41 protein-coding genes, 1 tRNA gene and 1 pseudogene (1 of these 43 running past the window's edge) are annotated in these 57671 nt (G+C 40.2%); 17 read left to right on the top strand and 26 right to left on the bottom strand.

Annotation, left to right across the window (positions count from 1 at the left end):
• Window positions 1-71: the 5' portion of an energy transducer TonB gene (locus tag NQ565_RS01050; protein WP_005652922.1), read on the bottom strand. The gene continues 1507 nt to the left of window position 1, outside the view; only the first 71 of its 1578 coding nucleotides appear in the window; its start codon is at window positions 69-71; its stop codon lies off the left edge, out of view.
• 25 nt (window positions 72-96) lie between these two features.
• The gene (locus NQ565_RS01045; RefSeq protein ID WP_005652923.1) at window positions 97-2106 is read right to left on the bottom strand and encodes an energy transducer TonB; all 2010 of its coding nucleotides are present in this window, start codon (window positions 2104-2106) and stop codon (window positions 97-99) included.
• Window positions 2107-4151: 2045 nt separating this feature from the next.
• On the opposite strand from NQ565_RS01045, the gene NQ565_RS01040 reads away from it, so the two are divergent.
• Complete coding sequence (locus tag NQ565_RS01040) at window positions 4152-4760, top strand: master DNA invertase Mpi family serine-type recombinase (protein WP_005652924.1); 609 nt, start codon at window positions 4152-4154, stop codon at window positions 4758-4760.
• Between the two features lie 11 nt (window positions 4761-4771).
• Window positions 4772-5686, top strand: a complete 915-nt coding sequence (locus tag NQ565_RS01035) for a TaqI-like C-terminal specificity domain-containing protein (protein WP_259830522.1) — start codon at window positions 4772-4774, stop codon at window positions 5684-5686.
• Here NQ565_RS01035 and NQ565_RS01030 read toward each other — a convergent pair.
• The 13 genes and pseudogenes from NQ565_RS01030 to NQ565_RS00970 form a co-directional block, all read right to left on the bottom strand.
• Window positions 5683-9510 carry a type IIG restriction enzyme/methyltransferase gene (locus NQ565_RS01030; RefSeq protein ID WP_259830520.1) on the bottom strand — a complete coding sequence of 1276 codons (3828 nt, stop codon included), beginning with the start codon at window positions 9508-9510 and terminating at the stop codon, window positions 5683-5685. The two genes, NQ565_RS01035 and NQ565_RS01030, sit on opposite strands and share 4 nt — an antisense overlap.
• 504 nt (window positions 9511-10014) lie before the next feature.
• Window positions 10015-10655: pseudogene (locus tag NQ565_RS01025) on the bottom strand (phage integrase SAM-like domain-containing protein); the annotation flags it as partial.
• A gap of 658 nt (window positions 10656-11313) precedes the next feature.
• The gene (locus NQ565_RS01020; RefSeq protein WP_005652933.1) at window positions 11314-14499 is read right to left on the bottom strand and encodes a hypothetical protein; all 3186 of its coding nucleotides are present in this window, start codon (window positions 14497-14499) and stop codon (window positions 11314-11316) included.
• A 38-nt stretch (window positions 14500-14537) separates the two neighbouring features.
• The gene (locus tag NQ565_RS01015) at window positions 14538-14735 is read right to left on the bottom strand and encodes a helix-turn-helix domain-containing protein (RefSeq protein WP_005652935.1); all 198 of its coding nucleotides are present in this window, start codon (window positions 14733-14735) and stop codon (window positions 14538-14540) included.
• A gap of 277 nt (window positions 14736-15012) precedes the next feature.
• On the bottom strand, window positions 15013-15924 hold the full coding sequence (locus NQ565_RS01010) for a DUF5712 family protein (RefSeq protein WP_040315574.1): 912 nt from the start codon (window positions 15922-15924) through the stop codon (window positions 15013-15015).
• 4 nt (window positions 15925-15928) lie between these two features.
• On the bottom strand, window positions 15929-16513 hold the full coding sequence (locus tag NQ565_RS01005) for a BfmA/BtgA family mobilization protein (RefSeq protein ID WP_005652940.1): 585 nt from the start codon (window positions 16511-16513) through the stop codon (window positions 15929-15931).
• Window positions 16514-16768: 255 nt separating this feature from the next.
• Window positions 16769-17119 carry a helix-turn-helix domain-containing protein gene (locus NQ565_RS01000; protein ID WP_005652941.1) on the bottom strand — a complete coding sequence of 117 codons (351 nt, stop codon included), beginning with the start codon at window positions 17117-17119 and terminating at the stop codon, window positions 16769-16771.
• A 154-nt stretch (window positions 17120-17273) separates the two neighbouring features.
• Window positions 17274-17915, bottom strand: a complete 642-nt coding sequence (locus tag NQ565_RS00995; protein ID WP_005652943.1) for an RteC domain-containing protein — start codon at window positions 17913-17915, stop codon at window positions 17274-17276.
• A gap of 162 nt (window positions 17916-18077) precedes the next feature.
• Window positions 18078-18530 (bottom strand): DUF2867 domain-containing protein, encoded by a 453-nt coding sequence (locus NQ565_RS00990; RefSeq protein WP_005652948.1) that lies wholly within the window; start codon window positions 18528-18530, stop codon window positions 18078-18080.
• A gap of 5 nt (window positions 18531-18535) precedes the next feature.
• A complete protein-coding gene (ubiE, locus tag NQ565_RS00985) occupies window positions 18536-19261 on the bottom strand; it encodes a bifunctional demethylmenaquinone methyltransferase/2-methoxy-6-polyprenyl-1,4-benzoquinol methylase UbiE (protein ID WP_005652950.1) in 726 nt (241 codons plus the stop codon).
• Window positions 19258-19803 carry a TetR/AcrR family transcriptional regulator gene (locus NQ565_RS00980; RefSeq protein ID WP_005652952.1) on the bottom strand — a complete coding sequence of 182 codons (546 nt, stop codon included), beginning with the start codon at window positions 19801-19803 and terminating at the stop codon, window positions 19258-19260. Before NQ565_RS00980 ends, ubiE begins: the two co-directional genes overlap by 4 nt.
• A 94-nt stretch (window positions 19804-19897) precedes the next feature.
• Window positions 19898-20779 carry a 23S rRNA (adenine(2030)-N(6))-methyltransferase RlmJ gene (locus tag NQ565_RS00975; protein WP_040315576.1) on the bottom strand — a complete coding sequence of 294 codons (882 nt, stop codon included), beginning with the start codon at window positions 20777-20779 and terminating at the stop codon, window positions 19898-19900.
• Window positions 20780-20854: 75 nt separating this feature from the next.
• Window positions 20855-21421, bottom strand: a complete 567-nt coding sequence (locus NQ565_RS00970; protein WP_005652956.1) for a Crp/Fnr family transcriptional regulator — start codon at window positions 21419-21421, stop codon at window positions 20855-20857.
• A 219-nt stretch (window positions 21422-21640) separates the two neighbouring features.
• Between NQ565_RS00970 and NQ565_RS00965 the strand changes: the two genes are divergently transcribed.
• Genes NQ565_RS00965 through NQ565_RS00955 form a run of 3 tightly spaced genes read left to right on the top strand, consistent with a single transcriptional unit; the run spans window position 21641 to window position 22582 of the window.
• Window positions 21641-21955, top strand: coding sequence for a helix-turn-helix domain-containing protein (locus NQ565_RS00965; protein ID WP_040315575.1), 315 nt, complete (start codon window positions 21641-21643; stop codon window positions 21953-21955).
• A complete protein-coding gene (locus NQ565_RS00960; protein ID WP_005652964.1) occupies window positions 21942-22235 on the top strand; it encodes a DUF3876 domain-containing protein in 294 nt (97 codons plus the stop codon). The genes NQ565_RS00965 and NQ565_RS00960 overlap by 14 nt, the downstream gene beginning before the upstream one ends.
• A 53-nt stretch (window positions 22236-22288) precedes the next feature.
• On the top strand, window positions 22289-22582 hold the full coding sequence (locus NQ565_RS00955; RefSeq protein WP_005652967.1) for a helix-turn-helix domain-containing protein: 294 nt from the start codon (window positions 22289-22291) through the stop codon (window positions 22580-22582).
• Window positions 22583-22676: 94 nt separating this feature from the next.
• Here the strand turns inward: NQ565_RS00955 and NQ565_RS00950 are convergent, their stop codons facing one another.
• A complete protein-coding gene (locus tag NQ565_RS00950; protein ID WP_005652969.1) occupies window positions 22677-23897 on the bottom strand; it encodes a site-specific integrase in 1221 nt (406 codons plus the stop codon).
• Between the two features lie 180 nt (window positions 23898-24077).
• On the opposite strand from NQ565_RS00950, the gene NQ565_RS00945 reads away from it, so the two are divergent.
• Both NQ565_RS00945 and NQ565_RS00940 read left to right on the top strand, forming a co-directional pair.
• Window positions 24078-24428 (top strand): ISAon1 family transposase N-terminal region protein, encoded by a 351-nt coding sequence (locus tag NQ565_RS00945; RefSeq protein ID WP_005652161.1) that lies wholly within the window; start codon window positions 24078-24080, stop codon window positions 24426-24428.
• Between the two features lie 10 nt (window positions 24429-24438).
• Window positions 24439-25443, top strand: coding sequence for an ISAon1 family transposase (locus NQ565_RS00940; RefSeq protein ID WP_040315496.1), 1005 nt, complete (start codon window positions 24439-24441; stop codon window positions 25441-25443).
• 158 nt (window positions 25444-25601) lie between these two features.
• On the opposite strand, the gene NQ565_RS00935 is transcribed toward NQ565_RS00940, so the two are convergent.
• The 3 genes from NQ565_RS00935 to NQ565_RS00925 all read right to left on the bottom strand — a co-directional run bounded on the left by NQ565_RS00935 (window position 25602) and on the right by NQ565_RS00925 (window position 27511).
• A tRNA-Lys gene (locus NQ565_RS00935) sits at window positions 25602-25674 on the bottom strand.
• An 86-nt stretch (window positions 25675-25760) separates the two neighbouring features.
• Entirely contained in the window at window positions 25761-26885 is a 1125-nt protein-coding gene (locus tag NQ565_RS00930) for an AI-2E family transporter (RefSeq protein WP_005652972.1), read from the bottom strand.
• A 20-nt stretch (window positions 26886-26905) separates the two neighbouring features.
• A complete protein-coding gene (locus NQ565_RS00925) occupies window positions 26906-27511 on the bottom strand; it encodes a thymidine kinase (RefSeq protein WP_005652974.1) in 606 nt (201 codons plus the stop codon).
• Between the two features lie 109 nt (window positions 27512-27620).
• Between NQ565_RS00925 and NQ565_RS00920 the strand changes: the two genes are divergently transcribed.
• The 5 genes from NQ565_RS00920 to NQ565_RS00900 all read left to right on the top strand — a co-directional run bounded on the left by NQ565_RS00920 (window position 27621) and on the right by NQ565_RS00900 (window position 31256).
• Complete coding sequence (locus NQ565_RS00920) at window positions 27621-28169, top strand: hypothetical protein (RefSeq protein ID WP_005652977.1); 549 nt, start codon at window positions 27621-27623, stop codon at window positions 28167-28169.
• Between the two features lie 13 nt (window positions 28170-28182).
• Window positions 28183-28857 (top strand): 16S rRNA (cytidine(1402)-2'-O)-methyltransferase, encoded by a 675-nt coding sequence (gene rsmI / locus NQ565_RS00915; RefSeq protein WP_005652979.1) that lies wholly within the window; start codon window positions 28183-28185, stop codon window positions 28855-28857.
• Window positions 28858-28891: 34 nt separating this feature from the next.
• Window positions 28892-29770 carry a Cbp1 family collagen-binding glycoprotein adhesin gene (locus tag NQ565_RS00910; RefSeq protein ID WP_005652981.1) on the top strand — a complete coding sequence of 293 codons (879 nt, stop codon included), beginning with the start codon at window positions 28892-28894 and terminating at the stop codon, window positions 29768-29770.
• 89 nt (window positions 29771-29859) lie between these two features.
• Window positions 29860-30552: a YjjG family noncanonical pyrimidine nucleotidase gene (locus tag NQ565_RS00905; protein WP_005652985.1), complete on the top strand. Its 693-nt coding sequence runs from the start codon at window positions 29860-29862 to the stop codon at window positions 30550-30552.
• 56 nt (window positions 30553-30608) lie between these two features.
• Window positions 30609-31256 carry a MarC family protein gene (locus NQ565_RS00900; protein ID WP_005652986.1) on the top strand — a complete coding sequence of 216 codons (648 nt, stop codon included), beginning with the start codon at window positions 30609-30611 and terminating at the stop codon, window positions 31254-31256.
• 190 nt (window positions 31257-31446) lie between these two features.
• Here the strand turns inward: NQ565_RS00900 and NQ565_RS00895 are convergent, their stop codons facing one another.
• From NQ565_RS00895 to NQ565_RS00880, 4 genes are all read right to left on the bottom strand, one after another.
• Window positions 31447-32973: a RagB/SusD family nutrient uptake outer membrane protein gene (locus NQ565_RS00895; RefSeq protein ID WP_016661967.1), complete on the bottom strand. Its 1527-nt coding sequence runs from the start codon at window positions 32971-32973 to the stop codon at window positions 31447-31449.
• A gap of 27 nt (window positions 32974-33000) precedes the next feature.
• Window positions 33001-35820: a SusC/RagA family TonB-linked outer membrane protein gene (locus NQ565_RS00890; RefSeq protein WP_016661966.1), complete on the bottom strand. Its 2820-nt coding sequence runs from the start codon at window positions 35818-35820 to the stop codon at window positions 33001-33003.
• 468 nt (window positions 35821-36288) lie between these two features.
• Window positions 36289-37767: a SusD/RagB family nutrient-binding outer membrane lipoprotein gene (locus NQ565_RS00885; RefSeq protein WP_016661965.1), complete on the bottom strand. Its 1479-nt coding sequence runs from the start codon at window positions 37765-37767 to the stop codon at window positions 36289-36291.
• A gap of 24 nt (window positions 37768-37791) precedes the next feature.
• A complete protein-coding gene (locus NQ565_RS00880; protein WP_259830502.1) occupies window positions 37792-40731 on the bottom strand; it encodes a SusC/RagA family TonB-linked outer membrane protein in 2940 nt (979 codons plus the stop codon).
• A 441-nt stretch (window positions 40732-41172) separates the two neighbouring features.
• Between NQ565_RS00880 and NQ565_RS00875 the strand changes: the two genes are divergently transcribed.
• A complete protein-coding gene (locus NQ565_RS00875; protein WP_005653006.1) occupies window positions 41173-42300 on the top strand; it encodes an AAA family ATPase in 1128 nt (375 codons plus the stop codon).
• Window positions 42301-42409: 109 nt separating this feature from the next.
• Here NQ565_RS00875 and NQ565_RS00870 read toward each other — a convergent pair whose 3' ends face one another.
• From NQ565_RS00870 to NQ565_RS00860, 3 genes are all read right to left on the bottom strand, one after another.
• Complete coding sequence (locus NQ565_RS00870; protein ID WP_005653004.1) at window positions 42410-44020, bottom strand: RagB/SusD family nutrient uptake outer membrane protein; 1611 nt, start codon at window positions 44018-44020, stop codon at window positions 42410-42412.
• Window positions 44021-44037: 17 nt separating this feature from the next.
• Complete coding sequence (locus NQ565_RS00865) at window positions 44038-46998, bottom strand: SusC/RagA family TonB-linked outer membrane protein (RefSeq protein ID WP_005653001.1); 2961 nt, start codon at window positions 46996-46998, stop codon at window positions 44038-44040.
• 554 nt (window positions 46999-47552) lie between these two features.
• Window positions 47553-48758, bottom strand: coding sequence for a site-specific integrase (locus tag NQ565_RS00860; protein ID WP_005653000.1), 1206 nt, complete (start codon window positions 48756-48758; stop codon window positions 47553-47555).
• A gap of 451 nt (window positions 48759-49209) precedes the next feature.
• On the opposite strand from NQ565_RS00860, the gene NQ565_RS00855 reads away from it, so the two are divergent.
• The 4 genes from NQ565_RS00855 to NQ565_RS00840 all read left to right on the top strand — a co-directional run bounded on the left by NQ565_RS00855 (window position 49210) and on the right by NQ565_RS00840 (window position 57616).
• Window positions 49210-52416 carry a SusC/RagA family TonB-linked outer membrane protein gene (locus NQ565_RS00855; protein WP_005657685.1) on the top strand — a complete coding sequence of 1069 codons (3207 nt, stop codon included), beginning with the start codon at window positions 49210-49212 and terminating at the stop codon, window positions 52414-52416.
• Between the two features lie 13 nt (window positions 52417-52429).
• Complete coding sequence (locus NQ565_RS00850) at window positions 52430-54097, top strand: RagB/SusD family nutrient uptake outer membrane protein (RefSeq protein ID WP_005657683.1); 1668 nt, start codon at window positions 52430-52432, stop codon at window positions 54095-54097.
• 233 nt (window positions 54098-54330) lie between these two features.
• Window positions 54331-55590, top strand: coding sequence for a GTPase HflX (hflX, locus tag NQ565_RS00845; RefSeq protein ID WP_005657681.1), 1260 nt, complete (start codon window positions 54331-54333; stop codon window positions 55588-55590).
• Between the two features lie 40 nt (window positions 55591-55630).
• Entirely contained in the window at window positions 55631-57616 is a 1986-nt protein-coding gene (locus NQ565_RS00840; protein WP_016661960.1) for a DUF4954 family protein, read from the top strand.
• Window positions 57617-57671 lie beyond the last annotated feature (55 nt).

The following is a 57671-nucleotide window of genomic DNA, read 5'->3' as shown; positions in this document are numbered from 1 at the left end:
TTCGTCTTGTTTTGTGCCCATGCTCCCAGTACGAGATATGCAAGCAGGACGGTTGATAATAATCTTTTCATGATGAATGGTTGTATTGTGTTTTCATTAGAATAATACAGGAATAATGGCAACAGATGCAACGCATTCGCCGTCATATTTTGCCGGCATGAACCTCATGCGGTAGATGCAATCCGTTACAGTTTCGCTCAAAGCCGGATGCGGCGAACTTGTAATTTCCACTTTGCTGACAGCACCATCGGCCTCAATTACCACCGTAGCCATCACCTTGCCCGTAATGTTCTGCCCGGCAACTTCCTGTGGGAGTGTAAGCATCTGCGATAGTTCGGCGCTCCACTCGCTTGATGTGCCTGTCGTGATATGTAGCGGAACGGCAGGCTGGAATCCGTTTTCAGACAGGTCTATTGTCTCCGTGTCTTTTTCATATAAATGCCAATCAATGGCATTGCGTCCCTTGGTCAGTGTCCGGGCATATTCGACTCCCATTTTCAAATGTCCCTCCAGATAATCCCTGAAACCTTCAAGCACCCGGTCCTTATCAAGCCGCAATCCGCTGGCCGTTTGTTTTTCAGGAATATCCCATGCGGCACCGGCCCTGTATATTTCAACGGCATCCATTCCGTTCATAAAGACATAACCATAAACTACGTCTTGTCTGTATGCTTTGTTCAATTCTGCTTTGATGGCTTTGTTCATAAGACATATCGAGTCGCAGTCCTGACGCAGAATCGCATTTTTAAAACATTCTGTTATAGTCATGGCACTCCTCAGTCCGTCTTCAAAAGCGGCCATGATGGCAGGACGGTTTCCTGGGGAAAGGAGCATTGCATCAAACTCCTCTCTGTGGGCTTCCCCTATAAACCATTTATATTCCATGATCCAGCCAGCTTGTGCTACGCCTACGGCATACGAAATCATATCGTTAGGTGCCAGTAAGGCATTCCGTTCGTCGGGTGTGAGCCTCCTGTTGTCTTTCAGCTTGCGGATTCCGTCCGGAACGGCAGGGGAGTCAAATTTTGCAATTGCCGAAGCCAGGGCTTCCGATTGGGTGATGTCATTGCTTGCTGTGGCAGTATCTATCCACTCTGGAAGAATAAGGGCATCGTCGGCATGCTCTTGGCACAGGAAATAGGGTCTGTTGTGATTTGCGATGTCGTAATAGCGTTCTTTCTCTCCATTGAAAAAAGAAAACCATTTATCAGATAAGGTGTAATAGTGCCGGGATATTTCATTTTCAGAAGCGATATGCTTCCTTACCTGTTTCAGCACATCGGAAATTGCGGCATCGATATAATCCAGTTCCGGATAGGGATTTGTTGAGTATGCTCCCATAAGGGCTCCGTTGCGGAAGCAGGTCCTTTCCATTCCGGTACTCTCTGCAATGCCCTTCAATTGTTTCCAGAGCGAGGAATAGTCTTTTAGTACGATTTCTTTCCAATGCTTTACGCCAAAGTCATAGCCGGCGTGGATATACGGAGCGTACTCTTTCCTGTAAGTTTTCACCTTGACGGATTTCCGGGCAAGCCTATCATAGGCGGTAGTATAGCATAAACTGTACACGATAGGATCCAGTACATCAATTTTGTCTCCCGGTTGGGGGAATTGTACCTTGGGTGCCGCTTTCTTTTCAATCGCCATATTCCATACCGTATCCTTTGTCACCTTTATATCAGGCTCCTCTTCGGTTATCCGGTTCGTATTCTGAGCTCCGGCTGACAATATCATGCCTGAGAACAATGCTATGAATGCCGTTTTTTTCATAGCAGCTTTTACAGGATAAGACACCTTGATATCATTCCAAAGGTGATTGTATAATTTATATATTGCGAGAATCTGATTATTCAGAATAGAGAATGGAAAAGGGAAGTAGGAAAACACTTGGTTAGCAAAGGTACAGTTCGGCAAACGCAAAATAGTGAAAAGCCATCCTTTCATGGCTATATATCCGACCGATGCCTTTTGCCGGTAGTAAGAGCCGGGATTCGTCAGATAATTTTTCTTCTCCCAATCACAGAGATTGGGGATAAAGCCGGTTTTGACTTTCGGTGGCGGACTCTCACCCCAAGCGTTTTTTATTATAGCATTTACGTTTTTCATAATCTTATCCGTTTTTTCTGCGTAAAAATAGCCAAATCCTACACATGGTTTCTTATGAATGCTGATAAGTTTTACGGATTTCTATTCATTCATGACCAATTATCCGACAATTATCCAACACACATGGATTCCATTATTGAAAATCAACATTTCGGACTGACCCCATTTTCGCCACCGGACTTGAATGCCACACTATCTAACAAGAAAGTGTGGAGCCGGTTTACTTATTTGTATTAGAGGTTCTGGTAAAACCCGGAAGCAAATAAATGAAAACAGTACCCCACACCTATATCGCATGTCATTCGCATACGGATACATGTGACAAGTGTTACTGCTCAGCCCTGCTTCCATTTTGAAATTTACCAGATTTCTAATACAAGGTGTTAGCGAAACACATCAACTATATATGTCAGTCGTTTGCACGACTTTACAAAGATAGGCAATGTTTTCGGATAAGCAGCAAGGGGTACTGTTTATTTTGCAAAAATACATGTACCGCTCAAAATTTCCGATATGATTTCTGACCAAAATATCAGAAAACTGTTCACTTTCCTTCTTTATGTGATTTGTCGGCTCTTTTTCTGATACCGGTACGGAAAAGCGACTCCGGAGCTTTTTTTTGGGGGGGCGGTTTGGCGGCGTTTCCGCCGTTAAACCGTCCGGTTTTCGTTTAACGAAAACACAACTTGCTGTCCGCAGGAGCGGACCACGTTTATCCAATAATTATTGTGTATCAGCTCATTGTAAGGCTATTTTCCTGTGGTTTGCGGGGCATTTCTATCAGATATTTGTCGCTGTTCTCCCCATTAAAGGATGGATATATCTCCATAACCATGTGACTTACGCCCATAATTCGGGGATAAGGAGGCGAATATACGGGAAATCGGCCCTTTACATGCTCTATTGTCCATTAATGGATTGCTACTTCTACACTTCTGCAAATGGAGAAATGGACATGTAGCCGTATATACCTCATTGTTTTTTCTTCATTATCTCCATTAACAGATTGCTACTTCTACACTTCTACAAATGGAGAATAACAGGTAGTCGTGTATGACTTATGTTTTTTCTTTATAGTCTCCATTAATGGATTGATATTTATACACTTCTGCAAATGGAGATTTTGAGATATCTGTATCCAGAAGTGTGCGTGCTCCCTTCACTCCCGGCTATCCTTATTTTGATATCCGGCTATATCGCAATTCTGTGATAGCATTATCCGGATAGCGTATCATACGGCTATATACAAATATGGCTACACTATAATTCATGGTTGTGATGGAGATGGCTCTTCCCATCCGGTAACATGACCATAATACTACGAGAAAAAAGGCAACAACCGCAGAGAAAAAACGAATGACAGGAACAATTACTGAATGACAGATTCCGACAAATAGCCGGATGCAATACGGTTATTTGATAATCAAGCAAAAAGAAAGTCCGGTACATGAGAATTCAGGCGATCATCCCGGATGGAATCTGTTAAAGAGGCTTTTGGAACAAATGAAATACCGATAATAAAAATACAGAATCGGATATACGGATGCTGTCATATACCCACAACCAGCCATACCACTATTCCGATAATCATATATGGTTATTCGTGCATCCCGTTATATCCTTTCCGATAGAAGAGCGTATTGTTATCGTCGTATCTACATGTCCGGTCATATGGCTATATGCATATCTGATGGTACCATCACTTTTCCCATCCGAGTTTGTTATAGGCCAGATTCGGGAATTTTAATTAATTCTGAAATAAATTTCTTATCGACTTATTGTAAAAGCTTCGGAAGAAGTGCCCGATTTTAAGGTAAAGAGCTGACAACCGTATTTATTGCTGTGCTCAACTATAAGTTGCTATCAAGTCAGTTATTCTATGCACAAATAGAAGAATAAAAATTAAATTGTACTATATAAAAATGGAAATTGAAAGTTCATTAAAAACGAAATGGCAAAGAATTAAATGTAAAATCAACGCTCTCTTAGGTTTCTATAGAAAAACTATCCATATTATATATCTATAAACATTTATAATTAGACATATGATATACGGATACATTAGAGTAAGCAGTGATAAGCAGACAGTAGAAAACCAACGTTTTGAAATCAAGAATTTCTGCGACAATCAAAACATAAAAATTGATGGTTGGATAGAGGAAACCATTAGTGGAACAAAAGCCTACAACAAACGTGAACTCGGAAAATTGCTCAATAAGGTACAGAAAGATGATTTAATTATCTGCGCTGAATTGTCCAGATTGGGTCGTAATCTCTTTATGATAATGGAAATTCTGAATATTTGCATGAGCAAGGAATGTAGGGTTTGGACTATCAAAGACAACTATAAGTTAGGAGAGGACATTCAAAGTAAAGTGTTGGCTTTTGCTTTTGGACTGTCAGCAGAGATTGAACGTAACCTTATTAGCCAACGAACAAAAGAAGCCTTAGCACGAAAGAAAATAGAAGGGGTAATATTAGGACGTCCTAAAGGGAAAAAGACTGCTCCAGAAAAGTACAAACTCCACGATAAGAGAATTCTCATACAAGAACTATTGAAAGCTGAAGTTTCACAACGCAAAATCGCTAAAATTTGTAAAGTGGATAGAAATACGCTCGCTCGATTTATTAAGACTTTTATGGTAGAAGTATAAGGAGCGATTTCGTGCAACAACAAGGCGTGAAGTGTAACTTTGCAGATTCTATCCCGTGGGTGATATTGTCTCCCATTGAACAGAGCATCAAACAGAAGATTGAGTCTGTGGGAATACCCTTGAAGGATTGGAACATCCAAATCAACTACGGGATAAAAACTGGTTTCAATGATGCTTTTATCATATCTACCGAAAAGCGTGATGAGATACTAGCGAATTGTCAAACAGAAGATGAACGTCAAAAAACGGCTGAACTTATACGACCGATTCTTCGTGGCAGGGATATCAAGAGATATGAATATGAATGGGCGGACTTGTGGATTATAGCAACATTTCCTTCGCGGCATTATGATATAGAAAGTTATCCTGCGGTGAAAAATTATCTTCTGTCAATTGGCATAGAGCGTTTGGAACAAACAGGAGAAACTTATATTATTAATGGCAAAAAAATAAAAGCCCGAAAGAAAACTAGTAACGAGTGGTTTGAAACACAAGATAGCATCAGTTATTGGGAGGATTTTTCTAAGCCAAAAATTATATGGGGAGAAATATCTGATAAATCAAAATTTGCTTTCGACTTTTTTGGAGAATATATACCAGAAGCAACTTCTTTTTACATGAAAGGCGAGTGTATTGAATACCTTTTATCTGCTTTAAATTCGTCCGTGTCTGAATGGTTGTTTTCTAAAGTAGGGACAACTACAGGAGTAGGGACAATTAGATGGAAAAAGTATACCATAGAACAGCTTATTGTTGCTAAGCTATCTACCGAACAACTAAATACTCATCTTGCTGCTTTCAATGATTTGAAAGTAGGCAAGATGAGTATTACGGATTTTGAATGTTTTAGCAATAAGTTGATGTATGATGTTTATAAACTTACCTCGGATGAAATTCAATATATTGAAAACCAGCAAACTGTTTAAATAGACTTTCGGAGTGAAGAAACAAATGAATGTAGAAAATTAGTTTCTTCACTCGTGAATCCATATATCATTGAAACCAAACCCTCTATTTTAGAGTCAATAAATGGTAGATTGATATTTTTATTTATTATACTGTTTGCAAGTTCTGCTAATTCAATGAGTTCTATTTTATTGGCATCATAAAAAGGTATAGGGAAAGTCGCTATATTTTGACCTCCAACTTGAACATCTCCAACGCCAGTTTTATTCATATTAGTCACATAGCTATACCATGTTATAGCTTGTGAATTCAATACTGCCAACAGATAATCCAAATGATCGCCTGTCATAATATAACAGGCATTGTTCATTACATAATTGTTGGCATCATATGCAAAAGCCATTTGATTTCCGATTATTTTCCATACAATTTTTGGCTTAGAAAAATCCTCCCAATACTTGGCCCCCCAACGTTGCATAGCATACCACTCATATCGAATTCCTGTCTCTGCTTTGTTTCGTTTAGAAAGTGGTTCTTTATATTCCAACATATGGTTATATACAGCAGGATATTGTTCTTTAAACGCTTTTTCTGCCTTTTCAGAAGCACCAGTTATAGATTCATCAAATTGGTATGGGAAATGCCAAGGGATATATATTAGCCATTGCCCTGCCCAGTCATATCCATACCTCTTTATATCTCTGCCACGAAGAATCGGTCGTATAAGTTCAGCCGTTTTTTGACGCTCGCCTTCTGTCTGGCAATTCGCCAATATCTCATTACGCTTTTCGGTAGATATGATAAACGCATCGTTATACCCAGTAAGGACTCCACGATAAATGTTTATATCCCAATCTTTGAGTGGTGTACCAATAGATTCAATCTTATGCCTGATACATTGTTCAATTGGCGACAATATTACCCAGCTGTTACTATCGGAGAAATCGCAAATGGTATGCTCTTGCTGCACGAAATCGCTCAAATTATTCAAGCCATTCGCATCTTGTACCAAACAAGCTTGTGTGTTAAAAATATTTGCTGCTTTTTGAGATAAAAGAATATTTGCTTCTACTGTTATTGCATCGAATATTTTTATGCCTGCAAAATCTACCAACATAATAGGATTGGTCTTGCTTGCGAAATAACCTCGCAAGGCTTCACCATACCCTGCACGCATCCATTTATTAGACGTGATATAGCAAAGAAAACCATTGGGAGTAAGCAGGTTCATACCCAACTCATAGAAGAGGCAGTAAATATCACCAGTGCGTGCATAAGTTATGTAGCCCATGCATTCTAATACATCGGCACTCTTACCCATAGATTGTAACTGAATGTAAGGTGGATTGCCAATGATACAGTCAAATCCCAAGAAGTTGCCTTCGGCATCGAGTACTTCTGGAAATTCTATACGCCATTCGAATGCACCAAGATAAATTTTGTTGGAGCGTATTTCCTCAAATATATTTTCTAATGTCGCAATTTCTTTCTTTAAATCGGCAATGCGCTTGTCCGACGCTTTCTTTTCCTTTTTTGTCGGTTCAAACAGTTGAGGCGCTTGTAAGTTTGCCAACTCAGAGCGGCGTTTGTTCAATCTAACCAATCGTGCATCCCGGCGGTTGATCTCTGTTTTCAATTTCGACTTGATTTCTGTTATAAACGTTTCCAAATCCTGCTTTTCGCTTTTACTTTGGGCATTTTTATATTTAGCTACAGCTTCCTTATATTGGCTGATGCTGATACTAGACTCTCGCAGTACGGTCTGAATACTGTCTGTCAAAGCGAATCGGTGAAGCAAAGAATTTCCACATTTGATGTTAATGTCGATATTTGGTAAGGTTTCTAAATAAGTGTAATTACTTTCAGCCGTATAGTAAGCATTCTTCAACAATTCAATCCACAGTCGTAGGCGGCAAATCTTCACAGAATTGGGGTTAATATCAACGCCAAATAAACAGTTCTCAATAATTTGACGCTTCTCCTTGAAAAGAGTTTCCTGCATGCGCCGACTTTCCGCATTGAGTGGGTTGTAAGCAAATAAATTACCTTCGGCATCGGTCACAATCAGCTCGTCATTTTCAATGGCAAGTTGATAGTCCGCTTTGCGGACACGCTTACCGGTAGCATCTACCAAAATACCCAATTCATATTTCAAGAGTATCAGTTCATTGAGAGCAGACACAAGAAAGTGACCCGAACCAACAGCTGGATCACACAGCCGCAAACTGTTAATTAGTTCATTAGCTTCGACTATATTGTAGATATGGTTGTATAGATCTATACGGGTGGTACAATTCCAGCCATAATAACCATTAAACTTTTGCAACACGGTCTTGGTGATTGCTTCACGGCACATGAACATAGTGATAAAGCCTGGAGTGAATACCGAACCATCCTTGTGACCATTTATTTTCTCGAATATAAGCCCTAAAACAGAAGCATTGATGAGTGTTTTAGCCTCTTCTTGCACTTCTTCACTGCCTTCGTTCGCAAAGTTATAAGCATCGAGAAAAGCAAACAAATATTGCAGGGTGGGTAATGCGTTGACTTGTAGATTGCGTTTTTTATTCCGTAATACGCTACTCGCCAAAACTGGAAGTACCGTACGTTGTGAAAGGCTGTTTATCTTAATTGTTTTACTTTCCAAATCTGTCACCTCGAAAAGAGAACTGTTAAGATAGGGAACGTAAGCAAAATCACGCATAATGGAGTGTGTGCGGCTGCTCATGTCACGTGCAAGCACTTGGAAAAAGAGTGTGTTGAGATCATCATAGTCATGAATCTTAGTTATTGAAAGAAATTTATAGATTGCATCTCCATTGTGGTATTTCAACATCTGAGCCTCCAACAGTTTCAAGAAAAGGATGCGATTCATCCAAGTAATACACAATTCCATTGCAACATTGAATAACCGTTCCTCATAATCATTCCCATACAAACTACCATTTATGTGACGCAAACAATCTTCTGCATCCAGTTGGTTAATAGTATTCTCTAGTAATGAAGCCTCGTCACGCCGTTCCACAGCTTTGCGTACAATCACGGTTTTATTATTCTCTTTGCGTTCCTCAATACCAATAATGTGTAGCAGCTCAGTGTAGAATCCACGGTTGAGCGAATTGCTGTCATTTTGGAACGATAGCTTCAAAAGATGTGTATCGCTGAATATCTTATAAAGTTCGATAAGTTTGCGTGAAGCGCTACCGTCTGTTCTATCAAGTAGGTGTTGATAGTCTTGTAAGTTAAAGTAAGTGTATTCAAGGCTATCTTTCACCTCCTCAATATAGGTTGTTGCAATTTCAGTATAGAAGAAATCGGTTTTGTTACTAGTTTTGCGTCCATCCACAAAGTCTTGAAACTCACGACGTAATTGTTTGTTGTGATAGAATTTGCGTTCAAACTCATGGGCATCAAAAATAAAGAATTCATGAATATTAGTAGCGATGAGATATTTAATATCATTGTTCTTCTTATTGACACGTTCTTTAAGATAGTATAGCAATAATTCCTGCAAAGCCTTACGATTAAGATTGTCATTAGAAATCATCTCACCTTTGTTGGTGGTACTCTTTACTTCAATCAATAACCCTATATTGGACTTGATAGTTTTATCCAATCGGATAGCCAAATCAATATCTTCTTCGGGAGCCATGTAGTATGGCTTGTAGAACGTTTCACTCAGAAAATTACGTAAATGTTCTTTTTGCGTGTGTTCTCTTTGCCCATCCACAATATTGTCTCTCAATGTGCGAAGGGCATTTTTGAATAAGTCAAAATCTGTTGTTTCAATCGCAACCTGTCTATATGCTTTGTTCAGAGCTTGATTCGGTTTGAGTAGTCCCATAATGTTTGGTAAATAAGTTAATAAAATACAAAGGTAGCCTAAAAACTTGATAATAAAGAATGAACGTATTGGTTTAACGAAAGTTTGTTCTACTGCCAGCCATTATCAACAGACAATAGCAGACAGTAGATTTGACATGATTCTACTTATTATATTGTAATAGTCAGTCAAAATAATCTTTTCACATCCGGATCTATCACAGGTTGGATAAGTTGTTAACCTGAAGGTAACCGGTCTGATGGTATAGGAACAAAAAGAAGTCTGTAATCATGGCATTTACTCGGGTTAGAGAAGCCACATCTTTTTATTGCCGGACTTCCGGCATTGTTTCATCCATGTGCGAAAAGGAGTTTTTTCTTTCATCGCAACGTTTCTTTCACATACCCAAAGGGGGTCGTGAATCCAGACCCGCTTCAGTTTTCTTTTTCCTCCCCATATGACACAAAACGACTATCCATGACTATTCCTGCCGGTCGTGCTTGCTTCTCATGTTTTCCTTAATATTCTTCCTTCCGAGGTTATTCCGATGTGACGGTGATGGAGAGCCCTCGTATCCACGTAGGCCAGACCGGTCAGCGAGGGAAGATGAACACCCTGCGCGCCAGTTCCATCATCAGGTCGGGCATCGGGATTTACGTCATCCGTTTCTGTTCACTGCGGCTGATATGCTTTAATTTAGGTGCTTCTTTCTTCTCGTATGCCATATCTTTTATCGGGTTGGGCCACAATACTTTCCTGTCTACAGCGATATATATGAGCCGGTTGGGCCAGCACAGGCAATGATTCATGTGCCCGTTCCTGCGTCTCAACTCCTTCTTGAGAAAGATCTTGAACGATTCGGCGAACTCCCCGGTGATGTCTGAAAAGGTGATGCCCTTCGTTTCGCGGGATTCGATGAACTGCCTGAGATTGAGCTGTGTGGTTTTCGACTGGCGGTAGGTGGAGTTAATCTCCTTGGAGCGGATCCTAAGACGTTCTCGTTCCACCTCTCCGGCTTACAGGAGGTATTCCGACACGGAATTGGCATCTGATACAGTGATCTTGAGCAGTTCGACCGTAACCACTCCCTGGTTCCTCTGCAGGTTCCCATATGCCTCTTCCTGTCGGTTACGAAGGGTGGTAAGGCGGGTGTTTTCTTTGACCGTTGAAAAAATCCGTTTCCGTGAAAAAAGAAAATGGATTCAAGATAAAAACTATTTAAACCAAGAAACTTTATCGGGGAAATTTTTCCTGTATAAATTTGCTAACATCAAGAATATCAACTACTTTTGTAGCTGAAGAGTTATTTGAGGTTATGCAGAAAAACGCAAGCAAGCGATGGATTTTCGTCACCCAATCGTTACCTGTCTGTTTTCTATGCTCCGCTTATCTTTTGAAACTCAAAAAGTTAAAGAGAACTACGCTATTTTTCTTAAACAAGAAAGAAAGTGTGCATTTTGACACACCTTCTTTCTTGTTTTTCTTATTCGTTTGAGTGATCCGCTTGGGATTCTCCTTGTAGAGTTACCACGCTGATATTTACAACTTTATATTTTTAGCTTCAAGCATATCCCATGAATTATCCCACTAATTTGCTACGTTCTTTTGCGATAGTTTGCTCATGGAGAATACTGAGGGCAAAGATAGTTGTTTCTTCTTGAATTTGCAAAATGTAAATGCAAATTGGATTTTGTATTACTCTATTTGAACTTCTTTAAAATAACATATTATTGCTTTTATTGTTATAATTACGATGTGTTTACCCCTTTCTAATTTGAAGTGAATTACGCATATTAGAAGGCGTTTTTATGGTTACTAGTTTTTTTATATCTGCCCTTTTTTAAAGTCTCGAATTGTAGCCATCACCTCCACCACAGGAGCTATATTCCTTTTGCCTACAGGAATGAATGGTTCGTCATCAGGTTCCATAGCTACTATTGCTGTATCATTTAATCCTATTTCCCAAGCATTTCTGAACTCGACATTAGTAAACTTGAATGCATCGTTAAAATTTTCCGGCATTACGATATTCTTGTTGCTATCAAGTTGAAAAGCTGAAAGCCAGCAACCGCCAAATCGTTTGAAAAGCTGTTCAAAGGTGTCAATATTCCAATTATTGTTGGGTGTCATAGTGTGCTTGCGACACATAGAGGCAAAGTAATGACCTTCTTTAAGATCGTCTATTTTTACATCTGGTGCTACACATACTCTATACCATGCTGGATGTTGCTTATCTATACCCCGAATGAGGTAAATGATTATGGAACGTTCTCCCTGTGCTAATTTAACACCCCATTCAGTAATAATTTGCTTTCCACTGTCTAAGTTTTCAAAAGAGAGCCCAAATATTGGAGGCATAGTTCCTTGTTGATCAAACACGAATCCACAACCGTTCCAACCTGCACCTTCCCATATATTCATATCTGTATTAGTACTATGAAAAGATATGTTTTGTTGTTTTTCATTACGATAGTTCTTCGGTTTGTGTTCGAATGAGTCTCTATTTAATGGGTACACTTTGTCCGATTCCTTTTGCCAATCCTCTATCTTGTTTTTGAATGTATTACCAAGAACATTAAAAATTGACTGCTTTACATGTAGCAAGTTACTTACCCTATCCATAAGCTTCTCACCATCTTGTTTGCTCTGGAGAAGATACTCCAGATCTTCTTTTGACATAGAGTTTCTACTGAAAAATGACGCTATAAACATTGAAATACATTCCCACAAATCCTTGTCACTATACTTTATATTGATACAGAGTTGGTATTCATTTGACTTAGTTAGTTGTCTTAACTCAGACTTACCTTCTGTGGGTGTGATTTCAATATACACTTCTGGGGTAATTGTCAACACTTCAAAGATTTCCATTGTTGCCAGCATTGACTCAATTGCTCCCAAGAATATTTCTGCAACAATTTGATTCTGACAATTATTTTCGTAATTAATATGCAATGTACAATTGTTTGCCGTTGTTTGTAGCCTTGCCTGCCCATGGGTGGAAATATTCAAATCGGAAAGAAACTGTTTAAATACAGGTTGATTGAGCATCTTGTCTTGCCACCCATCTTTAGCAAATATATTTCTCACATTTTCATCCAATTCATCTGCATACCCCAGTATAAACTTTAAGTATTCTGACGATTGAAACATGTTAGCTCTTTCTAATATCGCAGGTAATGAACCTATTACAAGGTCTTTCAAATTAGATGCCGCAAATCGGCATGCCCAAGCACCATCATGAAGTATGTTTGTTTCATTGTAATGTGTGTCTTCTGCAAACTGACCATTCTGCGAAACTACCATCATTAGTTCATGCCAATTCAAGTACATGACCAATCGTCCCAGCATCAATTCTATTTCGCAAAGTTTCTGCAAGACAGTTAGGAGAAGATGAGGAACATCACCTGAGATGTAAAAAGTTTTAAGTAGCATGGACGTTGCTTTGACCAAATAAGCTTCTGCACTATAAGGTAAACCTATGTCATATAATGCAATGCCCATCATGCCGGAAATTTTGATTAATTCTTCTATACACTCTTCTCTTTCAAAAGGACGTATGCAGAAACTAAAGTGGCGGATGGCTTGCTTCAACTTTCCCTTATCCATTAAAGCAAGAGCACGATCCATTTCTATCCGTGCTGCTGCTTGTTCTGAGTGTGATTTTCTTAGGACTAACGTAAGTTCATCTACAAGATCCTCATATTTTGAGTTATCATCAATCACTTTGTTTAAATTAGTTATTATTTGGTATTGGGCTTCAAAACTGATTTCTATATGATATGGAGCTTCTAACAATAATGGTTTGAGAATATCAATATCTTCATCTATTGACTCTTTGGACAATAAGTGGCTGATCAATCTTTGTTCTGCAATATAAATACGCACATATAAGAAACAAGATGGCTTATCGCTTTGCTGTTCTAAAGCATTGCATAGCTCTTTTATATAAGTTGTTTCTAGTTGTACCTTATCTGATTCAATTAAGCCTGCACGATCCGCATTAATTAAATTAGTCAATATATTTGTTAATTTCTCTATACGGATAACAGTACAGTTATCACTTATGAACTCTTTGAGTTTCATAAAATCCAAATACATCGCATCAATATCTTCAAACCAGAAGAAACTTGTCCAAGCATGATCATAGATGATATTAAACTGTTGTTGAGTGGTACCATGATGCTCACATTCACGCAAAGCTCTATTGAAGCGCCCTTCTGTTTCAGTACGTGGACGCTCCAAACCTCTGCTGAGGATACAAGTTTCTTGCAATTCATCTATATAACCTGTGTCAACTCCATCTATTGTACGCAATATACCCTTTTCAATTTCATCAAGCCGTTCTTGTCTCTTCTTGTCTAATTCTCCGACTATCTCTTGTTTCTTTCTGTATTCTTCCGAAAAATTCAAACATGTTAAAGCTACATCTATACAACCATGATTAAAGACTGCATTTGTACACCAGAGAGCATCGAAAATAGAAACTTCAACACCATACTTCTCCGACAAATCCTTCTCTACGTCAGCCCGTGTACTTGACTTGATGAATTGATTGGAAAAGAATAAAGCTCGTGTATATTCACGGTTAGTGTTAGCAATCTTTTCAATATCGCCTGTTACTTTCGGTTTCCATTGCTTTTTACAACTGATAGCAAAAGCCCATTTTTCTTTCCCCGATGCACCACCATTAGCCACATACCATTTGTCAGAAATATCAGATGATACTTCGTAGGTTTCAGCATCCACCTTACCATCACCACCGCCATCGGGCCCTGTCTGAGGTTTGATATTGGGTGTAATCAGTCGTTCGGCACATTTCACGATAAAGTTTTCAAATTCACTCTGCATCTTTTTGGTGGAAAGTATTTCGAGCTGTTTGTCAAATAATTCTCTTGTCAGAGGGATCTCATAAACTATCTTCGAGTCCGAGAATTTTTGAGGTCTTAACTCGCGATAATATGCCACAAAATCGTGAACAGTTACAGACGTTTTAATTTCTTGCTCCATTGTATTGTATTTTAGCTTCTATTGGTGGTAAAATCTCCTTATTTCCTATCTTTGGTGTCGATTAAATCTTTTGGATTGAATTGTAAAATCTCCGCAATCTGAAAAAGCGTCTCCAAACTTGGCTGCTTTTGGTTGCAAGCATAAGCATTCACAATCTTGAAGCTTTTGCCTAATTTTTCAGCAAGCCACGTTTGTTTGATTTCTTTTTCGCTAAGAACATCTTTGATTCTATTCATACTTCGTGGATTTGATTTTTCGTTAAAGATAGGAATTTTTTGGGGATGTTTTTAAGGACTATTTATGTTTTGCTTTAATAACTTAGGAAAACAGTGATGAAATATATTTTGAGTTGAAGTTTAGACCCTATTCAAATCATATTTTTTCTTTCTTTGCTTCGTCCCGCAACCTCACGATGGTAGAAGTTATTCTCGCACCGTTGGTTATTCCCGTGGGCTTTCGCCCTACAAACGGCCGGAAAGCCAAGAGCGGGAAATAACTTCGGGAACAATCGCACTACTGCCTGAATCCCCGTTTGGGTTTCTTCTTTTTTCTTTTCATGGGAGCTTTCTCATCCTCTTTGTTGGCTACATCAGGAGTAAACAAACCCAAAACAGAGGATAGGCCTAAATCTGGCATATTAATATTAGATTGTTTATTTTCCGACTGTTGCAATGTTGGTATGTCCGGCTGTATCGCTGTCCCAACATTTAGCTGATTAGCTGGCTGTACTTTCGTCTCATTAATTTGCCGTTCCTGCATTTTAAGTTGCTCGGAGATACTGCCGTTCTTCATCGTGTTGCAGTATTCAAAGGTTTCAGTTAGTTGGCGTTGGTAGCTGAATAGTTTATCAAATCCTTGCTCTAGTTGTTGGAACAGGTTCTTTCTGTCAAAACCTCCCTTAACTGTCCCTTTCGTGGTGTTCTTATGGTTGGTAAGCGGAGATAGTTTCTTTTTGTTAGTCTGGTCTTTCCGGCTGACAATCAAGTGACAGTGCATATTCAGCTCATTGTCCGACCTGTCCCGACTAAAATGTATCTTCCCATAAAACTTAATATCCTCCGCCGATAATCCTTTGTTGAAGTTCTTCGCATATTCCGGAATAACCACTTTCCGGATATACCGTTTCATAGCTTCGGCTTGTTCCTGCTCGGTATTTCCCATTAGCCGAAGTTCCTTTTCCGATGGGCTTACATGGATAGCATAAAACTTGGCATCCGTTTTTAATAGCTGACCGATATTACTGTCTATATTTTTTATAACCTTTGATTTATAGATATTGTCATCAGTCAGATTGAAAAAGCCTTCGGTATAGATGCCTTTTTCCATTCGTTCTAAATCCTCATGTTCCATATAATTTGCTAGCTGTCGGCAACTTCCTGAATTATTATATGTTCCGTTTGATGGCGGGGCAAAATCTATGTGCATAACTCTATGTGTTTATCGGATTACCGATTTCAGTTTTTAGGTTCTCTTTCCTTTTGCTATCCATCACACCACAAGCAGAAAGTTCTGAATAGAGTTGTATCAGGTGAAGTAACTTTTTATAATCCCGTTGGTGTATCTGGTAGAGTGCGTTTATTTGTTTCGATTGATTATTTATAACATCAGCATGATTACAGAACTGTTCACTTAACTTTTTGAGTACGGCTTTGTGTTTCTCCTGACTAGCTTCCAGTTGAGAGAGAATAAGAGCTTCTAAAGTTTTGCCGATAGTATCGAAACGTAAAGCGATTGAATTTGTAACCCGTATCATGGGATTCAGCTGTTCTTCCTCATAGTGGTGAATGAAGCGGATAATATCATTCTGCCTTTTATTTATTTTCGCCAGTTCTGATTTAACGGATTCAGGTGCTTCGGATGGGTTGATATGTGCCTTATCTATATACCCGAACGCCAACTTTACAACTTCGCTCTTTTTCAGGGAATAGCGTTTGCATATCTTCTCTACCAAAGCTGCCGTTTCCTTGTCTATGGAAATGGTAGTGAATATTGTTTTTCGATTGCTGTTTGGCATGGTAATTGCTTTTTTATAGAAATATGAATAGATAAATACCTGATAATAAGCATTACAAAGAAAATGCTTATTATAGGTGTCATTACAGCGTGTTCTTGTAACACGCTAAAGCCGAAGGCTTTACCCCGCAGGGCAAGAGGGAAGAACAGGACTTGTCTAGTTCCCTCTTGCTTCATTTAGCGAAATGAGCCGAGCCACAGGGCGAGGCGGTTTCTGCTAAATGGGGAGCGATGGTGCTACATCAGGTGTGTGCCATTACTCACCCTGTTTTGCAGTGCTTTGCTTATCAAGTTGATTTTCTTTTTTGAACCGTTCGTAGGTCTTACAATCAGCATTTTCTTGAATAAATGTCCGGATGTCAGCAGCCCGATAGTAGGTCTTATGACTTATCATAAAGTAAGGAAGTTTGCCACTTGCCCGATACCGTTGCAGGGTTCGGAAAGATACTTTCAACAGAAAAGCTAAATCCTGATTATCGAGTATCTTATCATTCTCGTCCAGTATATTGTTGGTATTGATAAGGGATTTCAGGTCTTGCCCAATTTCGGAGAGCTTTTTTGATAGCCGTTCCATCCACTTGTCGAAGTTTTCATTGTCTATATACATTTTGCTTCATTTTTTAGTTGAACATTAAATTTTTCAATCGATTGATGAAGCAAAGGTCGGCAAATCGGTGTAGGTTAGTTAGGGGAATACCACTGGTACTCCCCTACAAATAACTGCTATCTTGCTGATAAACAGAATAGAATATTTTTCGTTTTTATGGCTGGTAATAACCCTCGTCTTTACTTTTTTGAATGATGGCAGATTTTAGCCTGTCCAAAAACTCTGTTATTTTAATCGGCTTGCGTTTGATTACAGCTTCTTCTTTCTTGTAAATATCCCCCAAATTAACGTTGAACATCTTTTCAAAGATACGTGTAACATCTATCAGGTGTAACGCCTTATTGTCGATACGCAGAAGCCCATCCATTAGATAGAAAAATCCACAAGCCAGCTCCATTATGTCAATAAGTTTTATCACGTCCGAGTTTGTACAGATAGGTGATTTCCATTCCGATTCTATGTTGATAAAGAATTTGGGATATTCCATTTGACGGTAAAGTAAATCTTGTTCTTTTTCTATTAGGGTTATCAATTTATTTAGAAAAACTATTTTTTGTTTATTGTTTTCGGTAGGTGTAGACTCTTCAAATGCTTTTATTGTGGCAAATTCTATATAAGTTATGTTTAACTTACGAATAATTTCTTTATTGTCTTTGGTGTTACCAATATAAGCGAACAACTCTTCCACAAACTCTAAGTATGCAGAAGTCATATTTTCAACTACCGATTTATCAATTTGATATGGGTGTTTCAATAGTTGATAGATGCGTTGTTCTGTTAGCTCCCAATCTGGCATTGTTGTCGCATTATATTATTAGTAAATGGCGGTAATATTTTAGAGTAACACACTCCTCATTATTGGCAGTACGTAGCGTTCCGCGTTCTAAAATGTAGTTTTCAAGTTGAAGTAAATCTAATCTTGAGATATGATATTTATTAATAATGCCTGTATTAGTATTTATTTCTTATCTATATTTTTCAGGATTGATTTTATTATTACCTTATGAAATGGTCTGATAACAAAGAAATATAATCGTCCGAACCAGTTATTGTACTTCACAACAGTGGTAATGCGAAGTTCCTGTTTGCCATCTCGATATTCTCCACACCACATTGAAACGTTAAAATTCAGATGCTTGTCGGGCATTCCCCATATAATTTCATTAGCACTCCTTTCACACACAGAATCGGAAAAGCGACTTGTAGTGTCTAATCCTAAAGGTTTCACTATTTTGTTTCTCAGCTTTAACAACCAATCTATCCATGCAGGAAATCGGTTGAATGCCATATCAAAGAAAGCATCAGGTGTAATGTTTTTATTTACTACAACCTCTTTTGAGAAAGAATCCAAATAATCAGCAGGGAGATAATTATTAATTAAACTGCTGTTATGTATTTTAGCCTCGTTCATATTATCTACATTTTAGATTTAACACCGATATAAATGTGGGCGATACCATTTGATAATGATATAGATATACAACTATCAAAACCATTATTTAGCAATAATTCGGTAAATTCATGCTCTCGATTAAACTCTACGATTGATTCGGGAAGATACTTATATGCCTTGTCGTCATTTGATATTACTTGACCTATTAATGGTAGAATATGTTTTGAGTAAATGCGATATAGTACATTGAATACTTTATGCTTAGGTGTCGAAAACTCCATAATAAATAGACTTCCACCCTCTTTCAAAATCCGGTGGCATTCCGATAACCCATTAACTATATTTTCAAAATTTCTTATTCCAAATGAAATTGTAATGATATCAAAAGTATTACTGGAGAGCGACAAATTTTCAGCGTCCTCACATAAAAGTCTTATGTTGGGTTTAATGCTAAAACGCTCAATTTTCTGCTGTGCAACTTTCAGCATTTCTTCCGACAAGTCAATTCCAACTATTTGGGAAGTTGGAATTTTTTTCGCCATGCTTATGGCTACATCACCCGTTCCAGTAGCTATATCAACAATGTTAGTAGGTTTTCTTTCGGCAACAAGTTCCACTAAACGTTTCCTCCAAAGCCTATCTATATTGAACGATAGAATGTGACATATCCTATCATAGTAAGGAGCAATGTTATTAAACATCCTTCGGATCTGAATCCTTTTTGATTCCTCTTTGTTATATGGCTTCATCTGACACCGTTGATTTGAAGTTTTTGGCAATAGAACATATAAAGTTGTTCCAAATCCTTTTTATTTATATCAGGATATAACTGCTGAATTCCGACAAAAATTGCATATTCTAAAACAGAAGTATTTTTAGATTCCTCTTCCGACATACCTAACTGTACTCTCAATTTAGTTGAATAGTCAATCCGCAAATCATCAACTTGCTGGATATACTTTTTTACAATTTGATTAGAAAAGCTCCAAGCTCGTATCACCTGTTCACTTTTATGTGATCTATTAATCACGACACTACCAATAAATTCCATTCGTTCTTTTGCAGTTGCTAATTTATCTGCATCTTCAATTATTTGAACAGTATTTTGGTTTAACCAATATTTCATCAGAGCTTCAATGTACCCATCAATGTTCTTGAAGTGGTGATAAAATGCACCTTTAGTAATCTCCAATCGAGTACATAAGTTGTCTATTGTGATTCTTGCGAATCCATCCTTTTCCAAGATATCAAGACCAACTACAAACCATTGTTTTTTATCTACTTTATTCATAATCCATAAACCATACCATATAGTATGGTTTGCAAAAGTAATTACTTTTGTTGAAAGAACAATAGTATTTCTGAGTTTTGTTTCTCGACTTGAATTAAAGATGTCTTTTGATTCTGATATTCTGTTTCTTACTAATGATGTCATTGTATAAGCTCCCGTCAAACTCTTTATATCGAACATCTTTATAGATTGCAACTAATTTTTTGCTATAAGCCTGAATCATCGCATTAGATTTTTGGGATAAGTTGGTCGCTAAGATTCCGCTTCCCAATATGCCCGGATTACTGATTACTGTATCTTTTTTTATGACGTTCATAATCAATTCAGAACACGTATAATCCTTAATGCCTGCCTTGCTTAACTTCTCCGATACATATTTATTGAGTACCTGTTTGTCGTTAATCGTCATAAATCCATACCACAGCAAACACTTCATTCCCAATTTGGTGGCACTGGTTAATACATCAAGATAAGTATGTCCGTTGTTATTGCGTTTATCTATTTCATAAGGATCGATATGTAAAAACGTAGCTTTGGGAAGTGATGGCAATATTTTTAATACGCCATCAACCGAATCACAATTAAAGGTTCTAATTGGTGGTGTGACGGCTTGGTGTCTTGCAAATGTTTCGATATTCTCCAATGCCTCCTTTTCCAGATCAAAGAATAAATGCCCCTTAATATCATTATTCAATACTTTCATGGCTAATGCTGGAGAACCTAAATAGTTTCCATTTGCCATACTTTCATTCTCCAATTGATAATAAAGGGAATTTTTCAATATGTCATCTTCGTTCGCTTCGTTTAGGAAATGATAAATACCATATTCTTGTTCGGGAGTATGTGCCATTGCATAGATGGCACACGCTGAATTTGTTTCTACATATATCTGCGGTTTCTCTATTTGAAGAACCTCGCAGAGAACAAGATGTTTGAGAACATCAGGTTGTTTGCCGAAGTGAGTGTAAGTTTCCATAATCATTCTGTTTATCATTATGGCGGCAATATTAAGCAGTAGAAAGCAATAAAGGCTTGACGAAAGTCAAGACCTTTATTTTTGCTGTTGTTTTTTGCGGATTCTGCTTAGGGTTTCAGGAGTTACACCGAGAAAAAGTGCTATTTCTTTTAGGGATATTCGTTCTTGTAAATCGGGGCATCGTTTCATTAATGCCTGATAACGTTGTTCGGGAGTATCACAATAGAATCTTAATAATCGTTGGTATATCTCGGCAAACATGGTTTCGGCAATTCGTCTGCCTAAACGTTGTGTTTCCATATCTGTTTCCCAAAATTGGTTGAGTTCGTTTAATGGGAGCAAATAGACCTCGCAGTCAGTTGTTGCCTTTATGCTAACTGTTGCACTTGTTCTATAAATTAAAGAGGGATAATCACATACGAAATCATTCTCAAAACTGTAGCCTACAATCCATTCGTTGCCGTTTGTGTCTATGCGAGTAAGGCGAAATGTACCTGATGTAACATAGCCTATATGATTCGTCTTATTGTTTTGACGAACCATATAGTCATTTCTCCTAAATGTTTTAAGTGTTCCATTCTCAAGAAAGAGTTTTTCTAACCTTGTGACATTTACACCTTCATTCGCATTAAATTTACTCATTTCAAATACTTTATAATTGCGAAGATACGAATAATAATAGCTGTATTGAATAATCTGGCACTAAAAATCATGCCGTAATGTCTTGTATCTCATATATAGTGCCAATAAGAACAACATCCTACCACTTCCAGACAGTATTGAAAACGGCTCTTGATTCTTCTTTCATTTGCTGATGAAAATAGAATCAACACGTTTTATAAACCATTTAAAATTAAAAGTATGGAAGTAGTAACCATTGAAAAGAGAACCTTTTCGTATGTCTGCGAACGGTTCACTGAGTTTGCCAAACGAATAGAAGGTTTGTGCAGCACTCATACGCAGAATGTCGAAAACTGGCTGGATAGTCAGGAAGTATGCCTGTTGTTAGGTTTTAGTAAACGAACGCTGCAATATTACCGAAGTAGTGGACGACTGGCTTATTCTCAAATCGGTAGCAAGATTTATTATAAGTCTTCCGATATTGAAAGAATTATTGCGGACAGTGAAACACAAAATCAATCACCTAAACAAATCATGCCTTATGATAAGAACTAAAGAAGATTACCCGTCCTTCAACCTGTTTTCCATTGTCGGCACATGGGAAAGCGTTAATCTGAATCCTACGGTTATCATCTACCGGAATGATAAAGAGTATCTCTTATCTATTATATATGTATCGGAAACCACAAAACAGGCTTTGCCCGCTACGTATGAGATACAGCAAGATGGTAGCCGGTATTTTATTGTCACTGCATCCAAACGGCTCTATATAGATTATGATTCGGTAAAAGATATACTTAGCATTTCATCGCTGGGTGATTATCTGCGTAACTAGCCAGCTATCTAGCTATCTTGAAATCAATATTTCAATAAAACAATCTTTCAATCATGGAACTAATAAATAAAGATACCCCGCAAGTTAAAGAGTTTATTTCTTCGCTTGATTCGATGCTGAACGGTATTGAATCTATAGTCAAGCATTACAAGCCCCACCTGAATGGGGAACGCTTTCTTTCTAATAATGAAGTTTCCAAGAAACTGAATGTCAGTTTGCGAACCCTACAAGAGTGGAGAGATACAGGTCTAATCCCCTTTATCCAGATAAAAGGTAAAATCATCTACCGTCAGAGTGATATTGATAAACTGCTCCAAAGGCACTATTTTGAAAGTTGGAAAGAGTAACCTGCCAAGCCCCAAAACTTACTATAAAAGAAAAGGATTGAGGAAATGAAATTCATTCTTCCCAATCCTTTTTCTATATTGCCTATTACCTTTATTATATAGTTAATTCTGATAAACAGCTATTTACTTTTTGCATATCCTTGAAAATATTTTGATCCAATACCCTTGCATAGTGTTTTGTTACGCTTGTATCTGCATGACCTAACATCTTAGCAACATTCTCCATACTTACGCCATTTGCAAGGCAAATGCTTGTAGCATAGCTATGACGGGCGGTATGTGTGCTAAGATTTTTATGAATTCCGCACACATCGGCAATCTCCTTCAAATAACTGTTCATGCGTTGATTACACAATACAGGTAAAAGTTTTCCGGTACATTCTGCCACATTTTTATACTTTTCAAGTATAGAAGCTGCCATAGGTAGCACAGGAATGTTACACATAATTTTGGTCTTTTGGCGGTTCTTCCTTATCCAAAGTTCCCCTTTGTTGTCTTTTACCAAGTGTTCGGGTGATAAATCTTTCACATCGCTGAACGCCAAACCGGTAAAAATGCAAAAAACAAAAACGTCCCGTACCTGTTCTACTCGTTTAATCGTGAATTCTTTGGTAATAATGATCTTAATCTTGTCCATCGTCAGGAACTCAGGATCAGTTTCTTCCAGTTTGAAGCGGTAGTAAGCAAACGGATCTTTCTTTATCCAGTCGTTTTCCAGAGCAATGCGGATAATCTTCTTCAAGTTCTTTAGTCGGGTGATAGCAGAGTTCTGCGCACAACCTTTTTCAATCTTCAAGAAAGCATCGAACTTAGAAATGAAGTTGGCTTCCAAGTTGTTCAGAGCAATATCCGATAGCTGATATTCTTTCTTAATAAATTCCTCTAAATATCGGGTAGTGGTTTCATACCGTTGAACGGTCTTACTAACGAAGTCTTTGCCGATCAGCTTACGGCTTTGTTCGTTATGCTCCTTGAATACCTGCAATAGCGTTTTGTTATCTTCATCCACACCATAAAACAACTTTCTCACAAGATCAACAGTGATAACCTTGCCGGAAGTTTCCAGTTCTCTATAAATTTGGTGTACGTGGGAACGGGTGATTTCTAAGTAGTGGTTAAGTTCCACCGACATGCGGTCTTTGCCTTTTGAATTTTCTTTTGCCTGATTCCATAGGTTTACGGGACAGCTTCTTTTGATAGAAATATCTACCATACAGCCGTTTACGGTGATTCTCATACACATAGGTGCTTCTCCGTTCTTTAATAATTTGCCTTTCTTGATGAAGAACAATACAGAAAATGATTTTCGAGCCATTTTTACATCGTTTTTAAAGTTACAAAACTATGTATTCTCTTCCAAAGTAAGTCTATGCAAAAGGTTATGAATCAGCGAGAAAGGTGCAAATTAGTGGGACTTTTTTGAACTAAATTTGGCTCAGCGGAAATATCTGGTTGGTAAGTTTTAAAATTAGCTATCTTTGCTTACCTTTGTTTTATGAAACCCGCACAACTCCTTCGTGCCATCCTTCCGGATGTGCTTATAGACAACTTTGATATTGTCAATTTCGACAAGAGTGCTGACCGTTTTGATATTTATCTTGATGAAAAAAAAGTTCAACTAAAAGAAGATAAGATCAATCCGGATATCATATCCTATGGTTTTGGTGAGTATCGTACAATCCAAGACTATCCTATTCGTGGTCGCGCCACTTATCTCCATGTTCGTAAACGTAAATGGCTTGACAAATCTTCCAATGAAATCTTCAGTTATGACTGGGATTTATCCGAATTTGACGGTACACGGCTCAATTCTGAGTTCGTCTCTTTTTTAAAAGAAGGAGATTGAATCTACTCCTGTGAGCATCAGTGTGCTTGCGGAACGTTATGGCGTAAAAGGGCAGACTCTTCGTAAACAATACAAGGAGAAAATCAGTGATTACCGGAACTGGGATCAGCTCGAACATGCGCATGACTATCTCCTTTATCCTGAAAATATTGGAGAAAAGCTTTCTTTGGATGAAACTTGCCTGAGCAATGGAGATGTTTATACGATTCTGACCAATAAAGCAGCTAAAGGTCGTAAGGGTGCTTTAGTTGCAATAGTTCGTGGAGTGGCCACAGATGCGGTAAGCGGAATCTTGCGCAGGCTTCCGCACCGGAAACGGCTGTCTGTCAAGACTGTCACTACAGATTTATCTTCAGCCATGATGCTGACAGTCAGAAAGGTGTTTCCTGCCGCAAAGCTGATCAATGACCGTTTTCATGTACAGCAGCTCATGTCTGAAGCTGTTGACCAGTTAAGAATACGCTATCGGTGGAAAGTACTTGATGCGGAAAATCAGGCTATCAGGGAGCATCGCCAAAAGAAGAAAGAAACAAAGAGTAAGGCGGAAAGGGAAAGAATAGGGAAATGGGAACCTGAAAGAATGGAGAACGGAGAAACCCTGTCACAGATAGTAAGCAGAAGCAAGCACATTATACTGAAACACTGGAGCAAATGGAATGAACAGCAAAAGACCAGGGCTGCCATTCTCTTTGATAAATTCCCCAAGCTTCTGGAAGGATACAGCCTTAGCATGAAACTGACAGACATCTTCAACAAGAAGTCAGGTCTCGATGAAGCAAGGCTAAATCTCGCAAGATGGTACAATGAAGTGGAAAAGTTTGACTATATGGAGTTCAACAAGGTACTTGATACGTTTTCAAACCATAGTACGACCATCATAAATTATTTTGAAGAACGATTGACAAATGCTTCAGCGGAGTCGTTCAATGCTAAAATCAAAGCTTTTCGAAGCCAGTTAAGAGGGGTGGCTGATCTGAAATTCTTCATGTTCAGACTGGCTAGGCTATACGCTTAAAAGAAAGCTTGCCAACCGGGGAAATCCGCTGACCCCTAAATTTTAGTCCCACGATTTATCCACCGATAATATGCTTGACCCTATTTAAGCATATAATTTAGCAAGTCTATATAAGAAATCAAGCAGCTATCTTTTTAGATAACTGCTTGATTTTCAAGTGATCCGCTTGGGGCTCGAACCCAAGACCCCAACATTAAAAGTGTTGTGCTCTACCTGCTGAGCTAGCGAATCAATCCTTATTGCTGTTAAGCGGGTGCAAAGATATGGATTTTATATTTAATATGCAAGACTTATAACGAAAAAAAGTTTGCATTATTTTAGTTGTTTATTTCTTTTGCTTGATTATCAGCTGATTCTGTCTTATGAATATTTTCTCTGTTGATAATGAAACGTTGATAGTAGGAGAGCATCAGCGTTGTGAGCGGTAGTGCGATAATCATTCCCAACATTCCCATTAATGAACCCCATATGGAAAGTGATAATAGAATGATAGCAGGATTTAGTCCGGTAATTTTCCCCATAACACGTGGCACGATGAATCCGTCTTGGATAGTTTGCACTACAATGAATACTGCCATGGCTGAGGCGATGATTATCCAAAAATTATCGCCTGTGTCGGAGGCTTTCAGGATTGCTAGTATGATAGTAGGAACCAAACCGATGATTTGAAGATAAGGCACCATATTCAATGCCCCGATGAACAAACCGAGACCTATGGCTAATGGGAAGTCTATGATAAGAAAGCCTATGCTGAATAAAATGCCGACACATAAGGCTACGAATGCCTGTCCGCGGAAGTATCTGTTCATACCTACTTTTACGTCATTGAGTATGCCTACCACGAAAGAACGGTATTTCATAGGCACGAGATGCGTCCAACCTTCTGCGATGCTTTCGTAGTCTAATAAAATGAAGATAACGTATAGTAAGATAATGAATATGGTGAATACGCTGAATAATAAGTCAACGGAGTCCGATAATAAAGACCATAGGCGGGGAACTGCTTCTTTGAGCGCATCCAACAGGTTCTCTTTATTGAATAGTTCGGTTATAAATTTAACATCGATATTATCTCGTAAAAAATCGGAAAGAGAGGTGGGCACATTACTATTATATGTTCCGTGCGAAAAGTATTGGACCAATAAAGTCTGTACTCTGCCGCATTCTTGTATCATAGGGGGCACTAACAGATAAAAAGCTCCGGCACCCACAATCAGAAGTGTGAGTAATGCGCAGAATATGGAAACAATCCTATTTCTTAATTTTAGCTTGTATTGGAAAAATGTGACCAAAGGATATACCAGATAGGCAATAAGCCAAGCGATAAAGAAAGGTAATAGAACGCTGCTTAAACGCTTCAAAAGCATTAATATGCCGATAATGATAACTCCTAAAATGACACCGCGGATAAAACTGTCGAATGTAATCTTTTTACGTTCCATAGAATCCTGTATTAAATTTATTAATCGCTTGCTGTTTGCTGGTCTTCCTTTATCGCCCGTAAATAACACTCTCGGCACAAGGGTTCGTATTCGGCTGTTTCACCCAACAGAACTTGTTTGTCATTTTTTACAGTACGATGAGAGAATGAAGCAAGCTGTCCGCATTTTACACAAATGGCATGCACCTTGGAAACTTCATCTGCAATGGCGCACAGCCCCGGCATGGGGCCGAAAGGATTACCGCGGAAATCCATATCCAATCCGGCTACTATTACACGTATACCATTGTTGGCAAGCTGGTTGCATACATCAATCAGACCTTCGTCAAAGAATTGCGCTTCGTCGATGCCTACTACATCTATTTCGGAGGTGAATAGCAGTATGCTTGCCGATGAGTCTATCGGTGTAGAGGATATGATGTTGCTGTCATGCGATACGACATCTGCTTCTGAGTAACGCGTGTCTATTGCCGGCTTATATATTTCTACACGTTGCTTGGCAAATTTGGCACGTTTCAAACGGCGTATCAGTTCCTCTGTCTTGCCGGAGAACATGGATCCGCATATAACTTCAATTCTTCCTCTACGTTTGGTTTCTTGTATGTGGTCTTCCGAAAATAATACCATATCTTTGAGTGTTATATTCAGTCGCAAAAGTAATGATTTTGTTCGCTTCCGGATATTTTTTCATTATTTATTTCTACATTTGTGCCATTAATACGGACAGGAAAAGGATATGCAAGCATTATTGAATGATATAGAACTGGATGTTCAGGAATTGAAATGTTTGATACAGTCGATGCTCACTGATACAAATCCTGTGTTGAGAATAGTTGCCAAAAGGAATATTCATCAGATGCAGGAGCGGTTGGATGCGCTGACCAAACTGTTGGATGACACTTTTGTGATAACTCCGGCAGAACATGTTGCTTCTGACATTGTGGAGAAAACAACTGAATCGGAAGTGATTTCCGAACCGGTTGCTGATGTTCCGGTTGAGGCAACTCACGTTTCGGATATTGCAGTACCTGCTCCTCAGATTCTTGCCGAACGTATTAAGCCGGCTACGGACTTACAACATGCTATCAGTCTGAATGATTCGTTTCGTTTTACCCGTGAATTGTTTGCCGGAGATGCGACACGTATGAATGAGGTGGTGCGCCTTTGCGGTGGGGCTTCCTCTTTGGATGAGGCTATGTCTGTATTTATGTCAACTGTACAACCGGATGAGGAAAATGAGGCAGCTGCTGATTTTATAGAACTTCTCAAGAAGTATTTCAGTTAAAAAAGTAGCGGATATGGGAAAACTTTATGTAGTGCCTACGCCAGTAGGAAATTTGGAAGATATGACTTTTCGCGCTATCCGCATATTGAAGGAAGCGGATTTGGTGCTGGCAGAAGACACGCGTACTTCCGGAATATTGCTGAAGCATTTTGAGATAAAGAATGCGATGCAGTCTCACCATAAATTTAATGAACATAAAACAGTAGAAAGTGTTGTAAATAGAATAAAGGGTGGTGAGACTGTGGCGTTGATTTCAGATGCCGGTACTCCAGGTATTTCCGATCCGGGTTTTCTGGTGGTTCGCGAGTGTGTCCGCAACGGTATCGAAGTACAGTGCCTGCCGGGGGCTACTGCTTTTGTTCCGGCATTGGTGGCTTCCGGATTGCCCAACGAGAAGTTCTGCTTTGAGGGTTTTCTTCCTCAGAAGAAAGGTAGGATGACACGTCTGAAAGGTTTGGCGGAAGAATGCCGGACAATGGTTTTCTATGAATCTCCCCACCGTTTGGTAAAAGCACTGACGCAGTTTGCAGAATATTTCGGTTCGGAACGGCAGGCGTCCGTTTCCCGTGAAATATCCAAGATACATGAGGAGACGGTACGTGGTACTCTTACCGAATTGATAGAACATTTCACAGCCAACGAACCGCGTGGTGAGATAGTGATTGTAGTAGCAGGAATAGACGATTAAATAACTTCATTAACAAAACGTAAAACAAAAGCGTATGAAAAAGTTAGCAGTTTTGATTGTATGTACAGCCGTTATGGCTTCATGTGACAGCTTTTCAGGTGGTAGCAAAGATCAGTTGAAAGCTGAGAATGATTCTCTTTTAATGGAACTGACTCAGCGTAATGCTGAACTGGATGAAATGATGGGCACTTTCAATGATATTTCGGAAGGATTTCGTCAAATCAATGCGGCAGAAAGCCGTGTAGACTTGCAGCGTGGTGCAGTTGCAGAGGGTTCTCTGAATGCTAAACAGCAGATAGCCTCTGATATTGAATTCATCCGTAAGCAAATGGAAGAGAACAAAGAGCAGATTGCCAAGCTGCAATCTATGTTGAAAAACAGTAAGACCAACTCTTCTCAGTTAAAAAGAGCCGTTGAGTCTTTGACACAGGAACTGAATGCGAAAACCCAGCGTATCGAAGAGTTACAGGCCGAACTGGCTTCTAAGAATATCCGTATCCAGGAATTGGATGCCGCCGTTACGGATTTGAATGCTGTCAAGAGTGAATTGACTGCTGAGAATGAGGCAAAAGCCAAGACAGTGGCAGAACAGGATAAAGCGCTTAATACTGCATGGTTTGTATTCGGAACGAAGAAAGAACTGAAAGACCAAAAAATTCTGAGCGGTTCCGGATTATTTAAAAAAGGTTCGGTCTTGAAAGATGGTGATGTCAATAAGGATTATTTTACCCAGGTTGATATTCGTACTACCAAAGAAATCAAACTGTATTCCAAAGATGCCGATATTCTGACTACCCATCCTACCGGTTCTTATACCTTGGAAAAAGATGATAAAGATCAGTTGACATTGAAGATTACCAATCCGAAAGAATTCTGGAGCGTTTCCAAGTATCTGGTAATTCAAGTGAAATAGTTACTTGATTGATAATTGATAGGGCTGTTTCAAAAGTGCGTTTCGTTTGTAGGCCTGCTTTTGAAACAGCCTTTTTAGTATTCTTTTTTATGCTTTATAAAAATCTTTTTTTTGATTTGGACGATACGCTTTGGGCGTTCTCTCTCAATGCTCGTGATACCTATGAAGAAATGTACTGGAAGTATGGATACGATCGCTATTTCGATTCGTTCGAGCATTATTATTTACTTTATCAGCGTCGCAATCTGGATTTATGGGCAGAGTATGCAGATGGTAAAGTCACGAAAGAAGAGTTAAACCGTCAACGTTATCTTTATCCTTTGGAGGCTGTAGGAGCAGGTGACTCCACTTTGGCAAAGGCTTACGAAAGAGATGCTCTTACAATGATTCCTACCAAAAGCAAATTGATGCCACATGCGCGTGAAGTGCTGGAATATCTTTCGGGAAAATACAATTTGTACATTCTTTCAAATGGATTTAAAGAACTCCAAAGTCATAAAATGCGTTCGTCGGGCATTGATGAATATTTCAAAAAAGTGGTTCTTTCCGATGATATCGGAATCCTGAAGCCTTGGCCTGAGATTTTTCATTTTGCTCTTTCGACAACCCAGTCCGAGTTGAATAATTCGCTGATGATCGGAGATAGTTGGGAAAATGATATAGTCGGAGCGGCGGGAGTAGGCATGCACCAGGTGTTTTACAACTTGTCCGGTCGTACCGACTTGCCTTTTGCTCCTACCTATCAGATTACTGATTTGAAAGATTTATTTAATTTTTTGTGACATTGACAGATTAGTTGTACTTTTGTTTCCAATGATGAACATCTAAAAATACTATTATGGAAACTCTCATTCCTTTTGCATTGTTGTGTTTCACATCCTTCTTTACGTTGACTAATCCGTTGGGCACAATGCCGGTTTTTCTGACTATGACTCAGGGTATGACCGATAAAGAACGTTGTTCTATCGTAAAGCGCGCAACATTAGTCTCGTTTATCACATTGATGGTCTTTGTCTTTGCCGGGCAATTCCTCTTCAAGTTTTTCGGTATTTCGACAAACGGTTTCCGAATAGCGGGTGGCGTTATCATTTTCAAGATTGGTTTTGATATGCTGCAGGCACGCTATACACCGATGAAATTGAAAGATGAAGAAATCAAGACCTATGCGGATGATATTTCGATTACTCCTTTAGGTATTCCGATGTTATGTGGTCCGGGCGCTATTGCCAATGCAATCGTACTGATGCAAGATGCACATTCCTTTGAGATGAAAGGGGTGCTTATAGGCACTATTGCCCTTATTTATTTTCTTACATTCTTGATATTGAAGGCTTCCACCCGTTTGGTCAATTTATTAGGGGAAACCGGTAATAATGTGATGATGCGCCTTATGGGGCTCATCTTGATGGTGATTGCCGTAGAATGTTTCGTTAGCGGAGTGAAGCCGATATTGACAGATATTGTAAAGGAAGGTTGCTTGATGTAATTAAATAAGAGAGCCGGAATTTGGCAGTAATGAAAAAAAGGTTGCAAACAGGAAAACAGTCTTCCGTTTGCAACTTTTTTTATAGCTAGCATGAAATATCATATCATGCTTTATGTTTTATCATCAGAAAGCTTAACTACCGGTTTGTCTTTTCTGCTATTATGACAAACCGGTACTGGTTAGGCTTTGTTTAATAACCCGGATTCTGCTGTGCTTTCAAAGTCGGGTTGGCATTGGTTTCACTTACAGGAATAGGCAACAATGCTTTTGTATACGTACGGTCGAAACTTTGTGATTCTTTAAGTAATGAGTAGTGCCAGCCTTGGTTTTCTTCACTGCTATAGCGTACAATCGTTTCGTTATTGCGCATGGCATCGAAAAAGCGTTGCCCTTCGCCAACCAGTTCCTTACGGCGTTCAATCAAAACTTTGCTCAGGAATTCGGCATCAGCAATAGCATCGGATACTTTGGCTGTTGGAGTTTTGGTGCGTTTGTCCAATAAATCGTTCAGATATTTTATACCTTCTGCTTTGGCTGCTCCGCCCAGTTTGGCAGCAGCTTCGGCTGCGTTCAGGTAAACTTCGGACAGACGTAAAATCGGCAAGTTGGCAAGGCGCATATCTCCCAGTGCCCCCAGCGGGAACTTATTGATGAAAATTGGATTTTCCCCATAGGTTTTCTTCAAGTCTTTGTCGTACATTGCTGGTAGCACAACTTCGTTACGGACATCTGCAGGATCGGTTTGCAGCATATCAACAAATGATTTTGTACAGATAGCATCGGCATATCCTTGTTCATTCAGCAAGTAGCCTATGCCTTCACGGTCGGCCCAGTCATCAGAACCATTGTTTATCAATTCAAAAATCATTTCTTTTGTATGGTTCGGATCTTGCTTGTCCCATGCCTCAGCGTATTGTTCGGGAGTCCATAATTCATAAGGAGAGTCATTGATGATTTCTTTTGCTAAATCGAAGGCTTCCTGATTTTTGTTCATGTATAGATACACTCGGCACAGCAAAGCTTTAGCTGCCCATAAATCGATATAGCCTTGTTTTTCACCTGCTTTTTTGGATACGGTCAGTGCTTCTGAGTCGATGGCATTATTCAGGTCTGCAACAACTTTGGCATAAACATCGGCTACCTTGTCACGTCCGGGTTGTGCATCACGATCCAGTGGTTTGTCAACGAAAGGTACTCCAAGCGAAGCACCTTCATCGTATGTATAGGGCATGCCGTACACTTTTACCAAATCAAAATGTACTAAGGCGCGTATTACTTTGGCCTGATTGTAGATATTTGCCAATTCAGCCTGAAAATTTTCCGCATCGGTAATTGTCTTGTTATCTACAGCCTCAATCAAGCGATTGGCGCGTCTTATCACATTGTACTGTATATTCCACATGTTTGGGGCATCATCTGCGGTATAGCGCATTTCATAGCAAGAAGAGGTGCGCATACCTTGAGTGCGTGCCTGCATGTCGTCCCCCCGGACATCTCCATAGTAGAACATGCGAGCTGCATAGTACTGGGTGTAAGTGGAATTGCCTTGCAGGCCATCATACATACCATACATTGCTGTGCGGGCATCATTGTAATTGGTAATGGCGGAACTTGTTGGCGTTCCGTTGGAAGGAGTTTGGTCCAGCCAGTTATTCACACAGGACGAAAGCCCTGTCGTGACTGCTGCTAATGCTAGGATATTATATATTTTCTTCATAATGTATATGCTAAATAAAGATTTTAATTAGAAACCAAGTTCGATACCAAATGTAATTGTTCTTAATGCAGGTGTCTCGAAGTAACACAGTCCGTCAACAGGGGTTTCTGGATCTACATACAAGTCTTTGGATTTCCAGGTAAGCAGATTATTACCCGAAATGTAAGCTCTTAATTTGCTTATTCCGGCCTTTTTGGACAAGTTGCTTGGAAGAGTGAAACCTATGGTCAGATTTTTCAAACGTAAGTGATCGGTAGGCATCATCCAACGTGAAGAAACCGTATTTTTATTGCCATAGGCAAATAGGGGCAATTTAGCGTTGTCGCCCGGTTGCTTCCAAGTATCTTCAATCTTATAGTATGCCGGAACATTACCTACATAGTTGTAAGTACCGCCATTAGACTGTAACCACGTTGCAGCATCGTATGCATGACCGCCCAAAGAGTAAGTCAGAGTAAAGTTTAAATCTATGAATTTCCAACTTACAAAGTTAGTCAGACCACCGGTCAGTTTCGGGTCGGGCGAACCGATAATCACCTTATTGGCCTCATTTGAATGTATGGTGGTTTCACGACTTCCATCTTCTCCGTTAATGTAGAACATTTCCGATCCGGTTTCCGGATCAACACCTGCGTATTCGTAAGCATAGAATGATTGATAAGCCTCTCCGATACGATGAATGGCTATGCCGTCAATCATTTCGTTCTGTTCGCCGTCCAGTTTTAACAAGGTGTTTTTGTTGTGTCCGAAGTTCAAGGATGTGCTCCAATACCAGTCTTTGTTTTGGATATTGGTGGATTTAATTTCAAATTCAACACCGCGGTTTCTCATAGAGCCGACATTCATCAGCATAGTGGCTCCACCGCTACTATTGATTACACCCGGCACGGCTGAAATATTCTTGCTCATTAACAAATCCTTAGTGTCTCGGTTATACCATTCTGCAGTAATCGACAATCTGTTCCACAGCGTAACGTCCAAACCTACGTTGGTTGCGTAATTCTTTTCCCATTTCATATTGGGATTGTCAAAACGAGCTTCAGCCGAACCGCCATTTCCTGCATAGTTATAACCAAATTCATATACGCCCAAATAGCCGTACAAATCTGTGGGTTGTGTACCGTTCACACCGTAAGATACACGTAATTTGGCATCGGTCAGCACATGCTTGATATCCTGCATGAAAGCTTCTTCACTCAGTCTCCAAGAACCGGATATAGACCAGAAATCTCCCCAACGGCTTTCTCTTGACAAGCGGGAACTACCATCCCGGCGATAACTTGCACTAAAATAATACTTGTTATTGTAGTCATAATTGATACGTCCCAGGAAAGAAGTCATTCTGTATCGTTCTACATGGCTTGAAGCACGGCTATCGCCTGCATTTTCTATTTCCGGCAGGTAAGAAGGGTATTGGTTTCCGTTGGCATATAAATAATCATATTTATAATCTTCGGTTTCAAAGCCTACCAAAGCATCCAGATTGTGTAATCCGAAGGATTTGTTGTAAGATAATTGTGTTTGTGTATTTAACTGCCCTCTGTTGCCCATAACGCGCTGATAAACACCGTTTGATGAACGACCGTCGTTGCTGCGAGGATCCCACCATATACGTTCATTGTTTTGGTTGAAGTCATAGCTGATGGCTTCTTTCAATTTCAGATTATCCCAAATAGTCCAGGTAGCGGCCATTGAACCGAGGAAGCGGTTTATGGTAGCCCTGTTGTAATTATATGTTTCAGTTTGTATAGGGTTGGCACCATTCAGTGCAGGGAAGTTACTGCTGAATGAACCGTCTTCATTATATGGATATGTAGAGGGAGAGGCAGTCATTGCATAGCACATGATAGGGCTTGCAAAGCTGGTCCCTTCATTATTTACGTTTTGGGTTGAATTGGTATACATGGCGTTGGCTTCCAATAACACTTTGTCGGTTTGGTGTGTAACATTGGCGCGACCGGTGAAACGCTCATAGCCTGATACATTTGTAATACCTTCTTGCTTTGTATAAGCAAAAGAAGTATAAAACCTCGTTTTTTCATTACCGCCTTGTGCATTTATTTCATAATTCTGGTGGCTACCGTTACGGAATAAGACATCTTTCCAGTCTGTATATCCTGACCAGGGTTCTGCTGCATATTCATCGATGTTTTTATTGGCCAAAGCTGCTGCTTGTTCTGCATCATAACCAAGGGTATATTTGGCATAATTCTCAAATCCCAAGTGCAGGATTTCACGTCTTTGCTTACCATCGAGAATCGGTCGATAATCGATTGCCATATTAGACATACCCCAGTCTGCTCTTACCCCTATCTTGGTTTTGCCAGCAGAGCCTTTTTTGGTTGTTATGACAATAACACCATTAGCGGCACGCGAACCATACAATGAGGCAGCCGCAGCATCTTTGATCACCGTCATGGACTCTATGTCATTGCTATTCAGTGTAGCCATTAGACTGTTACCGGAATCTGCGTAAGTGAATTCGCTGACGTTTCCGTTCAGCATGGGCACTCCGTCAATGACATATAATGGTTCATTGCTGGCATTGATAGACCCCATACCGCGAATACGCACGGAGGCAACGGAGCCGGGCTGACCGGAAGTAGAAGTGATTTGAACACCGGCAACAGAACCAGCCAAACGATCTTGCACGCTGATAGAAGGTAAATCCTGTAACTTTTCGGTAGTCACATTTGATGCAGAACCTGTAAATGAGGACTTTTTGAAGGTACCATATCCGGTTACTACAACTTCATCAAGCACCTCAGTATCAGGTTTCAATACCACTTTTAAGTTCGGTTTGATAGCCACTTCCTGAGTCTGCATACCGATGTATGAAATCTGCAAAGTTTTCGCAGAACTGCATAAAAAGCAAATATCTGATTATTAATATATTATATCTTTAATAGAACTGATTATAATTAGTATAGTCTTCTTTAAAAGCTAATATAAGAGAGGTACGGGATTTGGAGGTATACCCATTATCTACTTGAAGTTAATATATATCGTTGATATTCAGATATTTATAACAATAATACAGTTTTATTATCATATTGAAAATTTACTTTCTGTTTTTTTCTTTATCTTTTTGTTGATATAATTTAATCAATTATATATTGAACTTAAACGAATACATTGTTATGGAATACTATAGTATATCTTGTATTAACTATTGTTCTTTTGTAAATATTTATAAATGCTTTATTCCTAAAGAAAGAACAATGTTTGGAGATGAGTTTTAATACGGAAAAATCCCTCCATTTTAGATTGAATTTGTGAAAACAACCTAAAACAAAGGGATTTATTTACTGGAATTTATTTACCTCCATTTATCCACGTCTTCTCAGAATAGATATAAGAACCGTCGCCGTAGGCTTCTTTCACATCCGGATTGCCGATGACCGCGCTGTTGCCATAGGGCAAGCGTTCCGGATAGCGGTTAATACCGCTTTGGGTGTTTCTCGGGTTAGTCAGTATTACATACTCTTCTCCCATTGCTTTCAAGCGACGCAGATCGTTGTAAGTTTCCACTTGCTCGTCCAATGCTTGCGCCACATATTTCTGTTCAAAAAGTTTTTGGAGTGTCGGTGCGCCCAAAGACATGGCATAGTTTTTTGCTATTGTTGCAGCAGTCGGTACAGTGGATTCATCTCCAAACCAAGTCAGAATTTCCGTAACAGAAGCTTCTACTGCTTTTTGATACGCCGAGGTGGCATCAATGTTTGAACGCAGTTGAACTTCTGCCTGAATGAAATAGAGTTCGGCTTTACTCATGATATGAATAGGCTGTGAACCGAACAAATACCATGCCGGCTGATATTTCATTACTCTGGCATCATCTACTGTCTTGGCAATAGTTTCATCTCCCGGAGTATAAGACTCTCCCAAAGCATTCAGATAATAATCCAAGCGAGGATCATCTGTGGCTTCCATCAAGTCTGCTACTATTTTTGAAGGTGCTGTGTACTGGCGGCTGAAAACATAGGCACTCCATGGATTGTCACATGTAGAACCATTAAATCCTGTAACCGTAAATCCTTCGAATCCGTTGTCTATAGCTTTTTGTACGGCTGTTGCTACTTCTGAAAGTACGTTAGGTTCTACCGCCAGTTTATGCAACAGATAGCGTGCTTTCAGAGCGTGAGCAGCTGCGAGCCATTTAGATGCAACCCCTTTGTAGGCTATGTCCTGATTACCGGCACTTGTCAAACTTTTGCCTTTTTCCAAATTACCAATAGCCTTGTCGAGTGTAGCCAAAATACCAGTATAAACATCTTTCTGTGCATCTAATTTAGGTTGCAAATTACCTTGCCCTTGCACAGCTTCGCTATAAGGAATATCACCGAACATATCGGTCAGGACACCGAAGTTTACAGCTTCCAATACTTGTGCCATACCCAGTATATCAAACTGTCCGACATTACCCGGTACTTCATTCTCTATTTTACTCTGCATTTGGCGTATATTCTGTAAATTGCCATAGATAGAGTTCCATACATTGTTAAAGGTAGTAGAAGCAGCCCATTCGCTTGAGTTGCGCATTTCGGCAAACATTAATTGGTTGTTACCCATACCTATCTCTTGCTCATTGAGCGAAGAAAGGTAAAAAGCAAAGTCACCCGATACGGTACTGAAGCCTGTGGACATAATGGCATCTGTCAGTTGGAGTGCTGCCGGGACGGCTTCCGGTGAAGGATGTTCATAGTCCTTGTTGATGCGGTCAAATGCATCTTCCGTACATGCTGCCAGTCCGAGAAGAGCTACCGTCAAAGTCATGAATATGTATTTTTTCATAATCAAAATCTTTATGTTATATGTTTAGAAATTAATAGTAAGACCACCGCCGAAGCTAGATGTGTTGGGAACTGAGAACCGTTCGAAGTATCCGCTCATATTATTATTGCCTTGCGAAGACTCCGGATCGAAGTTGGGCAAATTGGCCCAAACAAGCACATTACGGGCAAAGCCGTAAATCGAAATGTCGAAGATACCGAGTTTGGGCAGTTGATAAGTCAAAGTTAGGTCGCGCAACTTGACAAAGCTCGTGTCATATACGCCAGATTCGGTGATATTGTAATAAGCCTGATAGTAATCGGCTTTATATACTTCAACTGTATTGGGCTGTCCCGTTGCTTCATCTATACCTTCAGCAACCATACTTCCTTCGTGATAAGGAAGTGACTCTTTGGTAGCACCAAAATAATTCAGAGTCATGTTTGTTCCGTGATACATCTTTCCACCTTGTTGCCAGCTCCATGTGGTAGAGAGTGAAAGACGTTTATAACGGCCACCCAGCGTAAAACCAGTAGTGAAGTCCGGAGAGCAGTTGCCTAAGTCTTGGCTATTGCCCGAGGATTGAGGCAGACCGTTCAGTAACAGCAAATTGCCTGCTTCATCGCGTTTGAAGCCCAAACCATATATGTTCGGATAAGTACATCCTGCCTGTGCACGAATTTGCGGTTCTACAAATCCGCCCAGCATAATGGATTCAACACCCGGAGCCAGTTCTATAACCTTGTTGTTTACTTTGGTAAAGTTGATGCCCAAATTCAGGTCGAAATCTTTGGCTTGCAGAATAGCAGCATTAATAGAAAGTTCGTGAGCATGCGTGCGCATTTTTCCGGCATTGGTCAACATTTCCTGATAGCCGGTCGCTCCATCTACGGGTACATAAAATATCTGATCTTCTACATTCTGCAAACTGTATGTATATTCCACTTTCAAACGGCTGCCAAAAAAATGTAAATCGGCACCTACTTCATAATTGGTTGTATTTTGCGGTTTCAATTCTTCATCATACACGCGGTAATAGGGTGTGAAAGTAGATACTCCGCTGGGTAGAGGATAGGTAACCGGATAGTAAGAGTACATACCGCCCCCGTAGGTGGGAGTATAATAATAATTGGCATAATAGTTACCGGCCTGACCTACTTGTGCGAACGAAGCGCGGAGTTTACCATAGTTTAATATTTTATTGTTCTGTAAGAAAGGTAATTTGGTGAACTCCCAGCCTAATGATACTGAAGGATAGAAGAAACTGCGACTGCCGCGCGGCATGGTTGATACGTAGTCGTTACGTCCGGTTACGGTCAGATACACCTGATCTTGCCATGACATTGAAAGACTTCCGAAAAAGCCTACTGTACGTTCTTGTCGCTTATACTCACTAGATGTTAGTGAAGTAGCATTTCCAATGTTGGTAAAACCAGGAAAGTTGAAGTTGCTGCCGTAATAATCCCAGTTACGGATACTCTCATGATTGAACTCGTTTCCTAATATTACGTTCAGTCTCCATTCGTCGCTTTTTCCGAATTTACCGTCAAAATTAACGGTGAACAGATTATTGAATACATTATGCTGAGAACCGTAATTCTCTATGTCTCCACCTTTCAGCGATGACGTACTGCCCATTTCCCGTACAGTGGCATAGTCAGAAGTCCAAATGTCAAGACCGGCCTGTTCCCTAATCTTGAGTGAGAAGTTCTCTCCCAAGCCCAAATCCGGTTGGTACTCCAAATAGGTATTGCCAAAAGCACGGTTGGTATGCTGGAGATATTCATTATGTTCCGCCCACCAATAAGGGTTGGTAAATGAGGTGGAACGGAACAATATCTGGTTTGTCGGATTGCCCGGTTCATGATTGGGAATACCCTTCAAATCATATTCGGCCGGAGCAGAGTAAACCACATTCATGATACCATCGTTGGCTCCCGGTGCAGATGTAATTTTAGTAGATGAATAGTTCATGGAGAATCCTGTGTTCCACTGTGGATTGATTTTCCAATCTACCAATCCGCGCGCTCCCCAACGGTCCATGCCTGTTGAAGGAATGATGCCATTCTGGTGCGAATTGTTCACGCCGAACGAATAGTTTATTCCGTTGATGCTTTGTGATAGATTCACGTTTGTGTTTTCAGTGAATCCTGTGCCTAAAAAATCGCCCACATTATCATAAATCTGTGGCGTAGTCCAACCATCCAAACCGGCTTGTGCGCGTTTGGGATTGTAATATTGTCCTTCGCGCATACCATCTGCCGCAGTGTATTGATTATTCATGTTTCCACCATATTTGGGGTCATTTGCCAATTCGCTGATTTTTGGTCCCCAAGTCATGGAAGAAGACGGATCATATCCTGCTGCAATGCTGTTGCCCTGCGAATATATATTTTGACGTTCGAATTTGCGTGAAACCCGTTGTGCACTCAGGTTCGTTGAAATCGTTACGCTTGGTTTGTTCATATTGTTTTTGGAACCGCGTTTGGTCGTAATGACAATCACACCGTTGGATGCACGGATACCATACAATGCGGATGCTGCCTGACCTTTCAGTATATTCACAGACTCTATATCTTCAGGATTAATGTCTATGCTACGATCGGCGTAGTTAGCACCCGTTACAGATTTACCGGTATCAAAATCCGCAGTTGCATTCACAGGCATACCATCAATTACATATAACGGCTGGTTGTTGCCATCAAACGAGCGAGCACCACGAATTACAATCTGAGAAGAAGCACCCGGTGCACCCGATGACTGACGAATATCTACACCCGTCAGCTTACCTTGTATAGCGCTGGCAAGCGAGGTTGTTCCTGCTTTATTCAGTTGTTCTGAATTCAAATCCTGTGCCGCATAGCCTAATGCTTTGCGATCACGTTTGATACCCATGGCAGTTACTACTACTTCATCCAATTGTTCGGCATCTGATTTGAGTATCACTCTTACATTTGGTCTGATAGCCACATCCTGCGTTTGCATGCCAACGAATGAAATCTGCAAAGTTTTCGCAGAACTGTATCAATGCGTAAACTTCTATAAATAAACATTTTATAAGTAGATACAAAATCATTGCATTTAATTAAAAACCTCAATAGAATATGCTCTACCATGTATTTACAAAACTATCAAGTTACTCATATGTTACCATATTTTACAATAAAACAATGATTATCAATAATATACACATAACGATGTAGTCTATATTGAAACTATCGAAATATACTTTAGTTTTTTGTTGAACTATTTTTGTAAAATAAAAAGTAATGTGAGTAGTCGTGGTTGACCATAAAGAAATACACTATGATGAAAGTCGCAAACAAAGATTTATGTCAAAATAAAACATAATCCTATTACAAAAAAACATCATAAACAAGCAATTATAATAAGATTATAATTTTTTTTGTGTAAAACATGTAACCTATGACAAAAATAAACCCTTTCATAACCAGTGGCTATATTTCAGCAAAGTACTTTTGCGACCGTATAACCGAAACAACTACATTGACACGTTATATAACCAACGGGAATAATGTAGCTTTGATATCCCCTCGCCGTTTAGGAAAAACCGGGCTGATAGAGCATTGTTTTCATCAGCAACAAATAAGGAAAGTATATCACACATTTTTAATCGATATATATGCAACAAAGAATTTTCAGGAGTTTGTATTTGAACTTGGTAAAGGTATTCTGAATGGTTTGAAGCCGCGTGGAAGAAAAGCATGGGAGCTGTTTCTCAAATGTTTATCCTCTCTTCGCACCAGTATCTCTTTTGATTTCAGTGGTAATCCCAGTTGGAATTTGGAAATGGGTGATATAAAGACTCCCGCTATAACGCTTGATGAAATATTCCGTTATTTGGAAGAAGCGGATAAGCCTTGCCTGATTTCCATTGATGAGTTTCAAGTCATAGCCAAATATCCGGAAGGGGATGTTGAAGCCATATTACGGACACATATCCAACATTGTTCCAATGCAAAATTTATCTATGACGGTTCGCAACGTCATATGATGGGAGAGATATTTACTAGTCCGTCACGTCCGTTTTACCAAAGTACGGCCATTATGGAACTGTCTCCTATTAATGCAGATATTTATACGGAATTCATAAAAAGACACTTTGCGGAGAATAAGAAAAAAATTGCAGTAGAAACAATTCAAGAAGTTTATAAACGTTTTGAAGGAATAACCTGGTACATTCAGTTTATGGCAAACTCGCTTTATGCAATGACTGCTGAAGGTGAGGAGTGTACTGTTGATAAAGTGAATTTTGCCATTGAAAATATTTTGTCACAACTGAATTTTACCTATTCTTCACTTCTGTTTCAACTCCCACCTAAACAAAAAGAAGTCCTCATTGCTATTTGTAAGGAAGGAAAGGCTCAGGAAATCACTTCCTCTAAATTTTTAAAAACTTATAAGCTAACAGCGAGTTCTGTGCAAGGAGCCATAAGAGGACTTTTAGATAAAGATTTTGTAACTAATGAATTGGGAGTGTATAGCGTGTATGACAAGTTCTTCGATATTTGGTTAAGGAAACGGATCAGTTAAAAAGGAATACTATTGTTGACAGACCTTTTCTAGTGATGCAATAATAGAAAAATCGGTAAAAGCAGTTTGCCTTTACCGATTTTATCGTATAACATATTCTTTACCTCTATCAATTCTGGTCACTCGGAGAAATCTGAGAATTATTCTCTATTTCCGAGATAGGCAACTGATAAAGGAACGGACGTTCTTCCTGATTATAACGGAACTTGGCAGCAGAGAAGTGATTGTTGTTTTCTGCACCCCAGGTTTCATCTGTACGGTCTACAGGAATATTCAAACGACGATTGTCAATATATTCCAAGCCTTCTCCCCAGAACTCTACACGTTTTTGATAAATGATTTCCTCTATCAAGTCGGCTTTGTTCGTAAAGGTGTAATCATAATCGGGTTGACGGGTCTTCATGAAGTTTTCCAGTTCGGTTACAGCATCCGGAGAATTCTTGTGTGCCAAAGCTTCTATCTTTATCAGATAAGCTTCTTCCGAACGCATATAGATATAGTCTCCCAATTCCCAACCGCTGAATGTACCTGCCTGGATATTTTCACGACCTGTGCCGATGAATTTCACAGCCTGATATTCTACGGAAGCTGGCGTCTCAGTATCACGCAACAATGTCACACGGATAGGCTTACCGTCTTTATCTTCAGTATCCACACCTGTAGAACGGTCGCAGCAGAACCATTGCAGACGAATATCATTATCCGCGATGCGGTCTACAAACGGCTTAAAGGCGGCACGCCATACACCGATACCAGCATAGCCTTCACTGTAAGCATCCATCTGCGAGAAGTAAGATGCATAAATCGTACTATTATCTGCAGTAATGTCGCAGCCGAATACCACATCCGGCAGGCTGATGTTACTGAACCCTTGCAGTATCTGATTTTCATTCGTTAACATAGGGATGTTGTCTATCACTACTTGCGCATATTCTATCGCTTTATCCCATTCATGGATAACCATATTTGCACGGGCCAAGTGCATAGCTACTACGCAACCATCCATATCCGTAGGTGAGGAGGTGTGTACCATATCCAACTGTTTGAAGAAGCTGAAGGCGGTAGTAAGGTCGCTCATGATTTGCTCATATATCTGGGCTACAGTAGCACGTGGCTGGTCGCCTTCCGTTTTTTCTGTAATAAGTGGCACGCACGGAGATTGCGAGAAGTCATATTTCTCTCCACGTCCCCATTTCGTTCCGTCTGCACCGGTATAATAAGAGTGCTGGTACAGATAGGTTAGTTGCAAGTAGGCATAGCCACGGAAGCCGAGAGCGATGGCACGATATTTCAAATTGGCAGGATCTTCACTGCTGGGGTCAATCAGTTTGAGAATATTATTGGCATTGGCTATGACACGATAGTATTCTTTCCAGCGATTGTTGGTCGGAGTATAGTTCTGTTGCCAATAATCCAACAAATAATGATAGAGACTCATACCGAAACGTCCGGTCATAATCATGTCGTTACCCATCAACGATGTCAGGTAATCAAAGCTCTTTTGACCGAAATAATTATGTTGCATATCGGTATCATAATACTTTTGCATATCAGAATACATACCTGCCACAGCGGCCGAAAAAGTTTTATCAGGGTCGTCCTGAGCCACATTGCTCAGTTGGTCTTCGGTCAAATAAGCGGTAACATCGGCATCTTCAACACAAGATGTAAGCAGGCTGCCGACAACGAGTACCTGCATCATATATTTTATTATCTTCATATACAAAACTTTTTTAGTTAGAATGTAAGGTTGATACCTCCTGAAATCACACGCATCGGAGAATAGCCTCCATATTTATCGTCAGCGCCTGCCATTGCCACACGGGGGTCAAATCCTTGACGTTTGGACCACAAGGCAAGATTGTCTGCTGTAGCATAAATGCGCAACTTTTCAATACCGAATTTCTGCATCAGGTTTTTTGGTAATGTGTAACCCAAAGTAATGTTACGGATACTGAAGTAGCTGGCCTTTATCAGATTGAGGTCTGACTGCTGAGTGAAAGAGTTAGAAGCATTGTCCGCATTCCAGATAGGGAGTGAGCCTGTACCTGTCTCCGGATTGAACGTCTTCCACATATCCTTGTTATGACCTACATAGAATGAGGAGCTCATACCATCCAAATAGGAATAATCATAAGCATAGCCTCCAATCTGGAAAGCCGTTGCTATAGAAAGATCAATACCTTTGTAAGAGAAAGTAGTACTGAAACCGCCATTAAAATCAGGCAATGCAGATTTGCCGATGAAATAGCGGGTTGCCTCGGCGTAAGTAGTAGTGGTAGTGCGGCCTATTACTTCTCCTTTATCATTTGTTTCGTCCATGTACCACATGGCATTTCCTTTTTCATCCATACCGGCATACATATAAGTATAGTATTCAAAGCGGCTCTTGCCTTCACGCAGGTTGAATGGACCACTGGTAATACCATCTTTGCGATTTTCTTCGGGCAGCGTCAAGATGCGGTTTTTGTAGTGGGAACCCACAAGCGATACCGTCCACTTCAAGTCAGGCTGATTGAAAATATCTACATTTACATCGAACTCTATACCGGTGTTTTTCATCGCACCCAGGTTTTCCCAGTTATATGGACGTCCGGCTGTAGAGAAAGCTACGGGACGCTTGAAAAGCATATCATCTGTACGGCGATAGAAGTATTCAAATGAACCATATACCCGGTCGAACAAGCGGAAGTCTACACCCACGTCAAAAGTTTTCTGCTTTTCCCATGTCAAATCCGGATTACCGTAAAATTCCGGTGAATAGCCTAATTCAGCACCATTCCAAGTAACCGTATATTGGTCTTGGTAAGGTGTGTATACATAGGCGTAACCTTCATCCGAAAGTATATTTTCATTACCCTGGGTACCATATGAAGCACGTATTTTCAGGTCATTTAACCAAGCGTCCGTTCCGTCCATGAATGCTTCATTGGAAATACGCCAAGCGGCCCCTACCGACCAGAAATTACCCCAACGGTCCAGGAAGCGGGAAGTACCGTCGCGGCGGAAAGCTGCTGAGATATAATATTTGTTATTGTAATCATAGTCTGCCATACCGAAATAGCCTTCGATGTTGTGGTTCACCTTGTAGCTATTGATGTATTGCATCTGTCCACCATTGTTCAGTTCCGGATTGCTCGGATTAAAAAAGTTTGTTTTCTGTCCGTCAAAATAGTCGTATTCATACTTATAGTATTCATGACCGACCTTAGCCGATAAGTGGTGGTAATCGCCGAATACATTGCTGTAGGCCAAAATTTGGTTGAAGTTGGTAGTTGTTGTGTTGATACTTGCCTGTGTACCTCGACCACCGAACGACTGTCCGTCACCGATAGTTGGCGTGTAATAGAGTGTTTCGCTGTCATTCGTAAAATCATAACTGTAATTTGCCGTAAACTTGAAATTCTTCAAGAATGAGATTTCTATATATGAACGTGAAGTCAGGTTATTATACACGCTTTCACGGATGTCCTCTCTCATGTTGGCTATCACATTTTGATTAGTTGCAGTAGGGCGTTTGGATGTACCGTCTGTTTCACCGTTTCCGGCATCATACATGGGACGTCCGTCTTCATAATATTTCATGTTACCTTCTGTGTCATAGGCATGAACCGGGAAGATAGGAGCCCAGGAGCGTGCCACAGCGAAAGGATTAGAAGCAGTTCCGGCATTTTCCTGTACACCGTTTTGAGTAGCTTTGGAATACCCTACATTGGTACCTACTTTCAACCAAGACTTCAGTTGGGAGTTAACATTGGCGCGAGCTGTAAAACGTTCATAAGAAGAACCTAATACATAAGAGTCATTGTCCAAATATCCCATAGATACATAGAAATCCGTACGGTCGTTACCGCCTGATGCAGACACATTATATTCCTGACGGAAAGCGTTGTCGAACAAGGCATCAGCAAAAGTGTCATCATAACGCAAACGCGCATTGGGGTTAAGTTTACCATCAGGTGTCACCAGATATTCTCCTTGCGGAATAATGTAAGCATTGTAATTACCCAGTTCGCCTAGCAAATCCTGACTGGCTGCCAAATTAGAATCTTCAATGGAGTTTCCGGCTGCCCAATAGGTATTACGAATACCGTACCAAGTCAGGCGATAGAACTCTCCGGGATCGGTAGCCATGTCATAATCCTTATACGCACGCTGTGCCACCCCCCAACTACCGTCAAAGTTAATGGATACTTTGTCCTTACGTCCGGTCTTGGTCGTAATCATAACTACACCTCCGGCTGCACGAGAACCATACAAGGAGTTGGAAACAGCATCTTTCGATACGTTCACCGAAGCAATATCTGTAGGGTTGATATCCGACAACTTACCGTTGAAAGGCACGCCATCTACCACAATCAACGCATTATTGCTAGCTGAAATAGAACCTATACCGCGCAGGACGATATCGGCATCCTGTCCCGGCTGTCCGGAAGAACTTACTACCTGTAAGCCGGCTACAGCTCCTTCGAGTGCGTTTGAAACGGATGCAGCCTGCGAATTGCTGATAATTTCATTTTTCACACTACTGATGGAGCCTACTAGATCCTGCTTACGTTTAGTGCCATAAGCTACTACGGTTACTTCATCAAGCAGCTCCGTATCAGACTTTAATATTACTTTTAGGTTTGGTTTGATAGCCACTTCCTGAGTCTGCATACCGATGTATGAAATTTGCAAAGTTTTCGCAGAACTCATAAAGATATAAGTTACTAAAAATAAGAGTTTTATAAGTAACAGTTAAGTTACCATTCAGAGCAAAAGTATTTACACATATCATTCTGGCCGTATCTAATAATCGAATTATATTACCAAAGTGCTACCTATAATCTATAATAACTGTTGATTATTAGCGCTTTGTATGGACGACTGTTGGATAATAATCATATCATAAATATACTTATTGCTTTTTGAAATAACATTTTGTAAGCAAAAAAGTATTGGTAGCTTAAGTCTTCCGTTTATAACTTGAACTCGGCCTCTCTATCAAGTTTAAAATGAAAATCATCTGTTATGCTATCATACTATAGGGGATATACTTCTGATTTCAAGCATATTAATCCGTGCAAAACAGGTGTGATAGATAAAATTATTTACAACTATCTATCACGCCACACATTGCTTTAAAAATGGGCTAACCCCTATGTGTATTTACACCTGATTGCATGGAATAATTTATTGGTTATCGGTGTAAAACTTTTAGTTTTATAGGAGAAAACTAAAAGTTCCAGCATTACAAAACAACTTGCTTACTACTTATTAAAGCTGTTATCTGTCTTTTTTTTGATACCAAGTGCTGCTTGCTTTATTTTTTCCAAGTCATGGACAATCGTCATATCCATAATATTGGTATACACTTGTGTCGTTTTTACGCTTTTATGACCAAGCAGCTTTTGTACAGTAGTGATATTTACACCATTATATATAAGTAAAGTTGCATTGGTGTGACGGGCTGTGTGAAATGAAATCTTTTTTGATAACCCTGCCAATTTCGCAATGATTATCAGGTCTTTATTAATATTTGAGTTATCTCTTAAGCGGAAAAAATCCTCCAGATTATTGCGGTATTTATTAAGGATTACAATTCCTTTGCCTGCAAAAAGGAGATAAAGGGGTAACCGCACTTCTGTTCCGGTCTTTACAGATTTATATATAAGCCACGTTTCCTGATTTATATCTACAATGTTTTTCTTTGATAAATTTGTAAAATCAGAGTATCGCATTCCTGCATAACAGCAGAACAGAAAAGCATCCAAGGACTTTTGCAGTTTCATATGCTTGTCCGTCAGGCTCAAACGTTCCAATTGTTCCAGTTCTTCTGGTACTAAATGGGTGTGTTTGTTTTCCACGGTTTTTATTTTATACTTCCTGAAAGCATATTTCTGGATTTCAATATATTCTTTATTAATAGCAATATTTATGTGGCGTTTTAAATGTTTCATATGTTTCGCAATGGTATTGGTATGATATCCTTTCTGTTGCAGGAAGTACTCAAAAGATGAAACAAACTCGAATGTCAAATCGGAAAATACTATATCCCTTTTGAATTCTTGCAGCAATAGAAGAGTAGAAAGATGATTGCGTTTGGTGCTGTCCTTTAAAGACGAATTCGAAACCTCTTGCTTAAAGAAAGATATAAATGAAGAATTGTTCTCTCTGGTAGCTAAAGCATCCTTTAATAATTCCAATGATATACGTTTGCCCTGCTGCCATAATTCCAATTCTTTTTTCTCTATTGCTGCGACAAATTCGTAAATCAGGCGGTTGAGAGCATCTGCATTAGGGTGGTTTTTTACAACTAGTTTTTTTGCATCCCATTGTTCCGGTTTCAGATAGACTTTGGTTGAAAAGTATTTCTTCTTTCTGTCCAAATAAGCTTCTACTTGTACCAGTGCCATTCCTCTTTTGTTCAGACATTTCTTTCTGTTGTACACAAGACTGTAAATAATTTTATTCATCTCAAGTTATTTTGATTAATACTATAAACAAATAAGATGATATTCTGTGCAAAACAGGGTTTGAATAAGAATTAATATCTGCAAAAAAAGACTCTTTCTTTGACGGTCTGTTCTTTGAAGTCACTCAAAAGATTCAAGATATCTTGCTTTATCGGATGCACTAGCGTAAATATGAGAGCGTTTTTAACTATTTTATTTTAAAATATATATATTCGGATTAATAATAGAACAAAATGATTAAAACATAGTGGTAGTAAACATTACCATTTTAAGGTTCTATAATTGCATAAAACATGCTATTCAGCATAAAATAATCGAAATTCTTAACAGATTGATAGATTTACAAGGTTTTTTCAATAAAATAGTTGTGTGTTTCATATTTATTAATATATTTGCATTTTGTTAGAGTAAAGAAACAATTAATGTAAAGTTAAACTTTAAGAGAGAATTTATGAAAAGAAAATTAATGCTGTTATTGGCCTGCCTTTTTGTGGGTATAGGTCTGGTAACTGCCCAAACACAGAAAGTCACAGGTGTTGTGATTTCTGAAGAAGATGGGCAGCCAGTTATTGGAGCTTCTGTATTGGTAAAAGGTACGCAAATCGGTGCTATTACCAATGTAGATGGTGATTTTACATTACTGAATGTACCAAGTTCTGCGAAAACTTTGCAGATTTCATACATCGGTATGCAGACTCAGGAAGTGGCTATCAAACCGAACTTAAAAGTGGTATTGAAGCCTGATACTGAGGTACTTGATGAAGTTGTCGTTGTTGCTTACGGTACTGCTAGCCGCCAGTCCATTACAGGTGCTGTAGCTTCTATCGACTCAAAGAAACTGGAGATGCGCCCTGTTACTGAAGTAACGGGAACTTTGGAAGGTGCTGCTCCCGGTATTCAGGTGAATAACTCATATGGCGAGCCGGGTAGCGATAAATCCGAAATCCGTATTCGCGGATTTGGTTCTGTAAACGGAACTAATGCTCCGCTGATTGTCGTAGACGGCTCTCCTTATGGCGGAAGCTTGAATGATATCAATCCGCAGGATATTGAATCTATTTCTGTTCTGAAAGATGCTTCATCTGCCGCTCTTTATGGTAATAAGGCTGCTAATGGAGTTATCATGATTACCACTAAAAAAGGTAAAAGTCATAAGTTGAACTTCCGGATTGGTGTGAAGCAGGGTATGTATACCCGTGGTATACCGGAATATGACAAATTGGGCGTAAACCAATGGATGGAAGCTATGCGTTCCGGTATGCAAAGCTATTGGGAAAAAGACGGTGGAGTTACTCCGCAACAAGCATTCGAAGCATCTAAAACAGTCAATGATGACATTGTTTTTTCTCCTATCTTTGATAAGAACGGTGCTGCCATGTTCGATGAAAATGGAAAGTTCGTTGCAAAGGTAAAACCCGGTTACAATGATTTGGATTGGTTGAAGGCATTGGAGCGCACAGGTTATCGTCAGGAATACACAGCCAGTGCGGATGCTATGGGAGAAAAGTATGATATTTTCTCTTCTTTCGGCTATTTGAATGAGAAAGGATATATCATTGGCTCGGATTATGACCGTTTCACTGCACGTTTGAAGGCTAACTATCAGCCGACTTCCTGGTTTAAAACAGGTGTAAGTCTGAGCGGAACAATGTCCGGCTCTAATTATCAGGCTAATGCTCATGATGCATATTTTGCTAATCCGTTCTATACAGCCGGTCAGATGGCACCGGTCTATCCTTATTTGATGCATAATGAAGACGGAAGCGTGGCTACAGATGGCAACGGTAACTCTTATGATATAAGTAACTATGATTATTTGAGTGGTCGTAATATTATTTATGAGATTCAGAATGATATCAGCCGTAAGGAACGTAATGCCGTATCAGGTCAGATATATGGTACGATTTCTTTCTTGAAAGATTTTGCGGCTACTGTAAGGGGGGACCTCTATAATGTAAATAACACGGAAAAAGCCTTCAATAACCCCTATTGCGGTGACGGTGCTGCTAACAACGGCCGTCTTTCAAAAGTACATGACCGTACACGCGAATACCGTTTTACACAGGAACTGACATGGACTCACGATTTTGATAAGCACCATATCGATGTATTGCTGGCTCACGAATCTTTCAAGCACTCCTATAATTATGATTTCATGATGAAGGAACAGATGAAAGTCAGTGGAAATACGGAGATGAGCAATTTTGCAAAAATGACAAGTATCGATGGTTATAACCAAGAATACACTACGGAAAGCTATCTTTCCCGTGCACGCTATAATTTTGCGGAAAGATACTTCCTGGATGCTTCATTCCGTCGCGACGGTTCTTCACGTTTCTCCGATCCGTGGGGTAATTTCTGGTCGCTGGGTGCAAGCTGGATTATTTCTCAGGAGAAGTTCATGAAAGACCTTACATGGATTGATAATTTGAAGTTCCGTGTTTCTTACGGTGAAGTTGGTAATGATGCCGGTGCCGATTATTATGCTTACAAGGAACTGTTCTATTCGGATGTCAATGCCGGTATCGGTGCGTTCTATAAAATTCAGATACCTAATAAGAACTTGAAATGGGAAACTTCCGGTTCATTGGATATCGCGTTGGAAGGTCGTTTGTTCAACCGTTTCAATTTCTCTTTGGATTTCTTCAATAAAACATCTAAAGATTTGCTTTTCACGGTTCACAATCCGCTTTCTGCCGGTGCAACCGACTGGTTTGCCACTTCTGACGAGACGCCGTCCGGAATGTCACAATATTTTGCTAACATAGGTAGTGTTCGCAATACCGGTCTTGAAGTTGCTATGGATGTAGATGCCATCCGGACTAAAGATTGGAAGTGGAATATCGGTTTGAACCTGACTACTATCCATAACGAAATTACAAAATTGCCCGGCGGTAAAGACATTCTGCATGGAACACAGAATTACAGTGAAGGACACAGCATCTATGAATTCTATACTTATACTTATGCCGGAGTAGACCAAATGAACGGACGTGCGCTTTATAATGCAAACTCACAGCTGGGTGAAAGTACAATCAATGCTTTGAAAGCTCAAGATGAGTATGTTACTATCAACGGTAAAAACTACGTGTACAATACATCATATGCCGAAAAAGAATGGCAAGGCAGTGCACTGCCCGATGTATATGGAAGTATCAATACCTCTTTGACATGGAAAGACCTGACACTTTCCGTACTCTGTACATATTCATTGGGCGGAAAAGTATATGATTATAATTATCAAGGATTAATGTATACTACGACTAATGGTCCGGGAGCCTTGCATAAGGATGTGCTGAATGGCTGGCAAGCTGTTCCGGAAGGTATGACCGAAGATTCTCCCAATCGTTTGAATCCGAACGGTACGCCTCAGTTCGACCTTTCAAGCTTGGCTTCTACTTCTTATGGTGCAAGTTCACGCTGGCTGACGGATGCTTCTTATTTTGTCATCAAAAATATCAATCTGAACTATTCTTTCCCAAAGAAAGTCGTTACAAAATGGGGATTGGGTGGATTGAGCGTTTACGGCTCCATTGAAAATGCGGCTACTTTTACGGCGCGTAAGGGTATGAATCCTCAATATAGCTTCACCGGTTCTCAAGATAATACATTCGTTGCGGCACGTGTGTTTACGCTCGGACTTAATTTAAACTTCTAAAACGAAACAGATTATGAAATATACATTCAAGAACGTAATGATATTAGGACTCGGCTGTCTGTTGGGATTTACCTCTTGCTCGGACAGTTGGCTCAATACAGACTCCACGCAGACTGCGGAGGGAGATGTGATTTTCTCTACAACGGATAATGCAAAACTTGTTATCAACGGTATTTGCAGGACAATGGTTCAGCAACATGCCTATTATGGACAAAACTTCAACGGCGAAGGTACTATGAAGTTGCTTTATGGCGAATATCCCGGTCAGGATTTCAACTTCCCTTATATGGCACCGGGATGGTCTCCGCTGATGAACAACCAGTCTACTATAACCCAGAGCAGCAGTTCTATCTATGATTCTTACCCCTGGTATTACTATTATCTGATTATCGGAAATGCCAATGCGGTAATCAATCGTATTGATAAAGCAGAAGGTTCGCAAGAGGAGAAAGACTTCTTGAAAGCCGAGGCGCTTACATTCCGTGCTTATTCTTTCTTCCGTTTGGCTGAATTATATTGTGAGCCTTGGGCACGTAGTAATGATGGTGCTACCGATGGTGTGGTACTGCGCATTAAGGAAGTGGCCGAAGCTGGTGAAGAGACAGACTTGAAGTTGTCTACATTGGCCGAAACCTATAAGCAGGTTTATGATGATCTTGATGAAGCCCTTAGATTATATGAGGTTTCCGGACTTACCCGCGATGACATTTACTGGGATGCTACCTCTAATATCAGTTTCCCGGATGCTCCGGTGGCTCATGCCATTTATGCCCGTGCTGCTTTAACACGTCAGGATTATGCCGTGGCCAAGGAACATGCGGCTTTGGCACGTGCCAATTTCCCCTTGATGGACACGAATACATATTATAGCGGTTTCTGCACTCCCAGCAGTGAGTGGATTTGGGGTGTGTACAATGATGCTTCCGAAACTATCTGGTATTATGGATGGCAGCTCTTCATGGCTTGTAACGGTTACTATGCGCAGCAAAATATCAATGTATGTATCAATCGTGATTTGGTTGAGTCTTTTGCCGACAGCGATATTCGTAAAGGATTGTTCTTGACGGAGTCTACATTCTTGCCGGAAGATGGAAGTAAAACATTCTTGGAGGTTGTAGGTACTGAAAGCCGTAATGCCAATAAATTTAACAACACAGCGGAGGGTCAGGCCGCTTCTACGAAAGCCAATAAGTATGTAAAGGAGACAGTAGCATCTGCTACGTCACAGGCATATGCTTATGCCAGCCTGAAATTCCAGGCTACGGCACAGCCTGCTGTAGGTTGTCAGCCCATTTTCCGTGCTTCGGAGATGTTGTTGATTGAGGCGGAAGCTAATTACTATCTGAGTTCAGACCCGACTGCTGCACAAAACAGCTTGGTTGAATTGAATAAAAATAGCGGTCGTGACCCTCAATATACGTGCACGGTTACCGGTGAGGATTTACTGAAAGAGATTAAGAAATACCGTCGTCTGGAGTTATGGGGCGAAGGTTTCAGTTGGTATGACTGCAAACGTTGGGGCGATCCGGTGGTTCGTAACTCTTTTAAGGAAGGCGGTAATTACAGTTCGTATATTAGCGGAACATTCGGATTTAAAGATGGCAACTATGTATCGGAGTTCTGGAAATGGATTCTTCCGAACCGTGAAAGCGATTATAACAGTGCTATCGAAATGAAATAAACGGAATCCGTAAATAATTAAGGCGGGTGTGCAAGGCCGAAAGACCGGAAGGTATGGGCTGGCACATCCGCTTTCCGTTTTGTGGCATCTGGCGGCGCTCGGTGGTTTACGACAGGAATCCCTATCCTTATTATTAAAAATGGGAATGAACACTATGAGAATGGTTTTGTTTTTTCTTATATTTGCCGGCACATATAATAAAGATACATATATATAATAAGGTATAAAGTAGAATGAAAGAATTTGTAATTTCCGAAGCGCAGGTCGAAACCGCAGTATTGGTAGGTCTTATCACAAAAACTCAGGATGAGCGTAAGACGAACGAATACCTCGACGAGCTGGCATTCTTGGCTGAGACAGCCGGGGCGGAAGTAGTGAAAAGATTTACTCAGAAGTTAGACCAGGCAAACTCTGTAACATACGTCGGCAAGGGTAAACTGGAAGAAATAAAAGAATATATCCGCAGCGAAGAAGAAGCCGAGCGCGAAATCGGTATGGTGATTTTCGATGATGAGCTCTCGGCAAAGCAGATACGCAATATCGAGGCTGAACTGAAAATAAAGATATTGGACCGTACCTCACTCATCCTCGACATCTTTGCCATGCGTGCACAGACTGCAAATGCGAAAACTCAGGTTGAGTTGGCGCAGTACAAATACATGCTTCCCCGTCTGCAACGTTTATGGACACACTTGGAACGTCAGGGAGGCGGTTCGGGAGCCGGTGGCGGTAAAGGTTCCGTGGGTCTGCGCGGACCGGGTGAGACGCAGTTGGAAATGGACCGCCGTATCATCCTGAACCGTATGTCATTGCTGAAAGACCGTCTGGCGGAGATTGACAAGCAGAAAGCTACCCAGCGCAAGAACCGCGGTCGTCTTATTCGTGTGGCATTGGTAGGATATACCAATGTCGGTAAATCTACTCTGATGACGCTGCTTTCCAAGAGCGAAGTGTTTGCGGAGAATAAGCTGTTTGCCACGTTGGACACTACGGTGCGCAAGGTTATTATCGAGAACCTGCCGTTTCTGCTGTCGGACACGGTAGGCTTTATCCGTAAGTTGCCCACCGATTTGGTAGATTCTTTTAAATCTACGTTGGACGAGGTGCGCGAAGCCGACCTGTTGTTGCATATCGTAGATATTTCCCACCCTGATTTTGAAGAGCAGATAGAAGTGGTGAACAAGACATTGGCGGACATCGGTGCATCCGGTAAGCCCATGATACTTGTATTCAATAAAATAGACGCTTACACTTATGTGGCGAAAGCGGACGACGACCTTACCCCCAGAACCAAAGAAAACTTAACACTCGAAGAACTGATGAAGACGTGGATGGCGAAGTTGGAAGACAATTGCCTTTTCATCTCTGCCCGCGAACGTATCAATGTAGAGGAACTGAAGAGTGTGGTTTACCGGCGTGTAAAAGAACTGCATGTGCAGAAGTACCCCTATAACGACTTTCTTTATCAGACTTACGATGAAGAGGAAGTTTAATTCAATGAAGAATTGATTCTTCATTTTTAATTTGAATATTATGACTTACAGAAACTTGACCGAAGACGAAGTTCTTCGGTTGAAGAGCCAGTCGTGTCTGGCAGATGATTGGGGGAAAGTAACCGTTGCAGAAGAGTTTTCAACGGAATTCGTACATCATACCCGTTTTTCGGGTGAGGTGCGTTTGGGGGTATTCCATTCTGAATTTACTTTGCCGGGTGGAATAAAGAAGCATTCCGGTTTGCGGCATGTAACGCTTCACAATGTAACGGTGGGTGATAATTGCTGCATCGAGAATATCCAAAACTACATTGCCAATTATGAAATAGGGCATGATACTTTTATCGAGAATGTAGACATTATTCTTGTAGACGGATTGTCCAGGTTCGGTAACAGTGTGGAAGTGTCTGTCTTGAACGAGACCGGTGGGCGCGAAGTGCTTATCAGTGACAAACTTTCTGCTCATCAGGCCTATATCATGGCGCTGTACCGTCACCGTCCGGAGCTGATTGCGCGGATGAAGGAAATTACCGATTTCTATTCCAATAAGCATGCTTCCGCTACCGGTTCTATCGGCAGCCATGTAATGATACTCAATACCGGCTCTATCAAGAATGTCCGCATTGGCGACTATTGCCACATTTGTGGTACGTGTCGTCTGTACAACGGAAGTGTCAACAGTAACGAGAACGCGCCTGTACATATCGGGCACGGCGTTATTTGCGATAATTTTATCATATCGTCCGGTTCGCATGTGGATGATGGAGCCATGCTTACCCGTTGCTTTGTAGGGCAGGCTTGCAAACTGGGACATAACTACTCTGCCTCAGACTCTTTGTTTTTCAGTAACTGCCAGGGAGAAAACGGTGAAGCGTGTGCTATTTTTGCCGGACCTTATACGGTGACACATCACAAATCCACCTTGCTTATAGCCGGTATGTTTTCCTTTATGAATGCCGGTTCCGGTTCCAATCAAAGTAATCACATGTATAAGCTCGGTCCTATCCATCAGGGTACGTTGGAGCGTGGAGCCAAAACCACTTCCGATTCCTATATCCTGTGGCCCGCAAGGGTAGGGGCGTTCTCTCTGGTTATGGGACGTCACGTCAACCATTCCGATACTTCCAACCTGCCGTTCTCTTATCTGATAGAACAGAACAATACGACATATCTTGTGCCCGGCGTCAATCTGCGCAGTGTGGGTACTATCCGTGATGCGCAAAAATGGCCCCGGCGCGACCAGCGTACCGATACCAACAAACTGGACTTCATTAACTACAATCTGTTGAGTCCCTATACCGTACAGAAGATGTTCAAGGGACGGGAGACTTTAAAAAATCTGCGTTATGCTTCCGGCGAACTTTCCGATATTTATTCTTTTCACAGTGCCAAGATACGCAATTCGGCTCTGGTGAAAGGTATCCGCTTTTATGAGATAGCCATTCACAAGTTTCTTGGCAATTCGGTTATCAAACGTTTGGAAGGTATCGGTTTTCATACCAATGAAGAGATTCGCGCCCGGTTGAAGCCTGATACACCTATCGGTAGCGGCGAATGGGTGGATATTTCCGGACTGATAGCTCCCAAAAGTGAGATTGACGCCTTGATAGACGGCATAGAGTCGGGTGCGATTAACCGTTTGAAGCATATAAATGCCGAGTTTGAACGGATGCACCGGAATTATTATACCTACGAGTGGACATGGGCTTATGAGAAGTTGGAAGAATTCTATGGCATTGCTCCGGAAAATATGACTGCAGAAGATATAATTCATATTGTCGAGAAATGGAAAGAAGCTGTTGTTGGTCTGGACCGCATGGTCTATGAGGATGCCAAAAAGGAATTTTCTCTGGCTTCCATGACCGGTTTTGGTGCGGATGGTTCACGTCTTGAAAAAGAACTTGATTTTGAACAGGTACGTGGTGACTTCGAAAACAATCCGTTCGTAACGGCCGTTCTCAAACACATTGACGTGAAGACCGCATTGGGCGATGAGCTGATAGGACGCATGCAAAAGGTACAATGAAGATGAGGCGGAGGGATGGCAAATCCATTCGTTTTATATGATTAAAATAGAGAAA

Origin of the sequence: Bacteroides stercoris ATCC 43183, assembly GCF_025147325.1 — a bacterium.
GTDB lineage: Bacteria > Bacteroidota > Bacteroidia > Bacteroidales > Bacteroidaceae > Bacteroides > Bacteroides stercoris.
The sequence above is the reverse complement of the archived record's forward strand: the minus strand, read 5'-3'. Positions and strand labels throughout refer to the sequence as shown.

What these genes read in the sequence shown, in the direction of transcription:
- NQ565_RS01045 (WP_005652923.1), bottom strand. Translation starts at nt 2,106, where the DNA reads ATGAAAAACGTAAATGCTATAATAAAAAACGCTTGGGGTGAGAGTCCG.
- NQ565_RS01040 (WP_005652924.1), top strand. Translation starts at nt 4,152, where the DNA reads ATGATATACGGATACATTAGAGTAAGCAGTGATAAGCAGACAGTAGAA.
- NQ565_RS01030 (WP_259830520.1), bottom strand. Translation starts at nt 9,510, where the DNA reads ATGGGACTACTCAAACCGAATCAAGCTCTGAACAAAGCATATAGACAG.
- NQ565_RS01020 (WP_005652933.1), bottom strand. Translation starts at nt 14,499, where the DNA reads ATGGAGCAAGAAATTAAAACGTCTGTAACTGTTCACGATTTTGTGGCA.
- NQ565_RS01015 (WP_005652935.1), bottom strand. Translation starts at nt 14,735, where the DNA reads ATGAATAGAATCAAAGATGTTCTTAGCGAAAAAGAAATCAAACAAACG.
- NQ565_RS01010 (WP_040315574.1), bottom strand. Translation starts at nt 15,924, where the DNA reads ATGCACATAGATTTTGCCCCGCCATCAAACGGAACATATAATAATTCA.
- NQ565_RS01005 (WP_005652940.1), bottom strand. Translation starts at nt 16,513, where the DNA reads ATGCCAAACAGCAATCGAAAAACAATATTCACTACCATTTCCATAGAC.
- NQ565_RS01000 (WP_005652941.1), bottom strand. Translation starts at nt 17,119, where the DNA reads ATGTATATAGACAATGAAAACTTCGACAAGTGGATGGAACGGCTATCA.
- NQ565_RS00995 (WP_005652943.1), bottom strand. Translation starts at nt 17,915, where the DNA reads ATGCCAGATTGGGAGCTAACAGAACAACGCATCTATCAACTATTGAAA.
- NQ565_RS00990 (WP_005652948.1), bottom strand. Translation starts at nt 18,530, where the DNA reads ATGAACGAGGCTAAAATACATAACAGCAGTTTAATTAATAATTATCTC.
- ubiE (WP_005652950.1), bottom strand. Translation starts at nt 19,261, where the DNA reads ATGAAGCCATATAACAAAGAGGAATCAAAAAGGATTCAGATCCGAAGG.
- NQ565_RS00980 (WP_005652952.1), bottom strand. Translation starts at nt 19,803, where the DNA reads ATGAATAAAGTAGATAAAAAACAATGGTTTGTAGTTGGTCTTGATATC.
- NQ565_RS00975 (WP_040315576.1), bottom strand. Translation starts at nt 20,779, where the DNA reads ATGGAAACTTACACTCACTTCGGCAAACAACCTGATGTTCTCAAACAT.
- NQ565_RS00970 (WP_005652956.1), bottom strand. Translation starts at nt 21,421, where the DNA reads ATGAGTAAATTTAATGCGAATGAAGGTGTAAATGTCACAAGGTTAGAA.
- NQ565_RS00965 (WP_040315575.1), top strand. Translation starts at nt 21,641, where the DNA reads ATGGAAGTAGTAACCATTGAAAAGAGAACCTTTTCGTATGTCTGCGAA.
- NQ565_RS00960 (WP_005652964.1), top strand. Translation starts at nt 21,942, where the DNA reads ATGATAAGAACTAAAGAAGATTACCCGTCCTTCAACCTGTTTTCCATT.
- NQ565_RS00955 (WP_005652967.1), top strand. Translation starts at nt 22,289, where the DNA reads ATGGAACTAATAAATAAAGATACCCCGCAAGTTAAAGAGTTTATTTCT.
- NQ565_RS00950 (WP_005652969.1), bottom strand. Translation starts at nt 23,897, where the DNA reads ATGGCTCGAAAATCATTTTCTGTATTGTTCTTCATCAAGAAAGGCAAA.
- NQ565_RS00945 (WP_005652161.1), top strand. Translation starts at nt 24,078, where the DNA reads ATGAAACCCGCACAACTCCTTCGTGCCATCCTTCCGGATGTGCTTATA.
- NQ565_RS00930 (WP_005652972.1), bottom strand. Translation starts at nt 26,885, where the DNA reads ATGGAACGTAAAAAGATTACATTCGACAGTTTTATCCGCGGTGTCATT.
- NQ565_RS00925 (WP_005652974.1), bottom strand. Translation starts at nt 27,511, where the DNA reads ATGGTATTATTTTCGGAAGACCACATACAAGAAACCAAACGTAGAGGA.
- NQ565_RS00920 (WP_005652977.1), top strand. Translation starts at nt 27,621, where the DNA reads ATGCAAGCATTATTGAATGATATAGAACTGGATGTTCAGGAATTGAAA.
- rsmI (WP_005652979.1), top strand. Translation starts at nt 28,183, where the DNA reads ATGGGAAAACTTTATGTAGTGCCTACGCCAGTAGGAAATTTGGAAGAT.
- NQ565_RS00910 (WP_005652981.1), top strand. Translation starts at nt 28,892, where the DNA reads ATGAAAAAGTTAGCAGTTTTGATTGTATGTACAGCCGTTATGGCTTCA.
- NQ565_RS00905 (WP_005652985.1), top strand. Translation starts at nt 29,860, where the DNA reads ATGCTTTATAAAAATCTTTTTTTTGATTTGGACGATACGCTTTGGGCG.
- NQ565_RS00900 (WP_005652986.1), top strand. Translation starts at nt 30,609, where the DNA reads ATGGAAACTCTCATTCCTTTTGCATTGTTGTGTTTCACATCCTTCTTT.
- NQ565_RS00895 (WP_016661967.1), bottom strand. Translation starts at nt 32,973, where the DNA reads ATGAAGAAAATATATAATATCCTAGCATTAGCAGCAGTCACGACAGGG.
- NQ565_RS00885 (WP_016661965.1), bottom strand. Translation starts at nt 37,767, where the DNA reads ATGAAAAAATACATATTCATGACTTTGACGGTAGCTCTTCTCGGACTG.
- NQ565_RS00880 (WP_259830502.1), bottom strand. Translation starts at nt 40,731, where the DNA reads ATGCAAACGCAGGATGTGGCTATCAGACCAAATGTAAGAGTGATACTC.
- NQ565_RS00875 (WP_005653006.1), top strand. Translation starts at nt 41,173, where the DNA reads ATGACAAAAATAAACCCTTTCATAACCAGTGGCTATATTTCAGCAAAG.
- NQ565_RS00870 (WP_005653004.1), bottom strand. Translation starts at nt 44,020, where the DNA reads ATGAAGATAATAAAATATATGATGCAGGTACTCGTTGTCGGCAGCCTG.
- NQ565_RS00865 (WP_005653001.1), bottom strand. Translation starts at nt 46,998, where the DNA reads ATGAGTTCTGCGAAAACTTTGCAAATTTCATACATCGGTATGCAGACT.
- NQ565_RS00860 (WP_005653000.1), bottom strand. Translation starts at nt 48,758, where the DNA reads ATGAATAAAATTATTTACAGTCTTGTGTACAACAGAAAGAAATGTCTG.
- NQ565_RS00855 (WP_005657685.1), top strand. Translation starts at nt 49,210, where the DNA reads ATGAAAAGAAAATTAATGCTGTTATTGGCCTGCCTTTTTGTGGGTATA.
- NQ565_RS00850 (WP_005657683.1), top strand. Translation starts at nt 52,430, where the DNA reads ATGAAATATACATTCAAGAACGTAATGATATTAGGACTCGGCTGTCTG.
- hflX (WP_005657681.1), top strand. Translation starts at nt 54,331, where the DNA reads ATGAAAGAATTTGTAATTTCCGAAGCGCAGGTCGAAACCGCAGTATTG.
- NQ565_RS00840 (WP_016661960.1), top strand. Translation starts at nt 55,631, where the DNA reads ATGACTTACAGAAACTTGACCGAAGACGAAGTTCTTCGGTTGAAGAGC.